This window comes from Cardiobacterium sp., assembly GCF_057314735.1.
The window spans coordinates 1-45,086 of record NZ_DBHKZK010000085.1 but is presented as its reverse complement, the minus strand read 5'-3'; the positions used below and the strand labels follow the sequence as shown (position 1 = coordinate 45,086).

Below are 45,086 nucleotides of genomic sequence, written 5' to 3'. Positions count from 1 at the left end.
TGGGCTGCATCATGGTTTGGTTACCGCTATGAGTGAATTGTAAACAGCCCCTAGTGGCACAGGGTATTACCCGCGCCCATGATGAGGTTTTGCGGGTGGTCGATGCCGCTTAGGGCGATGGTTTGCAGGCCGCCGTCGCGCAGGTCGTAGGCGGTAATCGCCGGGGTGTTGTCGCTCACGATCAGCGCGGTTTTGCTGTCGGCGGTGATAAAGAGCGCGCGGGTGGCGGCGGGCAGCGGCTGTTCGTCGTGTTCTTGTGCCTGCGCGGGCGCGTAGAGGTTCCAGCTTTTCAGGCTTTGCCCGACGGCGATGAGGCGGGTGTCAAGCCAGCCAGTGGCGTAGCGGTCGGTCGGGTTCGGTGCGTAGATGGTTTGTGCAGCGGCGGGGTCGTTGCGCGGAATGATGTGGCCGTTACCGTCGCGGCTGATGTAGAGGTAGAGCTGGCCGTTGTTGTCGATGTAGGGTTGTACCAGCGGCGCAGTCAGCGGGATTTGTTGGGCGATGGTCGCCGTTTCGGTGTTCCAGTTGATGCCGAGGTGCTGGTTGCTGGCGGTGGTCGCGCCAAAGAGCAGGTTTTGTTCGTCCGGGCTGATGGCGGCGGCGGTGAGGTCGTGCCAGTCGTCGGGCAGCGGGTAGCGCTGCTGGTTTTGTTCGTTCAGGCTGTAGCGGTAGAGCGCCGGGCTGTCGTCGAGTATCCACAGTTGGCGCGCCAGCGGGCTGTAGAGCCAGGCGCTGATGTGGTGGTAGCCGTCCAGGGTGCGCGTTTCGCCGCTTTCGCTGTTGAGCAGGGTGATGCGGTCGGCGCCACCGGCGATGAGCCAGGGGCTGTCGGCGTCGAACTGGAGGCGGGTGACGGGGTGGGGCAGTTGATGGTTTTTTTCGCTGTGGTCGCCGAGCTGGCGGATGGTGATGCGGTCGCCGCCGTCGTTGTAGGCGAGCAGGCCGAGGGTTTTGTGGATGGTGAGGTTGCGCGCGGGTTGGGCGAGTTCCAGCAGGCTGGTCTGGCGGTTGGTTTCGAGGTCAATCACCGCGAGTTTGGGGGCGTCGGTATCGCTGACGAAGGCGTAGCGCGCCGGGGCGTTCATGTCGAACAGTTGTTGCAGCACGGTTTCGGGGGTCAGCGTTTTGCTGTAGTGGTAGCCGAGGGCGAGCAGGGCGGCGCAGGCAAGGGTTATGGCGAGGAGCAGGGGTTTTTTCATGGTGGTGCGGGGTGGTTGGCGGGGCATTTTTTTGCCCCTTTCCCGTCAGGCAGGAAAGGGGCGTGTGAGCAGCTCAGGCGCGGTTAGCCTTTCGGTGCGTCTTTTGTCGGCTGGTGTTCATGGCCTTCTTTTTTCATGTCATGGCCGTGCGCACCCGCCTTGTCGCCTTCTACTTTGAAGTGTTCGATGGCTTCTTTGACGGTAATGGTTTTGGCGTCACATTTGAGGGTTTCGCCGTTGCTCAGTTTGAGTTCGAGCGGGTAGGTTTCGCCGACTTTCGGGAAGTTTTTGTCTTCGATGTCCATCAGCATGACGTGGTAGCCGCCTTTTTTGAAGTGATGCACGCTGCCAGGGGTGACGTTGTATTCCTGGATTTGGCTCATTTCCATTTTGCCGTCTTTGTGGATCATTTCGTGCAGCTCGACGTGGCTGGTGATTTTGTCGGCAGCCGCGCCGGTGAGTTTGACGTCTTCTTTGCCTTTGTTTTCGATGTCGAAGAAGGCGCCGGTCATTTGTTTGCCGGGGATGACTTCCTGGATGAGGCAGTTGCTGACGCTAACGTCTCCTGCTGCCATTGCTGCGCTGCTGATGAGTGCGCCGAGGATGAGGATTTTTTTCATGGGTTGCTCCTGGGTTTTGGAAAGGGGTGTCTGTGAACTATGAACGGTTTTTCACGGGTTTCCACAAGACGCGCGCAACTATATCACACGGGACGGCGGGGGCTGGTTTGATTGTGGTCAAGTGGCGCGGCAGGTGGGGGGATGGTCATGTTTCGTCGCGGAACAGCGCTTCTACCGCGCCGTTTGCGCGGAGGAAATAGAGGCGGCGCGGGTTGAGGTAGATGCGCTGGCCGGGTTGCAGCGGCTGACGCAGCCAGGTTTGTGCGGGCAGTGGCAGTTGCCAGCGGGCATCATCACCCCAGCCCTGGTTCTTGACGGTCAGGCGGTAGTTGGCGCCGAGCAGGGTGCTGTGTTCGATGACGACCGCCAGTTGTACGTGGCCGGGCGGGTGGTCGGTGAGTTCGAGGTCTTGGACGCGCAGGGCGAGTTCGCCGTCGCCGTCGGCGAGCTGGCGTTCGGCTTTTGCCCAGCCGCGTCCGCTGTGGAGGATGTGGTTTGCGATGTGTGCCGGGAAGCGGCGGGTGTCGCTCATGAAGTTGAAGACTTGCGCGTCGGCGGGGTCGGCGTAGAGCTGCTGCGGGTCGGCGTTTTGCGCAATCGCGCCGTGACGCATGACGACGATGCGGTCGGCAAGGTCGAGCGCTTCTTCGCGGTCGTGGGTGACGAAGACGCCGGTGAAGCGTAGTTCGCGTTGTAGTGCTTTCAGCCAGAGGCGCAGGTCGTGCCGCACTTGTACGTCGAGCGCGCCGAAGGGTTCGTCAAAGAGGATGACTTCCGGCTCGGTAGCCAGCGCCCGCGCCAGCGCGACGCGCTGTTGCTGCCCGCCGGAGAGTTGTGCCGGGTAACGGCCGCCCATGTCGGCAAGCTGCACCATGTCGAGCAGTTGCGCGACTTTTTCGCGGATGCGCGCTTTCGCCGGGCGCTGGTAGCGCGGCTGGATGGTGAGGCCGAAGGCGATGTTGTCGGCGACGGTGAGGTGTTTGAAGAGTGCGTAGTGCTGGAAGACGAAGCCGATGTGGCGCTCGCGCACCGGGACGTGGGTGACGTCGCGGCCATTGAGGCGGATTTGGCCGCCATCGGCGCTTTCCAGCCCGGCGATGAGGCGCAGCAGGGTGGTTTTGCCGCTGCCGGAGGGGCCAAGCAGTGCCGCCATTTCGCCGTTTTCGATGGTGAGGTCGGTGGGTTGCAGCGCGGGGTAGTCGCCGTAGGCTTTGTGCAACTTTCGGATTTGGATGCTCATGAGGGTTCCTTGTTGTCTGCCCCCCTCCCCTGCAGGACGCGCCAGCGTCCGCAGCGGGGGAGGGTTGGGGTGGGGGGTATGGTTTTCAGCGCGGAAGCTGGCAATGTTTCAGGATTTCTGTCATGACGCTTTCGGTTTGTTGCAACACGTCGTGATTCCAGAAGCGCAGGACGCGGTAGCCCTGGTGTTGCAGAAACAGGCTGCGTTGCTGGTCGTAGGCTTGTTGGTCGGCGTGTTGTCCGCCGTCCAGTTCGATTTCGATAATCAGCCTGATTTCAGGGGCGGCAAAATCGGTGACGTAACTGCCAATAACGTATTGGCGGCGGAATTTGATGCCGTGCAGTTGTCCACCGCGCAGGTGTCGCCATAAGCGGTGTTCGGCATCTGTCATGTCTTTGCGCAGTTCGCGGGCAAAGTGGTGCAGTTTGGGATTTCGCCGGGTTCTCATGGTTGGGTTGGTGTTTTCTGAAGTTACTGCGGTGGTTGCATGGATACCGCTACCCCCACCCCTGCCCTCCCCCGCTGCGGGCTTCGCCCTGCAGGGGAGGGAGCTGTTCTGTGGTGTTATTGGTGTTCCTTCCGCGCCACCCAGGTTTTCAGCGCGAGGGTGGCGAGGGCGATGAGGACGAGCAGTACCGCGCTGGCGAACGCGGCGGCGGCCTGGTAGTCCTGGTAGAGCAGTTCGACGTTGAGCGGCAGGGTGTTGGTTTCGCCCCGGATGTTGCCGGAGACGACCGAGACCGCGCCAAATTCGCCCACCGCGCGTGCGTTGGTCAGTGCCACGCCGTAAATCAGCGGCCAGAGGATGGTCGGCAGGGTGATGCGCCGCCACAGTTGCCAGCGGCTGGCGCCGAGGACGACCGCCGCTTCTTCTTCCGCCGCGCCGTGTTGTTGCATGAAGGGAATGAGTTCGCGCGCGACGAAGGGGCAGGTGACGAAGATGGTGACGAGGACGATGCCCGGCACGGCGAACATTAGTTGCAGGTTGTGCGCGGCGAACCAGGCGCCGAGCGGGCTGTTCGCGCCGTAGAGGAGGAGGTAGAGCAGCCCGGCGATGACTGGCGAGACGGCAAAGGGGATGTCGAGCAGGGTGATGAGCAGGGCGCGGCCACGGAAGCGGAAGCGGGTGACGAGCCAGGCGAAGGCGACGCCGAAGACGACGTTCACCGGCACGGTGATGGCGGTGACGAGCAGGGTCAGCCACAGGGCGTGGCGGGTGTCGGGTTCGGCGAGGGCGGCGGCGAAGGTCGTCCAGCCTTTGGCAAAGGCGCCGTGGAAGACGACGGCCAGCGGCAGGACGAGGAAGAGCAGCGCGAAGGCGAGCGCGAGGGCAATCAGGAGGCGTCTCATGCGTTTCTCCCGAAGCGGCGGAGGAAGTGGCCTTGCCAGAGGTTCACCAGCAGCAACAGCAGCAGCGAGGCGGCGAGCATCAGCGAGGCGATGGCGGCGGCGGCGGGCAGGTCGAATTCTTGCAGGCGCTCGAAGATGAGCAGCGACGCGACTTTGCTGATGTAGGGCTGGTTGCCGGCGATAAAGATGACCGCGCCGAATTCGCCGAGGCTGCGCGCAAAGGACAGCACCACGCCGGAGGCAAGCGCGGGCATGATCTGCGGCAGGATGACGCGGGTGAAGGTTTGCGCCGGGCGCGCGCCGAGGGTCGCCGCCGCTTCTTCGACGGCAGGCGGCAGTGCTTCCAGCACGGGTTGTACGGCGCGGACGACGAAGGGGATGCTGGTGAAGATCATGGCGACGACGATGCCCGCCGGTTGGTAGGCGATGGTGATGCCCAGCGTCGCCAGCGGTTGGCCGAGCCAGCCGTCTTTGGCAAAGAGGGTGGCAAGGGCAATGCCGGCGACGGCGGTTGGCAGGGCGAAGGGCAGATCGACCAGCGCGTCAATGAGGCCGCGGCCGGGGAAGCGGTAGCGGGTCAGCACCCAGGCGAGCAGCAGGCCAAAGAGGGCGTTGAACAGCGATGCCCACGCCGCCGCCCAGAAGGTGACGCGCAGCGCGGCAAGGGTTTGCCCGTCGCTGACGATGTTCCAGTAGTCGGCAAAGGTGAGTTGGGCGAGGTTGATGGCAAGGCCGGAGAGCGGCAACAGCAGGATGAGCGCGACAAAGAGCAGGCTCATGCCGAGCGAGAGGCCGAATCCGGGCAGGACTTGCAGGCGGCGGGGTCGGGGGTGGGTCATGGTTTGCCTTGGATGATGGGTGTTGGTTGTTATATGCGGAAGCCAATGCACGGAATACCGCCGTTACGCCCCCTCCCCCTGTGGGGGAGGGCTGGGGTGGGGTTAAATATTGTTGCCGTCAAATGTTGTTTTTGGACGGTGGGGCAAGCCCCACCCTACGTTTTACATACACCTGAGCGCTCAAGGTGTATGTAAACCCGCCTTACCGCTTCTGCAACTGATCCAATAATCCGCCGTTGTTAAAGTGCTCTTTCATCACTTTTTCCCACGAGCCGCCGATGTCTTCCACCGTTTTCAGTTGCACGTCGGGGAAGCGCTCCTTGTATTCGGCCTGCACTTTTTCGTCGCGCACGCGGTAGTAGTTTTCGGCGAGCAGGCGTTGCGCCGGTTCGCTGTAGAGGTATTGCAGGTAGGCTTTGGCGGCGTCGGTGGTGCCTTTGGCTTCGGTGTTTTTGTCCAGCCATGCCACCGGGAACTCGGAGAGGATGGAGACTTTCGGCACCACCACTTCGTAGTCGTCCGCGCCGTATTCCTGACGGATGCCGTTCACTTCGGATTCAAAGGTAATAAGTACGTCGCCGATTTTGCGCTCAACGAAGCTGGTGGTCGCGCCGCGGCCGCCGGTGTCAAAGACGGCGACGTGTGCCAGCAGCTCTTTGAGGAAGGCGTGCTGTTCGGCTTCGGTTTTGAAGGTGTCCTGCGCGTAGCCGAGCGCGCCGAGGTAGCTGTAGCGCCCGTTGCCGCTGGTTTTCGGGTTGGCGAAGACGACGCTGACCTCCGGCTTCACCAGATCGCCCCAGTTTTCGATGTGTTTCGGGTTGCCCTTGCGCACGAGGAAGGCGGTGGTGGAGTAGTAGGGCGAGCTGTTGTTGGGCAGGCGGGTGCGCCAGTCTTCCGGCAGCAGTTTGCCCTTGGCGGCGAGGATATCGACGTCTGTGACCTGGTTGAAGGTGACGACATCGGCCTTCAGCCCTTGCAGGATGGCGGTCGCCTGTTTGGAGGAACCGGCGTGGGATTGCTTGACCTTGGGCGCGTCGGGGTGTTCTTTTTCATAGAGGGCGTTGTAGCGGGCGAACAGCTCGCGCGCGATGTCGTAGGAGGCGTTGAGCAGCTCTTTTTCGGCGGCGACAACGGGCAGGGCAAGCGCCAACAGCGCGGTTAGCAGGATTTTTTTCATGATGATGCTCCAGATTGGGTGAAGGCGGCATGGTAGGGCATCGCGCCGCGCCTGCCCAATGGCAAGTTTGCATGGGGGTATAACCGGATGGCATACCCCGCTTGGTGTATCATTGCCCGCTTCTTACCACCCTTTCAGGAATCCTCATGCAACCGCAGTATCAACCACAAACTCTCGAAGCCGCCATCCAAAAAGCCTGGGAAGAAAACCAGACCTTCCGCGCGGTCACTGACCCCTCGCGCGAAAAATTCTACTGCCTGTCGATGTTCCCCTATCCGTCCGGCCGCCTGCACATGGGGCATGTGCGCAACTACACCATCGGTGATGTCATCGCCCGCTACCAGCGGATGCGCGGCAAGAACGTGCTGCAACCGATGGGCTGGGACGCCTTCGGCATGCCCGCCGAAAATGCGGCGATGAACCACCAGGTCGCGCCCGCCGCCTGGACTTACAGCAACATCGACTACATGAAAACCCAGCTGAAATCGCTCGGTTTCGCCATTGACTGGTCGCGCGAACTCGCCACCTGCAAACCCGACTATTACCGCTGGGAGCAGTGGCTGTTCACCCGTCTCTTTGAAAAAGGGCTGATATACCGCAAAAACGGCACGGTGAACTGGGACCCGGTGGATCAAACCGTGCTTGCCAACGAACAAGTCATCGACGGGCGCGGCTGGCGCAGCGGCGCGCTGGTCGAAAAACGCGAGATTCCGATGTACTACTTCCGCATCACCGACTACGCCGAAGAACTGCTGCGCGATTTGGACACCCTTGACGGCTGGCCGGAGCGCGTCAAAACCATGCAACGCAACTGGATTGGCAAATCGCGCGGCATGACCGTGCGCTTCGCCCTGCGCGACGACAGCCGCGACGGCCTCACCGCAGAACAACACGTTGTGCAAGTCTTCACCACCCGCCCCGATACCCTCTATGGCGCGACCTATTTGGCAGTTGCCGCCGAACACCCGCTGGCGACCGCCGCCGCTGCCGACAATCCCACCCTTGCCGCCTTCATCAATGAATGCAAGGCAGGCTCCGTCGCCGAAGCCGACGTGGCAACGATGGAAAAAAAAGGGATGCCGACCGGGCGCTACGTCACCAACCCCGTCAATGGCGAAGCGCTGGAAGTGTGGGTCGCCAACTACGTCCTCTGGGGCTACGGCGACGGCGCGGTGATGGCCGTACCCGCGCATGACGAACGCGACTTCGAATTCGCCCACAAATACCACCTGCCCATCCGCCAGGTCGTTGCCCGCGACGGCGAGACCTACGACAGCGCGCAATGGCACGAATGGTACGCCGCCAAAGAAAACACCCGCCTCATTCACAGCGGCGACTGCGACGGCCTTGACTACGCCGCCGCCTTCGACGCCATCGGCAAAAAACTGCAAGCCCTCGGTGCGGGCGAAGAAAAAACCCAATACCGCCTGCGCGACTGGGGCATCAGCCGCCAGCGCTACTGGGGTTGCCCCATCCCGGTCATCCACGACGCCGATGGTTGCGACCTGCCCGTCGCAGACCAAGACCTGCCCGTCGTCCTGCCGGAAAACATCATCCCCGATGGCAGCGGCTCACCGCTCGCCAAACTGCCCGAATACTACGAGACGACAGACGCGCAAGGCCGCCCCGCCCACCGCGAAACCGACACCATGGACACCTTCGTCGAATCGAGCTGGTACTTCTTCCGCTATATGTCGCCCGACTACACAGGCGGCATGGTCGCCCCGGAAGACGCCGCCTACTGGCAGGACGTGGACCAATACATCGGCGGCATTGAGCACGCCATCTTGCACCTGCTCTACGCCCGCTTCTTCACCAAACTGATGCGCGACGAAGGCCTCGTCAAAGTGAGCGAACCCTTCAAACGCCTGCTGACCCAAGGCATGGTGCTGGCCGCCACCTGGTACCGCGAAGACGCGAGCGGCAAAAAAAACTGGTACAACCCGGCAGAAGTCGAACCCGCGACCGATGACAAGGGCCGCGTTACCGGCGGCACACTCATTGCCGACGGCCAGCCGGTGCAATACGGCGGCATGGAAAAAATGTCCAAATCGAAAAACAACGGCGTGGACCCCGAAGCGCTGGTCAAAAAATACGGCGCCGACACCGCCCGCCTCTACACCATGTTCACCGCGCCGCCCGAATCCACCCTCGAATGGTCCGAAAGCGGCGTCGAAGGCGCGCACAAATACCTGAAACGCCTCTGGGCCTACGCCCACGACCACCGCGACCAGCTCGACCCCGCCCCGGTCGAACACAGTGCGCTCGACAGCAAACACAAAACCCTGCGCCACGCCATCCACGAACAACTGCGCTCGGCACAATTCGACTACGAGCGCAACCAGTACAACACCGTAGTCTCCTCGGCGATGAAAATCTTGAACACCCTCGGCGAAGTCGCGCCAGAAGAAAAACGCCTGCGCAGCGAAGGCCTGCGCATCCTGCTGCTCATCCTCGCGCCCATCACGCCGCACATCGCCGCCGCGCTTTGGCAAGAACTCGGCTACGCGGGCAACATCCTCGACACCGCCATCCCCGACCCCGACCCGCAGGCCTTGACGCGCGACACCATCACCCTTGTCGTGCAAATCAACGGCAAACGCCGCGCCGAAATCGAAATTGCCGCCGGCATGAGCGACGACGACATCATCGCCACCGCCCTTGCCCACCCCGACGTGCAACGCCACAGCGAAGGCAAAACGCCGAAAAAAAGCATCGTCGTCCGCGGCAAGCTGGTGAACCTGGTGGTGTAAAACGACCCATCCGGGGCGGTGAGGCGAAGTCCATAACCGCCCGACGATGCTGCGAGCGGTTATGACACAAGCGTCTAACCGCTCCTTTTTTATAGCCATCCACCGAAAGCCTCATACGGTGTTGCGCCGCCTGACCGGGCACCCTAAAAAATGGCGGAGCCATTTTTTAGGGAAACCCGCGCCGTACAACCACGTACTGCCTTCAGCGGCGCGCCTTGTCTGAAACTTTCGGTGGACGGCTATATATGGCGATACGCACAAAGTTCTGTACAAGGCACGCCGCCGTCGCCGCAAAATCGTCGCCATTATCCGGAGGGTGCGCCGAGGCGCACCCTATGGCGGATTCTATGCGGCGGATTCTATGCGTAGGGTGTGTGCCGCAGGCACGCACGCGTTCCCCGATGCCAACATTCCCGCGCGCGAGTCGGCTCCGCCGCCACACATCCAACGAATCCGTTTGCAGACACCCTGCACGCCAGGGCGTGCCCGCCATCCGTTTGCAATACGGTCGCATAGCGCGGACAGCAAACGCATCCCTATCGCCCCAGCTTGCTTTCCACCTGTGCGCCTTCGCTTTCCGTCGCGCTTTTCAGGCGGTTGAGCAGTTCGCCCCAATCGATTTTGCGGGTGTGGCCGATGATGTCCAGATGCGGCAGGCCGCTTCCTTTGACGAGGTAGTAGCCGTTTTGGCCGTCCGGCGCGGGGGCGATGCCGTCCAGCGTCAGCACGCCACTTTCGAGTTCGGCGCTAAAGCCGAGTTTGTCGTAGGGGAAGCGGTTCAGTACGCGGATGAACTGGTTGACCATGAGGTTGCTGCCGCCATCGCCGACGCGCGAGAGGTAGGCGACGGCTTCGTGGCTGATGCGCCGCCGTCCGGGGTTGTGCGCGGGCGTGTGCAGGCGGGCGCGGAAGTGTTGCGGCCGCCAGTTGGTGAGGATGACATCTTCGGCGCTGCCTTCGATGCGCCCTTCGATTTCGCCGATGCCGAAGGCGTGGGTCAGTTGTTGCAGGTCGAGGCGCGACAGGCGCAGGTTGAAGACGGCCAGCGGCGCGTCGCTGAAGAAGCGGCTGATGTGCAGTTGTTCGATTTGTACGTTGCCGTCAAAGACGGCGACGTTCACCGGCTGGCGCAGTTGCAGGCCGTCGCGCGAGAGGCGGATGTCGGGCAGGGTGCCGCTAATCAGGCCGCGAAAGCGCACGGTGTCGAACGCGTCGCCGAGGTGGGTGAGGCTGATGGGGTCGATGTGCGCGCTCAGTTTGTAGTGGTCGCCGTGCGGCTCAAGGCGGCTGATGGTGATGCCGCCGTCCAAGAGCGGGATGCGCAGCGGTTGTTGCAGGGTGATGCCGCGCGCGTCCCAGCGCAGCTCGGCCCGCACCGCGCCCACCGGCAGTTTGTGCCAGCGCGCGCTGGCGATGTGGATGCGCGACGGCGCGCCGTTGTTGCCCGCCTGGCCGTCGAGGTCGTGCAGTTCGTAGCGCCCCTGGCGGTCGCTGATGTGGATGTGGTTGAGGACCGCGGCGAGGTCGCCGATTTTGCCGTCACGGTAGTTGCCGCGCAGGTAGAGGCTGCCGCGCAGTTCGGCGTCGCCAAAGAGGCCGTCGCCGAGGAGCGGCTTGAGGTAGCGGCGGTAGAGGTGGTCGGCGTCGCTGCGCAGGTTGTGCAGTTCGAGCGCGATGAGGCGGTTTTGCGCGAGGTTCCAGTCAAGGGCGGCTTCGGCGTGGGTGGCGCCGTCGTCGAGGGTGAGGTCGTGCAGGGCGAGGCGGCCGGGTTGCCAGTCGAGGCGGGCGCTGAGGTCAAGCGGCGCGCCGTCGATTTTCAGGTAGTACGGGGTGATGAGGATTTCGCCGTGGGTGAGGTGGAGCGCGATGTCGCCTTGCCAACGGTTGCCGTGCTGGCGCAGGTCAAGGCGGGCGCTGCCGTGGAGGTGTTCTGCCGCCTGCATACTGTCGGCGCTGTTGTAGCAGAGGTCGTCAAGGGCGACGCTGCCGCTGAGGCGCAGGCCGTCCGCGTCGCGGCGTAGGGTGAGGTCGGGGCGTAGCGTGCCGCCTGCCTGGATGCCGCGCGTGTTCAGCAGGGTGGGCAGGAGGGCAAGCGGCAGTTCGGCGGCGATGTTGGCGCCGCCGGAGGCGGGGTTGAGGGTTGCTTGCAGCCGCTGTTTGTCCGCTTGCAGGCGCAGGGTCGCGCCGGGCGGCAGTTGTAGTTCGCCGCGCAGCAGGTGTTGCAGCAGGATGCGGTCGGCGGTCAGTTGCAGGGCGGTGTTGCCGCGCTGGCTGCGCAGGGCGAGGGTTTCGATGGCGAGGCTGTCGCCGTCGCGGCGCAGGCGGGCATCCAGGACGGTGTTTTTCAGCGGGGTATTGGCGAGGCGGGTCGCGGGCAGTTTGCCGCTGAGGTGCCAGTGTTGGTAGTCGCCGCTTTCGGCGCGCAGTTGCAGGTTATTGACGGGGACGCCCGCGATTTGGCCGTCCAGTTCGAGTTCGACGGTGAGGGCGTGGGCGGGGAGTGCGGCGAGGAAAAGCAGGACAAGGATGTGTTTTGTTATCCGCTGGCTCATCGAAGTGCGAGGTATGCGGGCTAACCCCACCCCAACCCTCCCCCACGGGGGGAGGGGGCATATTGGTCGCAGTCGTAACAGTAGTTGCTGAATCGTCCATTGTAATAAGCACTTTTCGCGGGCAATCGCGTGCAGAATCTGCCGTTTTTTCATTCCGCCGCCTTGATTTTTTTGCCGCCCGCCTTCATGTCGGAAAAACTGTTTTTTGTCATGCTAGAGAGGTTTTTATGATTGACGACGAGATGATACACGACGCGCCGGATGGCGGTGAGCCGCCTGCCGAACCGGCGGCGGATGTCCCTTTGATTGACACGCGCGAGGCGGAAATCGAGGCGTTGCAGGCGCAGGTCGCGGATTTGAAAAACGCGGTGTTGCGCGAACGCGCCGATCAGGAAAACCTGCGCAAGCGCTTCGAGCGCGAGAAGGAAAGCGCGCTGAAATTTGGCAGCGAGAAGCTGGTCAAGGATTTGTTGCCGGTGCTGGATTCGCTCACCCTCGGTCTGGATGCGGCAAAGGCGCACGAGGCGGAAGGCAAGCAGGCGCTGGAGCAGTTCATCGCGGGTTCGGCGATGACGCTGAAGCTCTTGCTGGAGATTCTGGAAAAGAACGGCATCACCGAAATCAATCCCGTCGGCGAGAAGCTCGACCCGGAGCGGCATCAGGCGCTGTCCGCCATTCCCAGCCCGGACGCCGAGGCGAACACCATCCTCCACGTCGCGCAGAAGGGTTATCTGCTGAACGGGCGGGTGATTCGCGCCGCGCAGGTCATCGTCGCCGACGGCGCGCAGAAAAATCCGCCGCAATCTTGAAAAGCTGGCGCGCCACCCCACTTAGGCAGTCAGCAACAGCATTTAACTAGTTTCTATCTAAATTTGGAGTTTAAACACTATGGCTAAAATTATTGGCATTGACCTTGGAACCACCAACTCATGCGTATCCATCATGGACGGCGACAAGCCGCGCGTCATCGAAAACGCCGAAGGCGCGCGCACCACGCCGTCCATCGTCGCCTTCACCGACGACGGTGAAGTGCTGGTCGGCCAACCGGCAAAACGCCAGGCGGTCACCAACCCGAAAAACACCCTCTACGCCATCAAGCGCCTGATTGGCCGCCGCTTCGACGAAAAAGAAGTGCAGAAAGACATCAACCTCGTCCCCTACAAAATCATCAAGGCCGACAACGGCGACGCCTGGGTCGAAGCGGTGGACAAAAAAATGGCACCGCCGGAAGTATCTGCGCGCGTGCTGATGAAAATGAAAAAAACCGTGGAAGACTTCCTCGGCGAAAAAATCAGCGAAGCCGTCATCACCGTGCCCGCCTACTTCAACGACAGCCAGCGTCAGGCGACCATCGCCGCCGGCCGCATCGCCGGGCTGGACGTCAAGCGCATCATCAACGAACCGACCGCCGCCGCCCTTGCCTACGGCATGGACCGTGGCGCGCGCGACGCGAAAATCGCCGTCTATGACCTGGGGGGCGGCACCTTCGACATCTCCATCATCGAAACCGTCAACCTCGATGGCGAACAACAATTTGAAGTACTCTCCACCAACGGCGACACCTTCCTCGGCGGGGAAGACTTCGACGCGCGCATCATTGACTACCTCGTCGCCGAATTCAAAAAAGACAGCGGCATCGACCTCTCCAAAGACTCGCTCGCGCTGCAACGCCTGAAAGAAGCGGCCGAAAAAGCCAAAATCGAACTGTCCTCCAGCGAACAGACCGAAATCAACCTGCCCTACATCACCGCCGACGCCTCCGGGCCGAAACACCTCAACATCAAAATGACCCGCGCCAAGCTGGAATCCCTCGTCGGCGATCTGATAGAGCGCACCCTCGAACCCTGCCGCCAGGCGCTGAAAGACGCCGGGCTGTCCGCCAAAGACATCCACGACGTCATCCTCGTCGGCGGGCAGACGCGGATGCCGAAAGTGCAGGAAGTCGTCAAAAACTTCTTCGGCAAAGAGCCGCGCAAAGACGTCAACCCGGACGAAGCCGTTGCCCTCGGCGCGGCCATCCAGGGCGGTGTTATCGGCGGCGACGTCAAAGACGTATTGCTGCTGGACGTCACCCCGCTCTCGCTCGGCATCGAAACCATGGGCGGCGTGATGACCAAACTCATCGAGAAGAACACCACCATCCCGACCCACGCCGAAAACGTCTTCTCCACCGCCGAAGACAACCAGTCCGCCGTCACCATCCACGTCCTGCAAGGCGAACGGCAACAGGCGAGCAGCAACAAATCGCTCGGCAGATTCGACCTCACCGGCATCGAACCGGCACCGCGCGGCATGCCGCAAATCGAAGTCAGCTTTGACATCGACGCCAACGGCGTACTCAACGTCTCCGCCAAAGACAAAAAAACCGGCAAAGAACAGGCGATTACCATCAAGGGCAGCTCCGGCCTCTCCGAAGAAGAAGTCCAACGCATGGTACGCGACGCCGAAGCGCACGCCGAAGAAGACAAAGCCTTCCAGGAAAAAGTCAGCGCGCGCAACAACGCCGAATCCATGCTGCACAGCGTCGAAAAAGCCGTCGCCGACCTCGGTGACGAAGTTACTGCCGACGAAAAAAGCGCCATTGACGAAGCCACCAAAGCGCTGAAAGAAGCGATGGACAAAGGCAGCGTCGAAGACATCAACGCCAAGAGCGAAGCACTTATGAACGCTGCCGGCCCGGTCATGCAAAAAGCCTACAGCAAAATGAGCGGCGAAGGCGCGGCAGCGGGCGCGAGCGCGGGCGGCAACAGCGACAGCGCGCCGAAAGACGACAACGTCGTCGATGCCGACTTCCAGGAAGTCAAAGACGACAAATAAACGCGATTCCCCCGCCGAACCGCTCCCTCCCCCGCAGGGCGAAGCCCGCAGCGGGGGAGGGCTGGGGTGGGGGTAAACCAAACCGTTTCCCCACTGTGGCGCGGCTCGCACCGCGATTCCCCCCTCCCCCTGTGGGGGAGGGGCGAGGGCACCCATGAAAGAGGCGAAGCCTCTTTCATGGGAACCGGGGGGTGGGGTTACTTGCGGCACGCACAAAATTCTTGCGGACTCACGTTTACATACACATCGAGCGCTCAAGTGTATGTAAAACACAGCCCCTACATCCCCCTACCAAACCCGTCCCCAGGACGGATTGCTGAAACCACCCCGCAGGCGGCATCAGCAACCCGCCCTTTTCCATACACCCCCACAAAAAATGGCAGAAAAAGACCTCTACAACATCCTCGGCGTTGCCAAAACCGCCAGCCAGGACGACATCAAAAAAGCGTTCCGCAAACTGGCGATGAAATACCACCCGGACCGCAACCCGGACAACCGCGAAGAAGCCGAAGCCAAATTCAAAGAAGCCAAAGCCGCCTACGACATCCTCTCTGACGAACAAAAACGCGCCCACTACGACCGCTACGGCTACGACGCCGTCAGCGGCAACAGCGCCGGAGGCGGATTCGGCGGATTCGGCGCGGGCGGCTTCAACGCCGACATCTTCGGCGACATCTTTGGCGACATCTTCGGCGGCGGCCGGGGCAACCGGGGCGGCGCGCGCCAACAGGCACGCGGCCACGACCTTGCCTACGAACTCGACCTCTCGCTCGAAGAAGCCGTGAACGGTGGCGAAAAACGCATCCGCATCCCGACCTACGTCCGCTGCAAAACCTGTAGCGGCTCGGGCGCCACCGAAAAATCCGTCAAACGCAACTGCCCCGGCTGTGGCGGCACCGGCCAAATCCGAATGCAACAAGGCTTCTTCTCCATCGCCCAGCCCTGCCCGCAATGCGGCGGGCGTGGCCAAATCATCGAAAACCCCTGCACCGACTGCCACGGTGACGGCCGCGTCAAACAACAAAAAACCCTGAACGTCAACATCCCGGCAGGCGTGGACAGCGGCGACCGCATCCGCCTCTCCGGCGAAGGCGAAGCGGGCGAACGCGGCGCGGCGGCGGGCGACCTCTACGTCGAAATCCATGTGCGCAAACACCCCATCTTCGCGCGCGAAGGCGACAACCTGCACTGCGCCATGCCCATCAGCTTCGTCACCGCCGCCCTCGGCGGCGACCTCGAAGTGCCGACCCTCGGCGGGCGCGTCATGCTCACCGTGCCGCCGGAAACCCAGACCGGCAAAACCTTCCGCCTCAAAGGCAAAGGCGTCAAATCCGTGCGCAGCCGCACCACCGGCGACCTCTACTGCACGGTGAACATCGAAACCCCGGTAAACCTCTCCAAAGCACAAAAAGACATCCTCGCCGACTTCGGCAAAACCCTGAACGAAGGCGGCAAAACCCACGCGCCGAAAGAAAAAGGCTTCCTCGACAGCGTCAAAAAATTCTTCGATAACCTGTAAGAGCTCCGCCCCTGCGGGGCGAAACCCGCAGCGGGGGGCTAAGGACGCGCCATGAACAAATACTGGAAAACCATCAAATGGCTATTGGGCACGCTGGCTATGTTTGGCGCATTGTTGTTCTGCAATGTGCTACGCGGCGACCCAATAACGCCACGCAGCTATGTTGTCGCCACCTGTATGACAGCCTTTTTAGCAATCAACGGATTGCCGCTAAAATGGACGATGAAACAACAATTTACCTTTAATTTTTTCTACACTTTCCTTTCCATGCCCGCCGTATTCTTCTATTTTGGCGACCCATTTACATGGATAGGCTACATTTTTACGCCATTGGTTCTTGCATTGATTATGGCGACTCTTTTTTTAATACAGAGACGAGGTCAGGCAAAGCCATAACCACCTGCAACCCCAATGATTACCCGCCCCTTCCCCACCCTGCAGGGCGAGGGGGATTCTCAAAAACCTCAAAACCAAGGACAAAACCATGGGCTTCCTCAGCGGCAAAAAAATCCTCATCACCGGCCTTGCCAGCAACCTCTCCATCGCCTACGGCATCGCCCAGGCCATGCACCGCGAAGGTGCCGAACTCGCCTTCACCTACCAAAACGACAAACTCAAACCGCGCGTCGAAAAAATGGGCGCCGAATTTGGCAGCAAAATCTTCCTGCCCTGCGACGTGGCAAGCGACGCCGAAATCGACGCCGTCTTCGCCAGCCTGCAAGAAGCCTGGGGCGGGCTGGACGGCCTCATCCACGCCATCGCCTTCGCGCCGCGCGAAGCCATCGAAGGGCGTTTCCTCGAAGGCTGCACCCGCGAAAACTTCGCCCTCGCGCACGACATCAGCGCCTACAGCTTCGCCGCCCTGATGCGTGGCGCAGCGCCATTGATGCAAGGCCGCAACGCCGCCGCCCTCGCGCTGACCTACCTCGGCGCGGTCAAAGCCATCCCCAACTACAACACCATGGGGCTGGCCAAAGCATCCCTTGAAGCAGCCATCCGCTACCTTGCCGCCGACTTGGGGCAAGACGGCATCCGCGTCAATGGCATCAGCGCCGGCCCGATTCGCACCCTTGCCGCCTCCGGCATCAAAGACTTCCGCAAAATGCTCAAAGGCTTCGAGAAGACCGCGCCGCTGAAACGCTGCGTCACCATCGAAGAAGTCGGCAACACCGCCGCCTTCCTCTGCTCCGACCTCGCCTCCGGCATCACCGGCGAAATCACCTACGTCGATGGCGGCTACAACATCTACTCCTCGGTACAAATGAGCGACGACGAATAACGCCGCACAAACAAAAAACCACCGCTTGCGGTGGTTTTTTGCATTGGCATCCCAAACGGGGACGGAAGATCTTTCCGCCTCCCGCTATAATTAAACCGTACCGCATATAGCGATACTCACAACGTTCTGTACACGACGCGACACCGTACAGGGCTTTGTGAGGGTTGCTATAAACCGTCATAAACCCGGACCTCAACCCCAAACAGGAGTCATAGATGAGTGATCTGCAAAGCCAGAAATACCGCATTAATCAAATGCGTCAGGAATTGAACCAGTTTTCCCGCGCTGCCAACGATGCCCTCAGTAGGCAATATCTGAATGCTGCTACCTTACAAAAGCTAGGGATAGTAGTCCCACCAAACAAATCTGTATTTTGGATTATCTTTATCCTGCTCGCTATTTTTCTTTCCGTGATCACACAAACCGTTATTCCCGGCATCATTGCCATCATTTATGCTATATTCAAATTTGTCGGGGAATTGTCAAAACAAGAAAAAGCTCTTGCCAATTATTTTTTTGGATTTCTCTTGATTCAGGGAGAAAGCAATGACAACAGATACCCCATAAAACTTATCTGCTCCTATAACTTGTATAAACGGGAAGGGTTGTATTTCGGTTCATACAATAGTGCCAATATTAACAACACCCAGTATGGCGACATCATCTTTGCCATCAATCAAAGCGTAAACGACGACAGTGACAAAATAGGGGATGAACTGTGCTATATCGTCATGCGCAAGGAAGGGCCAATGCCCATGATGGTGTGGGACGGTTCATCATATGTATATAAAGGCGAAATCGCTCCCGCCAATCGGCACATTAAAGAACTCGCGCTGCAATTTGCCCAAAAAATAGACCTCTGGCGTGAATGCTGTCGGGAAACGGAGGCCTATGACGAACGGTGACGTACCGAAGACGCCTTCAATATCCACCGCGACTTGCCGCAACCTTCGCCTGCTAGCGCACGGCAAGAAGCACAACGCGCCGCCGAACAGGAAGCTGCCCGGCTGGCACGCGAAGCCGAGGAAGAAGCGGCACGCCAAGCAAAAGAAGCTGAAATTGCCGCCCGCTGGGAAAAAGTCTATCTGCCGGAACACCTCAAACAAAACATCCGCCAACTGGGTAATGCCTTTGCCGCAGGTGAAAGCAGCGCGGCGCAGGGCATCCTCCTCTACGGTGCGCCGGGGACGGGCAAGTCGCTTATCGCCCGCACCCTCGCCGATACCCTCGATTGCGGCTTTATTGCTATTAACCTGCACGATTTGAAAGGGCGCTATATCGGCGAAAGCGGGCAGAAAGTCAAAGAAATGTGGGACAAAGCCAAAGGGTATCCGCGTTGCATCATGTTTATTGACGAATGCGAAAGTATTTTCGTCAAACGCGGCAGCATGAGCAGCGACAGTTTTACCGATGACATCGTGCAAGCATTCATTGCCGAATGGGATGGTTTCAACAAACAGCAAACCGTATTGGTACTCGGCGCGACCAACCGCCGCGATATTATGGATGAAGCGGTATTGTCGCGCTTCGCCGAACAAATCGAAATTCCCCTGCCCGATACCGCCATGCGGCAATCCATTTTTGCCGCCGAACTCGCTGCGCTCACATGGCAGGGCGAATTGCCGGAAAATAGCGGCGATTATCTGCAAGGCTTCTCCGGGCGGGAAATAGCCAATCTCGCCCGGCAAATGGTGCGCAATGGCGACGACATCAATGAAGCATCCCTTGCGGCGGCCACCCGCGACAAACGTACCGGCAACAACAGTGCTGTCGATAAAGATGCAACCTGGGACAAACTGGTGCTAAATGATGCCAACAAAAAAGTGCTGCATTCTGCCTGCGCCGTTTTTGCTAATGCCGATGCCCTGCGCGCCAAAGGCATCAGCATTCCGCGCGGCATACTCCTTTATGGTCCGCCCGGCACCGGCAAAACTAAAATTGCGCGCACGATGGCAAACGAAAGCGGCCTGTCATTCATCAGTGCCTCCACCGCTGACCTGAAAGCGGCTTATATCGGGCAAAGCGGGCAGTTGGTGAAAAACCTGTTTGAGCGGGCGCGCAGCCAGTCGCCGTGCATCCTTTTCATTGATGAAATGGACATCATCGCCCCGGCGCGCGGCGGCGCAGACGACACCTTCACCAAGGAAATCGTCGGCCAGTTGCTGCAAGAGCTGGACGGCATCAAGCGCCAAAGCGGCGATGTCTTCGTGCTGGCGGCGACCAACCGCGTGGACGACCTGGACAGTGCCGTCCTCTCCCGCTTTAACCGCCGCATCGAAATCGGCCTGCCGGACGAGGCGGCACGCGCCGCCATCCTGCGCGTGCTGCTCGCCTCCAAACCGCTCGCCTTTGATTTGGACGCGGGCTGCGCCAGCCTCGCCGCGCGCAGCGACGGACAAAGCGGCCGCGACCTGCGCAACTGGGTCGATCGCGCCGAGCAAGCCGCCATCGTCCGCCATTTTGAGACGGGCGACATTGACGGGCTGCAACTGGAGCTGGCGGATTTTGACTGAATGCGGCGCCGTCCTTGCCCCACCGTCATTTTTCTGTTACCTTCGCCGCTCCTTCATCCCACCGGAATAACCCCATGATTTTTGTCCTCTCTGCCCTGCATCATCACCACCCCGGCTGATTCTTTCGGGTGCTGGTGCTATTCGGAAGAAATGCAAGACTTCCGAAGGCGCGCAGGCAGCGATGTATTCCAAAACCTTTCGGAAGTCCGCTTCCGAAAGGTTTTTTTTCGTCTTCATTTCAAGGAAATTTTTATGTCTCTATCCTCAAAACGGCTGCGCATCGCCCTGCAGAAATCGGGGCGCCTCAGCGCGGAATCACATGATTTGCTCAGACAGTGCGGGGTGCGCCTCAATCTGCAGCCCGATCGTCTGCTCGCCTGCGCGGAGAATCTGCCGATTGATATTCTGCGCGTGCGTGATGACGACATCCCCGGCCTCGTCTTTGACGGCGTGGTGGACTGGGGCATCCTCGGCGAAAACGTGCTGGAGGAGGCGGCGTTGGCGCGGCGCGCGGAAGGCGAGGCGGCGGATTATGCGCTGCTGCGCCGTTTCGATTTTGGCGGTTGCCGTCTGTCGCTCGCCCTGCCGCGCGATGTGATGTACCGCGGCGTTGCCTCGTTGCGCGGGCGGCGTATTGCCACGTCGTACCCGCATTTGCTGCGCCGTTTTATGAATGAGCGCGGTGTGGATTACCGGAGCTGTCTGCTCAACGGCTCGGTGGAGGTGGCGCCGCGCGCCGGGCTGGCCGATGCGATTTGTGATTTGGTTTCGTCCGGGGCGACGCTGGAGGCGAACGGCCTACGCGAGGCGGAGGTGATTTACCGCTCGAAAGCGGTACTCATCCAGCGTGCCTCCCCGCTCGATGCGGCGCAGTCGGCGCTGGCGGAGCGGCTGCTGACCCGCATTCAGGGGGTGTCGCAGGCGCGCGAGTCCAAGTACATCATGCTGCACGCGCCGAAGGACAAGATTGAGGCCATCGTCGCGCTCTTGCCCGGCGTGGAGCACCCGACCATTCTGCCGCTCACCCACGATACCCGCCACGTCGCGCTGCACATGGTCAGCCAGGAAAACCTGTTCTGGGAGACGATGGAGCAGCTCAAGGCGGCGGGCGCCAGCGCCATTCTCGTCCTGCCGATTGAAAAGATGCTTGCCTAAGGAGAACCCCATGCAATCCTGTAACTGGAACACCCTCGACGCCGCCGAACGCCGCCGCGTCCTCACCCGCCCGGCACAACAGCAAAGCGCGGCCATCCACGATGCCGTCGCCGCCATCCGCGACGCGGTGATTGCCGACGGCGACGCCGCCCTGCGCCGCCTCACCGCGCAATTTGACGGCGTGAACCTGGACGCGCTCACCATCACCCCCGCCGCCCGCGATGCCGCCGCGGCGCGTGTCCCCACCGCCCTGCGGGAAGCGATGCTGCTTGCCAAAGACAACATCGAAACCTTCCACCGCGCGCAACAGCCGCCGCTCATCGACCTCGAAACCCGCCCCGGCGTGCGCTGCCAGGTCATCACCCGCCCGATTGAGCGCGTCGGCCTCTACATCCCCGGCGGCAGCGCGCCGCTGTTTTCCACCGTGCTGATGCTCGCCGTGCCCGCCCGCCTCGCCGGTTGCCGCCACATCGCGCTCTGTACCCCGCCGCCGGTCGCCGATGAAATCCTCTGCGCCGCCGCCCTCTGCGGCATTGACACCATCCACCCGGTGGGCGGTGCGCAGGCCGTCATTGCCCTCGCCCACGGCACGGAAAGCATCGCCGCCGTCGATAAAATCTTCGGCCCCGGCAACACCTACGTCACCGAAGCCAAGCGGCAGGTGCAGCAGCACGGCACCGCCATCGATATGCCCGCCGGGCCGTCCGAAGTGCTGGTGATTGCTGATGAGACCGCCAACCCCGCCTGGGTCGCCGCCGACCTCCTCTCGCAGGCCGAACACGGCGCCGATTCCCAGGTCATCCTCGTCAGCGACAGCGCCGCGCTCATCGCCGCAGCGGAAAACGAACTGGCGCGACAACTGGCCGCCCTGCCGCGCGCCGCCACCGCCGCCCAGGCACTCGCGCACAGCCGCAGCATCCACGCCGCCGACCTCGACCAAGCGGTTGCCATCAGCAACGCCTACGCGCCGGAACACCTCATCATCCACACCGCCGCGCCGCGCGCGCTGTTGCCGCAGATTGCCCACGCCGGCTCCATTTTCCTCGGCGCATACTCGCCGGAAAGCGTCGGCGACTACGCCAGCGGCACCAACCACGTCCTGCCCACCTACGGCTACGCGCGCGCCACCTCCAGCCTCGGTCTCGCCGACTACCAAAAACGCATGACCGTGCAGGAGCTGAGCCCGGCGGGCTTTGCCGCCCTCGCCCCCGCCGTCGCCGCCCTCGCCGCCGCCGAACAACTCGACGCGCACAAAAACGCCATCACCATCCGCCTCGGAGAACAACCATGAGCCTGCCCGAAGACCTGCTGCGCGCCAACCTGCGCGGCCTCACCCCCTACCAGTCCGCCCGCCGCATTGGCGGACACGGCCACATCTGGCTCAACGCCAACGAACACCACAGCGCCCCCGCCATCACCAACTCCCCCGGCAACAGCCCGCTCAACCGCTACCCCGAACCGCAGCCCGCTGCCGTCCTCGACGCCTACGCGCGCTACCTCGGCGTCGCCCCGGAAAACCTGCTCATCACCCGCGGCGGCGACGAAGGCATCGAACTGCTCATCCGTACCTTCAGCGAGCCCGGCACGGGCAGCATCCTCTACAACCCGCCCACCTACGGCATGTACGCCATCAGCGCCGCCACCCACGGCGTGAACGCCATCGCCGTACCACAAACCGCCGGCTTCCAGCTCGACCTGGAAGGCATCCGTCGCGCGCTGGACACCCACCCGCGCATCAGCCTCATCTACATCTGCAACCCCAACAACCCCACCGGTACCCGCCTCAAGCGCAACGACCTGCACACGCTGCTCGGCATCACCCGCGACCGTGCCATCACCGTCATCGACGAAGCCTACAGCGAATACAGCCCCGCCGACAGCCTCGTCCCCGAACTGGCGCGCTACCCGAACCTTGCCATCATCCGCACCCTCTCCAAGGCGCACGCGCTGGCGGGCATCCGCTGCGGCTTCGTCGTCGCCAACCCCGACCTCATCGCCTGCCTGCACAAAACCATCGCCCCCTACCCCATCCCGACCCCGGTCGCCGACATCGCCGTGCAGGCGCTCAGCCCGGCGGGCATCGCCCAAATGCAGGCGCGCGTCGCCGAAACCCTCGCCGCCCGCGACGCCCTCGCCGCCGCCCTTGCCTGCCAGCCGCAAGTGCGCCGCGTGTACGACAGCGCCGCCAACTACCTGCTCGTCGCCTTCCACGACGGCGAAGCCGTCTTCCGCCATCTCGCCGACGCGGGCATCATCCTGCGCGACCAGCACCACGTGCCGGGACTGGCCAACCACATCCGCATCACCATCGGCAGCGCCGACGAAAACGCGGCAGTCCTGCAAGCGCTGGATAACTGCCCCCAGTAGGGTGGGACTTGCCCCACCGCCCCGTACCCCCCCCAACCGGAGAACCCCATGCAACCGACCCTCTACATTGACCGCGACGGCACCCTCATCGACGAACCGCAAACCGACTACCAAATCGACAGCCTCGACAAACTCGCCTACGAACCCGGCGTCATCCCGGCGCTGCTGCACCTGCAACAGCGCTACCGCCTCGTCATCATCAGCAACCAGGACGGCCTCGGCACCCCCGCCTTCCCGCAAGCCGCCTTCGCCGTGCCGCACGAAAAAATGCTGCAAACCTTCGCCTCGCAGGGCATCCACATCGACGCCGTCCACATCTGCCCGCACCGCGCCGAAGACCACTGCCCCTGCCGCAAACCCAAAACCGGCCTGCTCGCCGCCGACATCGCCAGCCAGGCCTACGACCCGGCGCACAGCTACGTCATCGGCGACCGCGACAGCGACCTCGAACTGGCGCACAACCTCGGCATCACCGGCATCCCCTACCACCGCGACCGCCTCGGCTGGGCGGCGATTGCCGAAAAACTGCTGCCGCCCGCGCTGCCCAAAGACCGCACGCCGCGCCACGCCGCCGTCAGCCGCGACACCAAAGAAACCCGCATCCGCGCCGAAGTCTGGCTGGACGAACCCGGTCTGAACCACATTGCGACCGGCATCGGCTACTACGACCATATGCTTGACCAAATCGCCACCCACGGCGGCTTCCGTCTCGACCTGCACTGCGACGGCGACCTGCACATCGACGACCACCACACCATCGAAGACAGCGCCCTCGCCCTCGGCATGGCGCTGAAACAGGCGCTGGGCGACAAACGCGGCATCGCCCGCTTCGGCTTTGTCCTGCCAATGGACGAATGCCGCGCCAAATGCACCCTCGACCTCTCCGGCCGCCCCTGGTGCAAAATCCGGGCGAAATTCCGCCGCGAAAAAATCGGCGACTACAGCACCGAAATGACCGCGCACTTCTTCCACAGCCTCAGCTACAGCCTGCAAGCAACACTGCACCTGTCGGTCAAGGGCGACAACGACCACCACAAAACCGAAAGCCTGTACAAGGCCTTTGGCCGCACCCTGCGCCAGGCCATCCGCGTAGAAGACGACCGGCTGCCGAGCAGCAAGGGCGTGCTGTGAAGCCCGCCCCGCCGCAAAACATCCGCCCCCCGGCAAAACCCCACACGGAGACCCCATGCCCGACCTCATCATCATCGACACCGGCTGCGCCAACCTCGCCTCGGTGCAATACGCCCTCGAACGCCTCGGCTACCGCCCGCGGGTGAGCGCCGACCCCGCCGCCATCCGCGCCGCCGGCAAACTCGTCCTGCCCGGCGTGGGCAGTGCCGCCGCCGCCATGCACAACCTCGCCGCGCGCGGCCTGATTGAACCCGTGCGCGAGGCGCACCAACCGCTGCTCGGCATCTGCCTCGGTATGCAACTGCTCACCAGGCACTCCGCCGAAGGCGACACCGCCACCCTCGGCCTCATCCCCGGCGACACCGCAGCCCTGCCCGGTTGCGGCCTGCCGCTGCCGCATACCGGCTGGAACACCGTCCATCACCAGCCACAGCACCCGCTGTTTGACGGCATCGCCCAGGACAGCCATTACTACTACGTCCACGGCTATGCCGTGCCGCCCGGCGCGCACACCATCGCCACCAGCGACTACGGCGTGCCGTTTTCCGCCGCCATCGCCCGTGACAACTACTACGGCGTGCAATTCCACCCCGAACGCTCCGGCAAGACCGGCGCGCGCCTGCTACAAAACTTCATGGAGAACCTCTGATGATCACCCCCGTCATCCCCGCGCTTGACCTCATCGGCGGCGCTGTCGTCCGCCTGCACCAGGGCGACTACCACCAGACCACCCGCTACGACCGCGACCCCGCCGCCCTCATCGCCGCATACCGCGAACAGGGCGCGCAGCAAATCCACCTCGTTGACCTCGACGGCGCCAAAGACCCGGCACAACGGCAAACCGCACTCATCGCCCGCCTGGCCGCCAGCGCCCGTTGCCCCATCCAGGTTGGCGGCGGCATCCGCAGCGCCGACGACATCGCCGCGCTGCTGGCTGCGGGCGCCAACCGCGTCGTCATCGGCTCGCTCGCGGTAGAGCAGCCCGACACCGTCAAGGCGTGGCTCGCCCGTTTCGGCGGCGAACGCATCGTCCTCGCGCTCGACGTCCGTCCGCATGACGGCGCGCATTACCTCGCCGTGCGCGGCTGGCAGGACACCAGCACGCACACCCTCGAAACCCTGCTGGAGCACTACCGCGACAGCGGCCTGCGCCACATCCTCTGCACCGACATCCGCCAGGACGGCACCCTGCAAGGTGCAAACACCGCGCTCTACCGCGCGCTGCACCGCGCCTGGCCGCAGCTTGCCATCCAGGCCTCCGGCGGCATCGGCAGCCTTGACGACATCCGCGCCCTGAAAGACAGCGGCGTCGCCGGCATCATCACCGGTCGCGCCCTGCTGGAAGGCAAATTCACCCTGACGGAGGCGCTGCAATGCTGGCAAAACGCATAATCCCCTGCCTTGACGTGCGCGACGGCCAGGTCGTCAAGGGCGTCCAGTTCCGCGGCCACCAGACCATCGGCGCAATTGAGCCGCTGGCGGCGCGCTATGCCGAAGAAGGCGCGGACGAACTCGTTTTCTACGACATCACCGCCTCCAGCGATGGCCGCACCGTGGACAAAAGCTGGGTGGACAAAATCGCGCGCCTGCTCGACATCCCCTTCTGCGTCGCCGGCGGCATCAAAACCGTCGCCGACGCCGAACAGCGTTTCGCCAGCGGTGCCGACAAAATCTCCATCAACAGCCCGGCGCTGGCCGACCCCGGCCTCATCACCCGCCTCGCCGAACGCTTCGGCCAGCAGGCCGTCGTCGTCGGCATTGACAGCTGGTACGATGCCGAAAGCCGCGACTGGCGCGTCAAACAATACACCGGCGACGCCGCCCGCACCCGCGACAGCGGCAGATTGACCCTCGACTGGGTCAAAGAAGCGCAAGACCGCGGCGCGGGTGAAATCGTGCTGAATACCATGAACCAGGACGGTATGCGCCAGGGCTACGACCTCGAACAACTGCAGGCGGTGCGCGCCGTCTGCCGCGTGCCGCTCATCGCCTCCGGCGGCGCGGGCGAAATGGCGCACTTTCGCGACGCCTTCCACATCGCCGGTTGCGACGGCGCACTCGCCGCCAGCGTCTTCCACCGCCAGCACATCAATATCGGCGCACTCAAGCACTACCTCGCGGCGGCAGGCATCGCGGTGCGGCAATAAAAATCCCCCAAACCCCAAGGAAAACCCATGCACATCCCCGACAACCTCGACTGGCACAAAAGCGGCGGCCTGCTGCCCGCCATCATCCAGCACGCCGACAGCGGCGAAGTGCTGATGCTCGGCTACATGAACGCGGACGCCCTCGCCGCCACCTGCGCACAAGGCCGCGTCACCTTCTACTCGCGCAGCAAACAGCGCCTGTGGACGAAAGGCGAAAGCAGCGGCCACTACCTCGATGCCATCGCCATCAGCCCCGACTGCGACCGCGACGCGCTGCTCATCCTCGCCCGCCCGCACGGGCCGACCTGCCACACCGGCGCGGCGAGCTGCTTCCACGCCTTTGACGGCGAAAGCGCGAGCGGCTGGCGCTTCCTCGCCCAACTGGAAACCCTGATAAAAAGTCGCAAGGGCGCCGACCCGGCGAGCTCCTACACTGCCAGCCTCTACGCCGCCGGTACCAAACGCATCGCGCAAAAAGTCGGCGAAGAAGGCGTGGAAACCGCGCTGGCGGCGACCGTCGGCGACCGCGACGAAACCATCAACGAAGCCGCCGATCTCACCTATCACCTCACCGTGCTGCTGCAAGACGCCGGCCTCTCCTGGGCGGATGTTATCGCCAAACTGCGGGAGCGACACAACCCGCGCGATTGAGCGCCGCCCGCCCGCGCACAAAAAAAGCCGGATGATTCCGGCTTTTTCTTTGCGCTGCGGCAGCGGCTCAAATATCAATATTGGCGCTGTTGGCGTTGTCTTCGATGAAGGCGCGGCGCGGTTCGACTTCTTCGCCCATCAGCGTGGTGAAGATTTCATCGGCCAGGCGCGCGTCTTTGAGCTGCACTTGCAGCATCCGCCGCACTGCCGGGTCAAGCGTGGTTTCCCACAGTTGGTCGGGGTTCATTTCGCCGAGGCCTTTGTAGCGCTGGATTTCGTAGGCTTTTTTGCCTTCGGCGAGCAGCGCGTTGATGACCTGGTGGAAGTGTTCGACTTCGAGGCGCTCTTTGCTGTTTTCAAAGTAGGCACCATCGCCGAGGAGGCCGCGCACTTTTTGCCCGAAGTGGTTGATGTGGCGGTATTCGTTGCTGTCGGCGAAGTTGGCATCAAAGGTGTTTTGCGCGAGGTTGGCGTGTTGTTCGATGCGGACGTTGATGCGCGGCACGTCGCCGGGCAGGGTTTCGGCGCGCAGGGTGATGCCTGCGGCGGCGAAGCGGTCAAGCTGGCGCTGGTAGGCGGCAATCCAGTCTTGCAGCGCGGCGGGGTCGCTGAAGGTGTCGCGCGTCAGTTCGGGGGCTTCGATGAGCGCGTGCAGGACGCGGCTGTCGTAGCGGTGCAGGCGCTTGATGAGGTTTTCGATTTGGCCGTGTTCGCGCGCGAGTGCCTCGAAGGCTTCTTTGGTGATGGCGGGGCTGTCGGCGGAGAGGTGCAGGTTGGCGTCGTCCAGCGCCTGGGTCAGCAGCAGTTCGTTCAGTTCGTGGTCGTCTTTCAGGTATTGTTTGTTGCGCCCTTTGCTGACTTTGTACAGCGGCGGCTGGGCGATGTAGATGTGGCCGCGTTCGACCAGTTCGGGCATTTGCCGGTAGAAGAAGGTGAGCAACAGGGTGCGGATGTGCGCGCCGTCCACGTCGGCATCGGTCATGATGATGATGCGGTGGTAGCGCAATTTTCCGGCGTCAAAGTCGTCTTTGCCGATGCCGGTGCCGAGCGCGGTGATGAGGGTGCCGATTTCGGCAGAGCCCAGCATTTTGTCGAAGCGCGCTTTTTCGACGTTCAAAATTTTGCCTTTGAGCGGCAGGATGGCCTGGAATTTGCGGTTGCGCCCCTGTTTGGCGGAGCCGCCCGCCGAGTCGCCTTCCACGATGAAGATTTCGGAGTGCGCCGGGTCTTTTTCCTGGCAGTCAGCGAGTTTGCCGGGCAGGCCTGCGATGTCGAGCGCGTCTTTACGCCGCGTCATTTCGCGCGCCTTGCGCGCGGCTTCCCTGGCGCGGGCGGCATCGACGATTTTGCCGGCGATGGTTTTGGCTTCTACGGGGTGTTCGAGCAGGTATTCGCGCAGTTTGTCGGCAAGGACGCTTTCGACGGCGTTTTTGACTTCGCTGGAGACGAGCTTTTCTTTGGTCTGCGAGCTGAATTTGGGGTCGTGTACTTTGACGGAGACGATGGCGGTCAGGCCTTCGCGCGCGTCGTCGCCGCTGGTGGCGATTTTGGCTTTTTTCAGCAGGCCTTCTTCGTCCATGTAGGCGTTCAGGGTGCGGGTCATCGCCGCGCGGAAGCCGGCGAGGTGGGTGCCGCCGTCGCGTTGCGGGATGTTGTTGGTGAAGCAGTAAACGTTTTCGGCGTAGCTGTCGTTCCATTGCAGCGCGATTTCAACGGCGACGCCGTCCTTGTCGGCGGCGCAGTAAAAGATGCTGGGGTGCAGCGGGGTTTTGTTGCGGTTCAGGTATTCGACGAAGGCTTTGACGCCGCCTTCGTACTGGAAGGTTTGTTGTTTGCCGTCGCGTTCGTCGTGCAGTTCGATGCGCACGCCGGCGTTGAGAAAGGAGAGTTCGCGCAGGCGCTGGGCGAGGGTTTCGTAGTCGTATTTGACTTCGCCGAAGGTGTCTTGGCTGGCGAGAAAGTTGATTTCGGTACCGGTGCTGTCGCTGTCGCCAGTGATAGCGAGCGGTGCCAGCGGTTCGCCGTGGCGGTAGGTTTGCTGGTGGACATGGCCGTCGCGACGGATGGTCATGGTCAGGCGTTCGGAGAGGGCATTGACCACGGAGACGCCGACGCCGTGCAGGCCGCCGGAGACTTTGTAGGCGTTGTCGTCGAATTTTCCGCCCGCGTGCAGCACGGTCATGATGACTTCGGCGGCACTACGGCCTTCTTCGGGGTGGATATCGACCGGGATGCCGCGCCCGTTGTCGCGTACGGTGATGGATTCGTTTTGGTGGATGATGACCTGGATGTCGGTGCAGTAGCCAGCGAGGGCTTCGTCAATGGCGTTATCGACGACTTCAAAGACCATGTGATGCAGGCCGCTGCCGTCGTCGGTGTTGCCAATGTACATTCCGGGGCGTTTGCGCACGGCTTCCAGTCCTTTGAGTACTTGGATGCGGGAGGCGTTGTAGGCGTTATTTTGCTCGCTCATGGGTCTTGCTTGTCCTGGTGTGTGAAGGGCACGAATTATAGCACAAGCAGCGGTTTTAACGCGGTTTTTCCGCCGCAGGTGGTGCTTTCCGGGCGTAAAAAAAAGAGGGCAGTTTGCCCTCTTTTTTCTCTGCCACAGTAGCGGTTACATCGCGGTCTGGGTGATGGGGATGATGATGGCCTTGGCAATGGCAAGACCAACCAGACAGGCGACGCCAACGCCAATAAGGCCAGGCACCATGAAGCTGTGGTTGAAGTAGTACTTGCCGATTTTGGTGGTGCCGGTGACGTCGAAGTTCACCGTAGCGATGTCCGACGGGTAGTTGGGGATGAAGAAGTAGGCATAGGTGGCGGGCATCAAGCCGATGAGTACCGGCGCCGGAATGCCCAGGCTGATGCCAACCGGCAGCAGCATTTTCGCGGTTGCCGCCTGGCTGTTAATCAGCACGGAAACGCCAAAGAGGGCAAAGGCGAACGTCCACGGCGCGTTTTGCACCATTTCCTGAATGCTGCCCTTGACGTGCGGCATGGCGTAGGAGAAGTAAGTGTCGCTCATCCAGGCAATCCCGAAAATGGCGATGGCGGCGACCATGCCGGATTTGAAGACAACGCCGTTCGGCACGGTTTGCACATTGGTGCGGGTGGCAAGGAGGATGATGCCGCCAAAACCGAGCATGAACATCTGGATGATGACGCTCATGTCAATCGCTTTTTCCATGCCGGGAATGGTACGGATGGAAGGCACCATTGCCACGATGACGATGCACACCAGCGCGAGGATAAAGAGCAAGACGGAATTGCGTGCGGCGGGTGGCAGTTGCTCGTTCAGCGTGGTGCTGGTGGTGCTCAAAATGCGTTCACGCCAGACCGGGTCTTGCATCCGGCGCTGGTATTCCGGGTCGTCCTCCAGCTCCTTGCCCCGGCGCAGGCTGTACAGCGACAGCGCAATGGTACCGGCGAAGGTGGCAGGGATGGTGACGGCGACGATTTGCAGCAGGGAAACGTTGGCAAAGGCTTCAATATGGGCGATGTCTTTCAGATACAGCGCGACCACCGCCGAAATCGGGCTGCCGGTAATGGCGAGCTGCGAAGCGACGGACGCGGCGGCCATCGGCCGCTCCGGGCGGATTTTGTTCTTCAGCGCGATGTCGCCGATGATGGGCATGATGGAATAAACGGCGTGGCCGGTGCCGAGCATGATGGTCATGGTGTAGGTGACAATCGGGCCGAGGATGGTGACGCGCTTCGGATTCTTGCGCAGAATCTTCTCGGCGATTTGCAGCATATATTTCAGGCCGCCCGCCGCTTCCAGCACGGAGGCGCAGGTGACGACGGCGAGGATGACGAGCATGACGTCAATTGGTGCCTTGCCCGGCGGCATGCGCAAGACCAGCACCTCAAACATCAAACCGATACCGGAGACAACCCCCAAACCGATGCCGCCAAAACGGCTGCCGGCATAGAGGAAAAACAGGAGGAGGAGGAACTCGGCGATGAGCGTGAGTTCTAGCGATAATGACATGGTTGCCTCTTGTAAATGTTGTGGAAAGGAGTGCTTATGATACGCCTGCTACGAGGATTTTTGAGGATTTTTACGGCTTGCGCACGATACGGATGAGGCGACGCGCCGGGCGCTGCGGCTGATTGTGCGCCTGTTGCGGGTCGTCAATCACCTCGATGCTGCCATTGATGCGCACCCGGCGCACCACGAATTGCACATGACCGCCGCGCGCCTGCATTTGCTGCATATGCGCATACGCCATCTTCGCGCCGAGATGCAGGCTAACCACCACCGGCTTTTCATTGACCGCGTCGGAATAGACTGCCAGCACCGCATAAGCGATGTTCTCGCGACCGAATATCAGATCTTCAGACAGCATGACAGCATTTATTACAGAAAAATTGCAGGATGGTTAGAATAGCACAGCTTCCCTTACAATAGCGCCCATTCCAATAACATCAAGGACAAACAACCATGCGCCTGCGCGACGAACTCCGCCCCACGCTCCGCCTCGCCATCCCCCTCATTCTGATGCAGCTTTTGAGCTTCGCCCTGCCCGTCATCGACACCATCATGGCAGGCCGCCACGGCGACCTCACCCTTGCCTCGGTGGCGCTCGCCGCGCAAATCTTCAGCTTCATCTATCTGTTCATGGCGGGCTGCGCCCTTGCCATCACCGCCGCCATTTCGCAGGCCAATGGCCGCGATGACCGCGCGCAAATCCGCCGCAATTTCCAGCAGGGCATCTGGATGCTCGCCTTTCTCGGCGCCGCTGCCACCGGGCTGACCGTCATCGGCGCGCGCGTCCCCGCCTGGCTCGGCAGCGCGCCGGACATCGCCCGCGAAGCCAGCCGCTACCTGCTTACCCTCGCCCCCGGCGCGGGCATCTGCATCGTCGGCCTCGCCGGACGCTGCTTCCTTGAAGGCATGGCCTTTCCGCGCACCACCGTGCTGGTGCAGGCCTTGCTCGTCCCGACCAATATCGTCGGCAACTATATTTTTCTCTACGGCGCGGGGCCCATTCCGGCGATGGGCGCGCCCGGCATGGCGCTCTCCACCGCGCTCTGCTACTGCATCTTCGCCACCTTTGTCTTCACCGCCATTGCCCGCAACCCGCGCTGGCGGCCATACCGCCCCTACCAGCGCTTTTCGCGCCCCGATTTTGCCGCCATCCGCCGCTATTTCAGCGTCGGCCTGCCGATTGCGCTGGCGCTGGTCATGGAAACCGGCCTTTTTACCGCCGTTGGCCTCATCGTCAGCCGCACCAATGCGGTCAACGCCGCCGCCAACCAGATTGCCCTCAACTACGCCGGCATTTCCTTCATGATTCCGCTGGGGCTTGCCAACGCGCTCACCATCCGCTGCGGCAACGCCTACGGCAAAGGCGACTACGCCGCGCTGCGCCAGCGCGCACTCGGCGGCATGATTGTCGTCGCCATCATCATGCTGGTAATGGCGGCCATCCCGCTGCTGCTGCGCCACGAAATCGCCACGCTCTACAGCACCAACGCCGACATCATCGCCATCGCCAGCGTCATTCTCATCCTCGTCGGCATCTTCCAGATTGGCGACGGGATGCAGGTCTGCACCGCAGGCATCCTGCGCGGCATCCACGACACACGGATGCCGATGATTTACGCCTTCATCGGCTACTGGCTGATTGGCTTCCCCGCCGCGCTGCTCGGCTACCGCTTCCTTGGCATCGGCGTTGCCGGGCTGTGGCTCGGCATGGTCATCGGCCTTTCCATTACCGCCATCCTCGGCGTGCGCCGCGTCCTCTGGCAAATCCGCCCGCGTCCCGCCCAAAATCCGGCCTGAGCGGCGAAAAATACGGCGATACTCACTCGGCTTGCGGACGCGTAGCGGGTGGTAATTCCAACATCGGCACGGCGCTGTTGGGCAGCATGGTTTGCGGCAGGATGCCGTTCCAGCGTTCAATCTGCATCAAGCGAATGATTTCCGGGTTTTGCCGCAATGCCTCGCCCTTGGTGTTGATGGATGCGGCTTCTGCCTTGGAGCGCAGTTCGATCGCTTTTGCCTCGGCTTCCGCCGCCTTGATTTGTGCGTCCGCCTGTCCCTGGGCGCGGGTGGCGGCGATTTGCGCTTCGATGCGTTCACGTTCGAGGTTTTGTTTGTAGCGCTCAACTTCGACTTCAGCTTTCATGCGGTCTTCGATGGTCTGCTCGTAGGCGTCGGAGAAATCCACGTTTTCAATTTGTACGCTTTCGATGCGCAGGTAGGGGTATTTGGCCAGTGCGCCGACGATGGCGTCGCGCGTTTTGTTGTTCAGCTCTTCGCGGTGCTGTACGGAGCGGATGGCGGTGAACTGGCCGAAGACGGTTTTGATTTCTTGTTTGACGATGGGGACGATGGCGAGTTCGTAGAGGTTGTCGATTTTGCCGAACTGGGTGTAGAGCGCTTCCACGCCGTCGTCGGCGACGGCAAAGGTGACGGAAAGCGCGATTTGCGCGGGCTGCTGGTCGCTGGAGTAGGCGAAGATGTCCTTCATCGTGCCGGTGGTGGTACGGGTCGGGATGCGCACCACGCGGTCAATGTACGGCCATTTGAAGTGCAGGCCGGGGTCGGCCACCTTGCTCACTTCGCCGTAATGGAGGACGACACCGCGCTCGCCCTGATCCACGGTGTACATACTGCCGCCGGTGGTCAGCAGCAGGATGAGGACAGCGACGGCGCTGATGATGAGGGTGATGAGGGGGGCTTTACTTTTTTGGCTCATGGGTTATCTCGGGTAGTGGGCTAAAAAAAGCGCCCCCGGTTGGGAGCGCTTTCTGGCGGCCGGTTAGTGCGTATTCTTGCCGTAGAGTTTGATTTCGACGCGGCGATTCGGCTGGTTGCATTCGTTGCGTGCGGCGCTGTTGCGCGGGTTGCGGTTGCGGCAGCCGGTGACGACCGGATCGTTTTCGCCGTGGCCGCGTGCTTTGAGGATGGAAGCGGGAAAGCCGTTTTCGACCATGACCCGTTTGACGGTCTGGGTGCGGCGTTGTGAGAGACGCTGGTTGTAGCCCGGTTTGCCTTCGGGGTCGGCGTAGCCGTCAATGTAGATGACGCTGGTAGCGTCGCGGTATTGTGAGGCGGCAGCGGCGATTTCTTTCAGTTGGCGTTTGCCGTCGGGCAGGATGCTGGCGTAGTCGGAGCGGTTGAATTTGAACAGCGCGGAGACGTCCACGTTGTATTGCTGCACCAGTTCGGGCGAGCAGTTGCGGTTTTGTTCGAGGCGCGGCAGGGTGTGGGTTTGTTCGCGCAGCTGGCCGAGTTCGCGGCTTGCGGTCGCGCGGTCCACCGCTTGCAGGGTCGGGTTGCCACCGCCATCGACGACGCGGAAGAAGCTGACGCGGCCTTGTGGCAGGTCGTAGAAGTCGCCCGCGTTCGCCTTGATGTTGTAGGCGCGGTCGCGGCCGCTGTAGGCGGTGGCAAGGCGCTGGTTGTAGGGGCAGAGTTCGGCGTAGCGGTAGCCGCCGGGCAGGAGCGAGGCGAGGTATTCGCCGTTGACGTACACGTTGGCAGCGCCGCCGCCACCACCGGTGCGGTAAAACATGACGCCTGCCCAGCCGGGATTGACGGCTTCGTTGGCAGGCGCAGGCGCACCGAAGGTTTGCCAGCGTTCGGCCAGTCCTTGTTGTGCCGTGGCGGCGGTGCTGGCGGCGAGTACGCCCGCGAGCAGGATGGTTTTCAGGGTTTGTTGCATTTCCTTTTCCTCTTGATTTTTGTCCGGGGTCGCCCGCGGGATGCAGGCGGGTTTGCGCGGCGCGGTTGGTAATGTTTTGTTCATTACGGCGCGGTATTCGCAACTATAAACACGTCATTCTCTTTTGTCAAAATTGTGTTTTGTGGCAAGTGCATGGGCGTTTTTTCGGGGTTTTGGCGCGGGGTTTTGGTACGGTAATGTTGTTCATCTTTGCCGGTGAATTTCGTGGATGTAGCGGGCGACGGGCAAATATTCTTCGCACCCGGACAGTGCCAGTTCGCGCGCGACGATGGTTTCGTCGCGGTGGCGGGCGCGGTCGTGCGGCTTCATGTAGTCGTAGAAGCAGCGGATGGCGGAGCGGCGTTCGCGTTGTAATCCCAATCCGTCCAGCCAGGCGGCGACGGTTTCCGCCTCGCGCGGGTATTCGGGGGTGAGTTTCGCCGTTTTGCGGTAGGGGCGCAGGCCGCGGTCGAGGTAGTCGAAGTTGCCGAAGACGTGCTGCGCGAAGACGAGCGCGCGGCGGTTGTAGTACATCAGCGAGAGGTGTCCGCCCGCGCGCACCCGCGCCGCGCACGCCGCGAGCAGCGCTGCGCCATCCTCGATCCATTCCAGTACCGCATGGCAGCAGGCGAGGTCAAAGGTCGCGTCATTCAGGGCATCTGCCAGCTGAAAGGCGTCGGCATGGACGAAATCCACCGCCAGACCCAGCGTCTGCGCCGCCGCGCGACCTTCATCGAGCAGCACTTGCGAGCGGTCGGCAACCACCACTTCATGCCCAAGGCTCGCATACCACAGCGCCATCTGTCCGGCACCGCCGCCGACGTCCAGAATGCGCAACGGCGCGCCCGCGAGCAACGGTGCCAGGTCGCGTTGCAACACGGCGAGGCGGATGCGGCCTTTCGTCGTCGCGTAAATATTTTTCAGGAAAACCGCGCCGATGCGGTCAAAATCAGACATCGAGGCGCGTCGGCAAAAACATCGCGTCGCCATAGCTGAAAAAGCGGTAGCGTGCGGCGATGGCGTGCTGATAGGCGGCGCGGATGTTGGCGTAACCGGCAAAGGCGCTGACCAGCATCAGCAGCGTCGATTCCGGCAGATGGAAATTGGTGAGCAGCGCATCGACGACGCGGAAACGGTAACCGGGCGTGATAAACAGATTGGTGTCGCCGCTAAACGGCGCCAGTTCGCCACCTGCCGCCGCCGACTCCAGCGCACGCAGACTGGTGGTACCGATGGCGACCACCCGCCCGCCGCGCGCACGGCAGGCCGCGACCGCATCAACCACGTCTTGCCCCACCTGCAACCATTCCTCGTGCATGACGTGCTCGGCGAGATTTTCGTGCCGCACCGGCTGGAACGTCCCTGCGCCGACGTGCAGCGTGACCTCCGCCGTCGCCACACCGCGCGCGCGGATGGCGGCGAGCAGCGCCTCATCAAAATGCAGCCCGGCGGTGGGGGCGGCGACCGCGCCGCTGTGTTTGGCAAACACCGTCTGATAGCGCTGCTTGTCGCTCTCCAGCGCGGCGCGCTCCAAATACGGCGGAATCGGCATCTCGCCCTGCGCCGCCAGCAACTCCGCCCACGGCGTTTCACTATAAAGGGCAAACAGCGCCTCGTGCCGCCCCGTTACCTGCACTTCCGCGTCGCCAAGGCGGATGACGCCGCCGACCTTCGGCGATTTCGAGGCGCGCACATACGCATTTGCCTCATGCGCGCTTTTCAGGCGCTCAATCAAAATCTCGACGCGGCCGCCGCTCGCCTTCTGCCCAAACAGCCGCGCGGGCAGCACGCGTGTGTTGTTAAACACCAGCAAATCTTCCGGCGCAAGCAGCTCCGGCAAATCGCGCACCATGCGGTCGGCAAGCTCAACCGCATCCACGGATACCGCCCGCGCGACCAAGAGCCGCGCCGCACTGCGCTCTGCCAGCGGAAAACGCGCAATCAACTCATCCGGCAATTCATACATAAAATCCGATTTACGCCACATCATGCCGCGCCCTCCAGCCAAAACCGCAAAAACCCCTCCAGCCATGCGCCGATTTCCTCGCAATGCCGCTCCTGATAAAGCCATTGCGAGGTGACCGTCTGCGCGCCGGGGCTTGCCAGCTCCTCGCTGTCGCGCGTGTGCCAATAACGAATCTGCTCAATCGTCGCCTCCGGGTGAAACTGAAAACCGAACGCCCGCCCGCCCAGGGAAAACGCCTGATTGGGAAAAGCATCGCTCGCCGCCAGTTTCACCGCGCCATCCGGCAGGGTAAAACCCTCGTTATGCCACTGAAAAAAGCGCTCCGGCATCTCGGCAAAAATCGAATTAAAGCCGTCCACCGTCGGATAGAGCGGATAAAAGCCAATCTCGACAATATGCTCGGCGTGGCGGGTAATCTTGCCGCCATAAGCCATCGCGAGCAGCTGCGCGCCCAGACAAATCCCCAGAAACGGCTTGCCTGCGTCCACAATGCCGCGAATCCATAGCAGCTCCGAGAGCAACGGCGGCAACGCCGGACAATCATTGGCGCTCATCTTGCCGCCGAAAACAATCGCGGCGTCGAACGCATCCGCCGCTGGCAGCGCGTCGCCCGCGAGCGGACACAACACGCGAAAATCCACATCCTTGTGTGTGGAAAGAAATTTCCCGATGAGACCGGTCGAACCGGCGGGATTATGCAGAACCGCCACAATACGCAGCATGAAAGAAAGCCCCTGATGATGAATGAATTAGAAGAAAAACGCGCGCTAATGTAGCGCAAAACGCGGGCGGGTCAAGCGGCGGCGCGGCGGGCGTTTACATACACCTTCCCCGCTATCCTGTATGTAAAACCGCTGTGCAGGGAGGGGCTTGCCCACCATGACGGAACACGCGGCTTTAACGGTAGGGCAAGCCCCACCCTACAACCGCCGGATGCCTCGCCCGAAAAATACCTGAATGCCTGAAGCCGTTCGCTGTTTACATACACCTTCCCCGCTATCCTGTATGTAAACGCGCCCCGACAGGCAAAAGCCGACTGGTTGCCGCCCCCGCCTGTCACCATTTGTGCTATGTTTTCAGTCCTGTTCTGCCGCCATCCTGAAGGAACGCCCCATGCCGTTTGCCGAGACCACCCGCCTGCCGCCACACGCCCCTTCCCTCTTTCAGCGCCTGCCGGAGCAGATATTTTCCCCGCTGGCGTCCGCCAACCGTCGGCAATACTGGCATCTGCTCTGCGCCCTCTACGACAAACGCTTCGGCCCGGATGCGCCGTTACCGCCAGGCAACGGCTTCTTGCTGCGCGAGATTACCAATGACATCGCCGCAGAAATTCAGCATCAGCAATGGGTGCTGGAGGAGGTCGAAGCGACGCCGCAAACGCCACTTGTCAACCGCGCCTACATGGTATTCAGCCGTCTGCGCGACAGCGGCTGGCTGCAGGTGGAGCGTGTCGGCGTGCGCGAGATGGTGACGATGCCGCCAGAAGTCGCCCATTTCATGAACCGCCTTGTCGAATTTGCCCACACCGGGCCGGAGTTTGTCTCCGGCAAAATCCGCAGCATCGAGGCGAATCTGCGGCTGCTGCTGGACGGGGATGCCGACGGTGCCTCCCTGCAGGAAGCGGCGCGGCAATCGCGCGCGCTGCTGGAGCATATCCGCATCGCCAGCACCCATGTGCGCGACTTGATGCGGGAAATCGGTGATATTACGGTCACGGGCGAATTTGTCCGCCGCTTTTTCGATGACTACGTCGAGCGCATTTTTATCGCCGATTACAAGGAGCTGCGCACGCGCGAACACCCGCTGGCACGGCGGCAAGAAATCCTGCGCCTGCTCGGCCACATCCGCCAGGGCGAACTGTGCGGACGCCTGCTGCACTGGTACCGGGAAAAACAGGCAGCGGGCGATGCGGCGCGGGCCGAAGCGCTGTTTGCGCGCGATATACAGAAAATCGAAGAATTGCAGCGCATTGACGAATACCTCAACCGCCTCGACGATGAAATCCGCCGCGCCAACCGGCAAGCACTCGCCTATCTGGATTACCGCCTGCGCGCCACCCTGCCGCTGGGGCAATTGATTGGTGCGGCAGTGGCGGCGGTCAAGACACACGGCGAAAAGGCCACCCGCCGCGCACCGTTTGCCTGCGGCGCGGCCATCAGTGGCGAGCGCCTGGCCCGCCCGCGTCAGCCAACCCGGCACACACCGCCGGATGCACTGCGCACGCGGACGATTTCACCGGAGCGGGCGGCCTATGCCCGCTTGGTATTACAGGCACGCGACCGCCGCGCCATGTCCTGGCCGAAACTCACCGCCTTTCTCCGCGCGCAGCTTGCCGGGCGCGAAAGCATCACTAGCGCCGACCTGCCCACCGACAGCATCGAAGCGGTACGCGCCCTGCAAATGCTCTGCACCGCCGCCACCGCGCATGCGGGCGCACCCTGCCCGCTACCCGGCGGATTCATCCTCCGCCGCGATGGCGACGCGGAAATGCCCTCGCCTGCCCTCTCGCACATCCCCTTCACCCTGACTAACCGGCACCACAGCACGGAGGAGCACACATGAGTTTCTGGGCAGACGCCGTCGCGGCAGCCGACGGAAAGACAGAAGCGGATTTCGAGCAGGCCGCAGACCGCCTCATCGGCGAACAAGTGCTGTACGCGGCAGACCTGCGCAGCAAAGCCGCTTACGCGCTCATCCGCGATTATGAGCACAAATTCCGCCAGGCGCTGGCGCCGTTCGGCTACCAACTGCAACTCAACCGCCAACTGCGTTACGCCTGCGCCATCCCGTGCCACCGCCACGACCACCCGGCAACCGTGGCACAAACCCTGCTCGCGCTGGTATTGCGGCACATCTTCGACGAAGAAACCCGCAGTGGCCACCACGACGAACACGGCGAAGTCGCCTGCGACCTGGTGACGCTCACCGTCAAATACCAGCAAATCACCGGGCGCGAACTCGAAAGCGGCGGCAAACTGCAAGAATTGTTGCGCTGGATGCAGCGCTGGGGACTGGCGCGCCTGGTGGACGATGGCGGCGACTATGCCGGAGCGGAGCTGCATCAGCCCTATGCCGTCATCATCCGCCCCGGCATTGCCGAAGTGCTGGGCGAGACCGCGCTGCTACAACTCGCCCGCTTTGCCGAGGCGGGCGCGGTTGCCGATGAAACAGCGGACGATAACAATGACGACGACCCGACAGCAGGAGAAGACGCATGAAAAAACTGAGCAAAATCCGCTTGGTACAATACTTCCTCTACGACACCCTCGACATCGACATCGGCATGAGCTGCGGCATCTTCGGCGCGAACGGCAGCGGCAAATCCTCGCTGCTGGACGCGGTGCAAACCGTCATGCTCGGCGGCAACGAAGGCAGCGGCGACGCCGGCGTCGCCTTCAACGCGCAGGCCGACGAAAGCAACCACAATAGCCGTAGCATCCGCGCCTATTGCCTCGGCCAATACGGCCACGCCGCCGAAGCGCGCCTACGCGACAGCGCCGACACCTACATCACCCTGATTTGGGAAGACAGCCAGACACAAGAGCGCCTCTCCACCGGCATCCACATCCACGCCGAAGCCGCGCAGGCGCGCGCCGTGGTGCAGGGGCGCTACATCTTCCCCGGCGAACTCACCCTGGCCGACCACCTTGACCACAGCGGCGACAAACCCCGCCCCAAAGCGTGGCACGCCTTCCGGCAGATGCTGGCGCAGCGCGCCCCCGGCGTGGAGTCCGCGGAGCTCGTGCACGAAAACGCCAAACGCTTCGTCGAAGCGTTGCTGTTCCAGCTACGCGGCAGCGGCGGCGTACCGAACGCCACCGCCTGGCGCCAGGCCTTCCGCTTCGGCCTGCGCATGAAATTCGACAAAAGCGTGGATGACATCGTGCGGCGGCAGGTGCTGGAAGCGCGACCAACCAATATCCACAAATTCCGCGAATTACTCAACACCTTTCAAGAAATGGCAGCGCTGGTACGCGAAGTGCAGACCAAACTGGCGGCAGCGCGCGACATTGAAGGCGATTTCGCCCGCGCACGGCGCTACCAGCAACAGGCCGTCACGCTGCACGCGCTGGCCGAAGACGCCGCCCGCCAACAGGCGGAGGCGGCACACCGCGCCGCCGTTGCCGCTGCTGAGGACGCTGCCGCCGCCTACCACGCCGCGGAAACACACCGCAACACTATCATCGCCGAACGGCAAACCGCCGAAGACGCCGCCAACCGCAGCGCGGCGGCACGCGACAACCACGCCTCGCATGGCGACCGCGCCCTGCTGCAAAACACCCTCGCCGCCACCCGCGCCCGCCTGCAACAAGACAGCACCCGCCTCGCGCGCGACCTCGGTGCCATCGCCAAAGCCCTCGACATCCGCGCCCCGGGCAGCCTGCTTGCCAGCGACGCCAGTACCGTGGCACAACAGACGCTGCGCACCCTCATCAACGACAAACAATGGGAAGCCGAAAACGTCACCGCCGCCGTACAACAAGCACTAAGTGCCGCCCTGTGCCAGTACAACGAACTCCTCAACGCCATGAATCAAGCAGGCAATGCCCTGACTGCCGCCCAAAAGACACTTGACGCCGCCAAAGACGCCGAGGCGCGCGCCGCCCTCGGCAAGGCGCCGCTCACCGACAACGTCCTCAACCTGCAACGCGAACTGGCGGACGACGGCATTGACGCGCTCCCCGTCTGCGACCTGGTGCGCATTGACAATACGGACTGGCAACCCGTCATCGAAGCCTACCTCGGCGCGGCCAACATCCAGGCGCTGCTGGTTGGTGCGGCCGACGAACGCCGCGCCTTCCAGATAGCCCGCAAAAGCCGTGCCTACAACAGCAAAATCGTCCGTGCCAGCAAATACACCAGCCAGCGCGACAGCCCGCCACCGGGCAGCGTTGCCGAACTCATCCGTGGCGACAACGCCGCTGCCGTACACTACCTGCGCGCCAAACTGGGCGACTACCGCCGCGCCGCCAGCGAGGACGAATGCTTTGCCCACCGCTACGCCATGACCACCGACGGGATGCTGCTGGCCGACGGCGAAATCGTGCGCAAAAAAACCGTCCACCCCGCCGACTACAAAATCGGCCCGGTCACCGCCGACACCCGCGCTGCCGCCACCGCGCAAGTGCGCGCACAAACGCAAGCCGTTGCCACCTGCCAGCACCACTACGACCAGCTCAAAGCCCTGCACAACCAACTCGCGCCATTCGCAGGCGACAGCGCGGACAAAATCGCCGACATCCACGACCGTTGCGCCCAAATCGCCGCCGACAGAGAGGACGAAACCCGCCAAAGCGCACGCCTGCAAGCGCTCGACACCGCCGAATACCGACAACTGACTGCCGCGGCAGAAGCCGCCGCCGCACGACTCAAAACCCTGTACGAACAACAAGCCACAGCAGCACAAGCCGTTGGCGCCGCCGAAACCATCTGGCAACAAAAACGCACGGAAACAGAACAAGCGGCAGAAGCCGCCGCAGCACAACGAGAAAAAGCCGCTGCCGCGCGCGCCCACAGCGACTACGACGCCGATACCGCTGCGGCAGAAGAACAGCGCCGCCCGCACATCCCCTTGCCCGAACGCCACGACGACTACGCCCGCCGTAGCCGGAGCGCCCGCGACAACAGCCAGCAAAAAGCCACGCGCGCCCTGGAAAAACTGGCGACATTCAGCCTCCACTACCGCGAAACCCCGCCAGCAGACGGGCGCGACGACTGGCACATCACGCACGCCTGGCTACAGAGCCGCATCCGCGACCTCGAAGACACCCAACTGCACCAATACCAAGAACAAATGACGCGCGCGCTCAACGCCGCGAAAACCACCTTCCGCAACGACGTCGCCGTCGCCCTGCACGAAAAAATCGAATGGATGCGCCACACCTTGAACCGCCTGAACGAAGCGCTGCGCCTCGCCCCGCTGTTTACCAATAACGAACGCTACCAGTTCCGCGCACAAGAACGGCCGGAAACCGCGGCACTGCTGAAATTCATCAAGGACATCGCCCGCTACGGCCCCGACGAAGACCTCTTTGGCGATGCGGGTGCCACCCCGCCCGTCTTTGACGAACTGATGAACGAAAAAACCGCCACCGGCATGGGTGCCGCACAAAACGCCCTCGACGACTACCGCGAGTTCTACCACTACGACATCGAAATCCTGCGCGAAGACCGCGCGAGCGGCGAAACCCGGCGCGTCGAATGGCTGAGCAAACGCATCGACGCCGGCTCTGGCGGCGAACGCCGCTCGCCGCTCTACGTCATCGCCGGCGCAGCATTGGCATCGGCCTGCCGCCTGACGCGCGGCGACAACAGCGGCCAGCGCCTGCTCGTCATCGACGAAGCCTTCATCAAAATGGATCCGGGCAACATCGTTGCCACCATGCGCTACTTTGAAGAACTTGGCCTGCAAATCCTGATGGCCAGCACCGGCGACGCGCTCGGCATCCTCACCGCCTTCCTTGACCGCTACTACGACATCCTGCGCGACGCCGAAACCAACGGCATCGTCCTCGACGGCCACGACGTCAGCGCTGCCACCCGCGCCCAATTCCGCGCCGACCTGCCCGAATTTCACCCGGAACTGCTCGCCGCCGAAATCAACCGCCAGGCAGACAGCAGCGCATAGGGACGGTTAGCGATTGAAAAATCCCCCTCCCCTGCAGGGCGAAGCCCGCAGCGGGCGGGTTCCCACGCAAAATGCGGGCGCATTTTGCGTGGGGCCCGGGGGAGGGCCGGGGAGGGGGTGAGCGATATTTATGGATGTGCTGAAATTCCGGTTTTTAACATTTGCTGCCTTCCTCCGGACCTTCTCCCATAGGGACTGGAACCGCCCGTGAACCACAACCATCAGGACAACACACCATGACCCCAAACACCGCCGCAGAACTGGCAAACCGGGCGCTAGCCAAACTGCTGCGCGCCGCCGACAAATACACGGCTGGCATCACGACGCGCCGCCCTGCCCTCTCCACCCAGGCGCTGGCAAACTACCGCCAGCTACCGCGGCTACAAGACAAAGAAACCTACGACGCCATCATGACAGAAGCGCAGACAGCCGGCGCGATTACCCTGACACGCCCGCGCCACGAACCACAAGGCTTCATCCAGCGCATCGAACTCGCCGACGCAGCCAAACTGGCGGCCATCCTCGGCCAAGAAACCCGCGCCGCACAAATCCGGCACGCAACAGAGACCCTTGCCGCCTGCCTCGCCGACTACCCGGTCCTGCACGACGTCCTCGCTGCCTGGGCAAAACTGAAAAACGTGCGCCAAACCACGCCGGAACACACCGCCCGCTGGCAACAAGCCTGCCAAATCGTGAGCTGGTGCCGCGCACAAGAACGGCGCGGCATCACCGAAATAGCGCTGCGCGACGCCAGCGCGCAACTGTTCCAGGACAGCAAACGCATCGAAAAACTGCTGCCCTGCCTGGACGTACTGCTCACCGGCAACCTCACCGGCGAAGCCCGCGCCGACACCGAAATCCTGCAAGAACTCGGCCTCTACCGCGAACCGCAACCCGTACGCCTCGCGGGCAACGTGCTGCTACGGCGTGAACGCGGCAACTTCCCGCCAGACGCGCCCTACAGCGCCTTGCCGCCGTCGGCCATCTGTGGCCTCGCGGCACAGCCCGCGCAAATCCTCACCATTGAAAACCTCACCACCTTCCACGGCTGGGCGCGACAACACAGCGACAGCAACACTCTCTGCCTCTACAGCGCCGGAATGCCCTCCCCCGCCTGGCGCGCCCTGTATAGCCGCCTGCTCGCCGAATTGCCGCCGGGCGTCCCGGTGTACCATTGGGGCGACATCGACGAAGGCGGCTTCCGCATCGCCGCGCTGCTCAGCCGTTGTGCCGCCGCGTGCGGCCACACCCTGCGCCCCTGGAAAATGCGCCCGGCAGAAATTCCTGCCACGCAGCACCGCCCCGCCGCCGCACACACCCTCGCACAAATGGCCAAATACGCCCGTGATGCGGGCTGGGACGAGCTCGCCCGCGAAGTGGAAACCGCGGGCATCGTCGCCGAGCAGGAAGGGTAAACTTGCTGCTACCAGAAGCTGTTTATAGCCATCTACCGAAAGCCTCATACGGTGTTGCGTCGCCTCGCCGTACAAAAGCGTACTGTCTT

Annotated in this window: 37 protein-coding genes and 1 other annotated feature; of the genes, 21 read left to right on the top strand and 16 right to left on the bottom strand. The window is 62.4% G+C overall.

All coding sequences use genetic code 11. The features are described 5' to 3' along the window. Positions 1 to 50: 50 nt before the first annotated feature. The 7 genes from ACO54Z_RS12820 to cysP form a co-directional block, all read right to left on the bottom strand. Complete coding sequence (locus tag ACO54Z_RS12820; protein WP_485997364.1) at positions 51 to 1,199, bottom strand: WD40 repeat domain-containing protein; 1,149 nt, start codon at positions 1,197 to 1,199, stop codon at positions 51 to 53. A gap of 83 nt (positions 1,200 to 1,282) precedes the next feature. After that, positions 1,283 to 1,819, bottom strand: a complete 537-nt coding sequence (locus ACO54Z_RS12815) for a copper chaperone PCu(A)C (protein ID WP_485997363.1) — start codon at positions 1,817 to 1,819, stop codon at positions 1,283 to 1,285. Between the two features lie 145 nt (positions 1,820 to 1,964). Further along, the gene (locus ACO54Z_RS12810) at positions 1,965 to 3,059 is read right to left on the bottom strand and encodes a sulfate/molybdate ABC transporter ATP-binding protein (protein ID WP_485997362.1); all 1,095 of its coding nucleotides are present in this window, start codon (positions 3,057 to 3,059) and stop codon (positions 1,965 to 1,967) included. A gap of 85 nt (positions 3,060 to 3,144) precedes the next feature. Next, positions 3,145 to 3,507: an endonuclease domain-containing protein gene (locus ACO54Z_RS12805; protein WP_485997361.1), complete on the bottom strand. Its 363-nt coding sequence runs from the start codon at positions 3,505 to 3,507 to the stop codon at positions 3,145 to 3,147. A gap of 116 nt (positions 3,508 to 3,623) precedes the next feature. Beyond that, entirely contained in the window at positions 3,624 to 4,409 is a 786-nt protein-coding gene (gene cysW / locus ACO54Z_RS12800; protein ID WP_485997360.1) for a sulfate ABC transporter permease subunit CysW, read from the bottom strand. Further along, a complete protein-coding gene (cysT, locus tag ACO54Z_RS12795) occupies positions 4,406 to 5,248 on the bottom strand; it encodes a sulfate ABC transporter permease subunit CysT (RefSeq protein WP_485997359.1) in 843 nt (280 codons plus the stop codon). Before cysT ends, cysW begins: the two co-directional genes overlap by 4 nt. A 202-nt stretch (positions 5,249 to 5,450) precedes the next feature. Then, positions 5,451 to 6,425 carry a thiosulfate ABC transporter substrate-binding protein CysP gene (cysP, locus tag ACO54Z_RS12790; protein ID WP_485997358.1) on the bottom strand — a complete coding sequence of 325 codons (975 nt, stop codon included), beginning with the start codon at positions 6,423 to 6,425 and terminating at the stop codon, positions 5,451 to 5,453. A 146-nt stretch (positions 6,426 to 6,571) separates the two neighbouring features. On the opposite strand from cysP, the gene leuS reads away from it, so the two are divergent. Beyond that, positions 6,572 to 9,178, top strand: a complete 2,607-nt coding sequence (gene leuS, locus ACO54Z_RS12785) for a leucine--tRNA ligase (RefSeq protein WP_485997357.1) — start codon at positions 6,572 to 6,574, stop codon at positions 9,176 to 9,178. A gap of 536 nt (positions 9,179 to 9,714) precedes the next feature. Here the strand turns inward: leuS and ACO54Z_RS12780 are convergent. Beyond that, the gene (locus ACO54Z_RS12780) at positions 9,715 to 11,730 is read right to left on the bottom strand and encodes a translocation/assembly module TamB domain-containing protein (protein ID WP_485997356.1); all 2,016 of its coding nucleotides are present in this window, start codon (positions 11,728 to 11,730) and stop codon (positions 9,715 to 9,717) included. 227 nt (positions 11,731 to 11,957) lie between these two features. Here ACO54Z_RS12780 and ACO54Z_RS12775 point away from each other — a divergent pair, with 227 nt between their 5' ends. From ACO54Z_RS12775 to hisIE, 15 genes are all read left to right on the top strand, one after another. Further along, positions 11,958 to 12,539, top strand: a complete 582-nt coding sequence (locus ACO54Z_RS12775) for a nucleotide exchange factor GrpE (protein ID WP_485997355.1) — start codon at positions 11,958 to 11,960, stop codon at positions 12,537 to 12,539. A gap of 79 nt (positions 12,540 to 12,618) precedes the next feature. Beyond that, on the top strand, positions 12,619 to 14,547 hold the full coding sequence (gene dnaK / locus ACO54Z_RS12770) for a molecular chaperone DnaK (RefSeq protein WP_485997354.1): 1,929 nt from the start codon (positions 12,619 to 12,621) through the stop codon (positions 14,545 to 14,547). 376 nt (positions 14,548 to 14,923) lie between these two features. Then, positions 14,924 to 16,066: a molecular chaperone DnaJ gene (gene dnaJ, locus ACO54Z_RS12765; protein WP_485997353.1), complete on the top strand. Its 1,143-nt coding sequence runs from the start codon at positions 14,924 to 14,926 to the stop codon at positions 16,064 to 16,066. 51 nt (positions 16,067 to 16,117) lie between these two features. After that, positions 16,118 to 16,462 (top strand): hypothetical protein, encoded by a 345-nt coding sequence (locus ACO54Z_RS12760; RefSeq protein WP_485997352.1) that lies wholly within the window; start codon positions 16,118 to 16,120, stop codon positions 16,460 to 16,462. A gap of 88 nt (positions 16,463 to 16,550) precedes the next feature. Next, positions 16,551 to 17,345, top strand: a complete 795-nt coding sequence (locus ACO54Z_RS12755; protein WP_485997351.1) for an enoyl-ACP reductase FabI — start codon at positions 16,551 to 16,553, stop codon at positions 17,343 to 17,345. A 215-nt stretch (positions 17,346 to 17,560) separates the two neighbouring features. Further along, positions 17,561 to 18,250, top strand: coding sequence for a hypothetical protein (locus tag ACO54Z_RS12750; RefSeq protein WP_485997350.1), 690 nt, complete (start codon positions 17,561 to 17,563; stop codon positions 18,248 to 18,250). Between the two features lie 33 nt (positions 18,251 to 18,283). Continuing rightward, complete coding sequence (locus tag ACO54Z_RS12745; protein WP_485997349.1) at positions 18,284 to 19,858, top strand: AAA family ATPase; 1,575 nt, start codon at positions 18,284 to 18,286, stop codon at positions 19,856 to 19,858. Between the two features lie 94 nt (positions 19,859 to 19,952). Next, positions 19,953 to 20,086 (top strand) — a sequence feature (His leader region). Positions 20,087 to 20,110: 24 nt separating this feature from the next. Continuing rightward, positions 20,111 to 21,013 (top strand): ATP phosphoribosyltransferase, encoded by a 903-nt coding sequence (gene hisG, locus ACO54Z_RS12740; protein ID WP_485997348.1) that lies wholly within the window; start codon positions 20,111 to 20,113, stop codon positions 21,011 to 21,013. Positions 21,014 to 21,023: 10 nt separating this feature from the next. After that, positions 21,024 to 22,304 carry a histidinol dehydrogenase gene (gene hisD, locus ACO54Z_RS12735; protein WP_485997347.1) on the top strand — a complete coding sequence of 427 codons (1,281 nt, stop codon included), beginning with the start codon at positions 21,024 to 21,026 and terminating at the stop codon, positions 22,302 to 22,304. Then, a complete protein-coding gene (gene hisC / locus ACO54Z_RS12730; protein WP_485997346.1) occupies positions 22,301 to 23,380 on the top strand; it encodes a histidinol-phosphate transaminase in 1,080 nt (359 codons plus the stop codon). Before hisD ends, hisC begins: the two co-directional genes overlap by 4 nt. A 48-nt stretch (positions 23,381 to 23,428) precedes the next feature. Beyond that, positions 23,429 to 24,511, top strand: coding sequence for a bifunctional histidinol-phosphatase/imidazoleglycerol-phosphate dehydratase HisB (gene hisB, locus ACO54Z_RS12725; RefSeq protein WP_485997345.1), 1,083 nt, complete (start codon positions 23,429 to 23,431; stop codon positions 24,509 to 24,511). Positions 24,512 to 24,566: 55 nt separating this feature from the next. Continuing rightward, positions 24,567 to 25,160 (top strand): imidazole glycerol phosphate synthase subunit HisH, encoded by a 594-nt coding sequence (gene hisH / locus ACO54Z_RS12720; protein ID WP_485997344.1) that lies wholly within the window; start codon positions 24,567 to 24,569, stop codon positions 25,158 to 25,160. Next, entirely contained in the window at positions 25,160 to 25,903 is a 744-nt protein-coding gene (gene hisA / locus ACO54Z_RS12715) for a 1-(5-phosphoribosyl)-5-[(5-phosphoribosylamino)methylideneamino]imidazole-4-carboxamide isomerase (RefSeq protein ID WP_485997343.1), read from the top strand. The genes hisH and hisA overlap by 1 nt, the downstream gene beginning before the upstream one ends. After that, positions 25,885 to 26,658, top strand: coding sequence for an imidazole glycerol phosphate synthase subunit HisF (hisF, locus tag ACO54Z_RS12710; RefSeq protein ID WP_485997342.1), 774 nt, complete (start codon positions 25,885 to 25,887; stop codon positions 26,656 to 26,658). Before hisA ends, hisF begins: the two co-directional genes overlap by 19 nt. A gap of 27 nt (positions 26,659 to 26,685) precedes the next feature. Continuing rightward, a complete protein-coding gene (gene hisIE, locus ACO54Z_RS12705) occupies positions 26,686 to 27,309 on the top strand; it encodes a bifunctional phosphoribosyl-AMP cyclohydrolase/phosphoribosyl-ATP diphosphatase HisIE (RefSeq protein ID WP_298078924.1) in 624 nt (207 codons plus the stop codon). Positions 27,310 to 27,376: 67 nt separating this feature from the next. Here hisIE and gyrB read toward each other — a convergent pair whose 3' ends face one another. The 3 genes from gyrB to ACO54Z_RS12690 all read right to left on the bottom strand — a co-directional run bounded on the left by gyrB (position 27,377) and on the right by ACO54Z_RS12690 (position 31,661). Next, complete coding sequence (gyrB, locus tag ACO54Z_RS12700) at positions 27,377 to 29,782, bottom strand: DNA topoisomerase (ATP-hydrolyzing) subunit B (protein ID WP_485997341.1); 2,406 nt, start codon at positions 29,780 to 29,782, stop codon at positions 27,377 to 27,379. A 144-nt stretch (positions 29,783 to 29,926) separates the two neighbouring features. Continuing rightward, positions 29,927 to 31,303 (bottom strand): anaerobic C4-dicarboxylate transporter, encoded by a 1,377-nt coding sequence (locus ACO54Z_RS12695; RefSeq protein ID WP_485997340.1) that lies wholly within the window; start codon positions 31,301 to 31,303, stop codon positions 29,927 to 29,929. Between the two features lie 70 nt (positions 31,304 to 31,373). Continuing rightward, positions 31,374 to 31,661, bottom strand: coding sequence for a hypothetical protein (locus ACO54Z_RS12690; protein WP_485997339.1), 288 nt, complete (start codon positions 31,659 to 31,661; stop codon positions 31,374 to 31,376). 95 nt (positions 31,662 to 31,756) lie between these two features. Here ACO54Z_RS12690 and ACO54Z_RS12685 point away from each other — a divergent pair, with 95 nt between their 5' ends. Continuing rightward, a complete protein-coding gene (locus ACO54Z_RS12685) occupies positions 31,757 to 33,100 on the top strand; it encodes an MATE family efflux transporter (RefSeq protein ID WP_485997338.1) in 1,344 nt (447 codons plus the stop codon). Between the two features lie 22 nt (positions 33,101 to 33,122). Here the strand turns inward: ACO54Z_RS12685 and ACO54Z_RS12680 are convergent, their stop codons facing one another. The 5 genes from ACO54Z_RS12680 to ACO54Z_RS12660 form a co-directional block, all read right to left on the bottom strand. Next, a complete protein-coding gene (locus ACO54Z_RS12680; protein WP_485997337.1) occupies positions 33,123 to 34,019 on the bottom strand; it encodes a prohibitin family protein in 897 nt (298 codons plus the stop codon). A 63-nt stretch (positions 34,020 to 34,082) separates the two neighbouring features. Further along, on the bottom strand, positions 34,083 to 34,988 hold the full coding sequence (locus ACO54Z_RS12675) for an OmpA family protein (protein ID WP_485997336.1): 906 nt from the start codon (positions 34,986 to 34,988) through the stop codon (positions 34,083 to 34,085). Between the two features lie 204 nt (positions 34,989 to 35,192). Next, on the bottom strand, positions 35,193 to 35,945 hold the full coding sequence (locus ACO54Z_RS12670; RefSeq protein ID WP_485997335.1) for a methyltransferase domain-containing protein: 753 nt from the start codon (positions 35,943 to 35,945) through the stop codon (positions 35,193 to 35,195). Continuing rightward, positions 35,938 to 36,975: a tRNA preQ1(34) S-adenosylmethionine ribosyltransferase-isomerase QueA gene (gene queA, locus ACO54Z_RS12665; RefSeq protein WP_485997365.1), complete on the bottom strand. Its 1,038-nt coding sequence runs from the start codon at positions 36,973 to 36,975 to the stop codon at positions 35,938 to 35,940. Before queA ends, ACO54Z_RS12670 begins: the two co-directional genes overlap by 8 nt. Beyond that, entirely contained in the window at positions 36,975 to 37,676 is a 702-nt protein-coding gene (locus tag ACO54Z_RS12660; RefSeq protein WP_485997334.1) for a glutamine amidotransferase-related protein, read from the bottom strand. Before ACO54Z_RS12660 ends, queA begins: the two co-directional genes overlap by 1 nt. A gap of 391 nt (positions 37,677 to 38,067) precedes the next feature. Between ACO54Z_RS12660 and ACO54Z_RS12655 the strand changes: the two genes are divergently transcribed. From ACO54Z_RS12655 to ACO54Z_RS12640, 4 genes are all read left to right on the top strand, one after another. Next, positions 38,068 to 39,516 carry a Wadjet anti-phage system protein JetA family protein gene (locus tag ACO54Z_RS12655; RefSeq protein WP_298079574.1) on the top strand — a complete coding sequence of 483 codons (1,449 nt, stop codon included), beginning with the start codon at positions 38,068 to 38,070 and terminating at the stop codon, positions 39,514 to 39,516. Further along, positions 39,513 to 40,172, top strand: coding sequence for a DUF4194 domain-containing protein (locus tag ACO54Z_RS12650; RefSeq protein WP_485997333.1), 660 nt, complete (start codon positions 39,513 to 39,515; stop codon positions 40,170 to 40,172). Before ACO54Z_RS12655 ends, ACO54Z_RS12650 begins: the two co-directional genes overlap by 4 nt. Further along, complete coding sequence (locus ACO54Z_RS12645; RefSeq protein WP_485997332.1) at positions 40,169 to 43,582, top strand: SbcC/MukB-like Walker B domain-containing protein; 3,414 nt, start codon at positions 40,169 to 40,171, stop codon at positions 43,580 to 43,582. Before ACO54Z_RS12650 ends, ACO54Z_RS12645 begins: the two co-directional genes overlap by 4 nt. Positions 43,583 to 43,818: 236 nt before the next feature. After that, positions 43,819 to 44,997, top strand: coding sequence for a Wadjet anti-phage system protein JetD domain-containing protein (locus tag ACO54Z_RS12640; protein ID WP_485997331.1), 1,179 nt, complete (start codon positions 43,819 to 43,821; stop codon positions 44,995 to 44,997). Positions 44,998 to 45,086 lie beyond the last annotated feature (89 nt).

Excerpts from the sequence above, each read along its gene's own strand:
- ACO54Z_RS12680 (WP_485997337.1), bottom strand. The coding sequence starts at position 34,019 with ATGAGCCAAAAAAGTAAAGCCCCCCTCATCACCCTCATCATCAGCGCC.
- ACO54Z_RS12695 (WP_485997340.1), bottom strand. The coding sequence starts at position 31,303 with ATGTCATTATCGCTAGAACTCACGCTCATCGCCGAGTTCCTCCTCCTC.
- cysW (WP_485997360.1), bottom strand. The coding sequence starts at position 4,409 with ATGAGACGCCTCCTGATTGCCCTCGCGCTCGCCTTCGCGCTGCTCTTC.
- hisIE (WP_298078924.1), top strand. The coding sequence starts at position 26,686 with ATGCACATCCCCGACAACCTCGACTGGCACAAAAGCGGCGGCCTGCTG.
- hisC (WP_485997346.1), top strand. The coding sequence starts at position 22,301 with ATGAGCCTGCCCGAAGACCTGCTGCGCGCCAACCTGCGCGGCCTCACC.
- ACO54Z_RS12815 (WP_485997363.1), bottom strand. The coding sequence starts at position 1,819 with ATGAAAAAAATCCTCATCCTCGGCGCACTCATCAGCAGCGCAGCAATG.
- ACO54Z_RS12650 (WP_485997333.1), top strand. The coding sequence starts at position 39,513 with ATGAGTTTCTGGGCAGACGCCGTCGCGGCAGCCGACGGAAAGACAGAA.
- ACO54Z_RS12750 (WP_485997350.1), top strand. The coding sequence starts at position 17,561 with ATGAGTGATCTGCAAAGCCAGAAATACCGCATTAATCAAATGCGTCAG.
- dnaJ (WP_485997353.1), top strand. The coding sequence starts at position 14,924 with ATGGCAGAAAAAGACCTCTACAACATCCTCGGCGTTGCCAAAACCGCC.
- ACO54Z_RS12640 (WP_485997331.1), top strand. The coding sequence starts at position 43,819 with ATGACCCCAAACACCGCCGCAGAACTGGCAAACCGGGCGCTAGCCAAA.
- cysT (WP_485997359.1), bottom strand. The coding sequence starts at position 5,248 with ATGACCCACCCCCGACCCCGCCGCCTGCAAGTCCTGCCCGGATTCGGC.
- ACO54Z_RS12820 (WP_485997364.1), bottom strand. The coding sequence starts at position 1,199 with ATGAAAAAACCCCTGCTCCTCGCCATAACCCTTGCCTGCGCCGCCCTG.
- dnaK (WP_485997354.1), top strand. The coding sequence starts at position 12,619 with ATGGCTAAAATTATTGGCATTGACCTTGGAACCACCAACTCATGCGTA.
- ACO54Z_RS12675 (WP_485997336.1), bottom strand. The coding sequence starts at position 34,988 with ATGCAACAAACCCTGAAAACCATCCTGCTCGCGGGCGTACTCGCCGCC.
- hisH (WP_485997344.1), top strand. The coding sequence starts at position 24,567 with ATGCCCGACCTCATCATCATCGACACCGGCTGCGCCAACCTCGCCTCG.
- cysP (WP_485997358.1), bottom strand. The coding sequence starts at position 6,425 with ATGAAAAAAATCCTGCTAACCGCGCTGTTGGCGCTTGCCCTGCCCGTT.
- queA (WP_485997365.1), bottom strand. The coding sequence starts at position 36,975 with ATGTGGCGTAAATCGGATTTTATGTATGAATTGCCGGATGAGTTGATT.
- leuS (WP_485997357.1), top strand. The coding sequence starts at position 6,572 with ATGCAACCGCAGTATCAACCACAAACTCTCGAAGCCGCCATCCAAAAA.
- ACO54Z_RS12780 (WP_485997356.1), bottom strand. The coding sequence starts at position 11,730 with ATGAGCCAGCGGATAACAAAACACATCCTTGTCCTGCTTTTCCTCGCC.
- ACO54Z_RS12760 (WP_485997352.1), top strand. The coding sequence starts at position 16,118 with ATGAACAAATACTGGAAAACCATCAAATGGCTATTGGGCACGCTGGCT.
- ACO54Z_RS12655 (WP_298079574.1), top strand. The coding sequence starts at position 38,068 with ATGCCGTTTGCCGAGACCACCCGCCTGCCGCCACACGCCCCTTCCCTC.
- ACO54Z_RS12670 (WP_485997335.1), bottom strand. The coding sequence starts at position 35,945 with ATGTCTGATTTTGACCGCATCGGCGCGGTTTTCCTGAAAAATATTTAC.
- ACO54Z_RS12645 (WP_485997332.1), top strand. The coding sequence starts at position 40,169 with ATGAAAAAACTGAGCAAAATCCGCTTGGTACAATACTTCCTCTACGAC.
- gyrB (WP_485997341.1), bottom strand. The coding sequence starts at position 29,782 with ATGAGCGAGCAAAATAACGCCTACAACGCCTCCCGCATCCAAGTACTC.
- ACO54Z_RS12810 (WP_485997362.1), bottom strand. The coding sequence starts at position 3,059 with ATGAGCATCCAAATCCGAAAGTTGCACAAAGCCTACGGCGACTACCCC.
- hisD (WP_485997347.1), top strand. The coding sequence starts at position 21,024 with ATGCAATCCTGTAACTGGAACACCCTCGACGCCGCCGAACGCCGCCGC.
- ACO54Z_RS12685 (WP_485997338.1), top strand. The coding sequence starts at position 31,757 with ATGCGCCTGCGCGACGAACTCCGCCCCACGCTCCGCCTCGCCATCCCC.
- hisG (WP_485997348.1), top strand. The coding sequence starts at position 20,111 with ATGTCTCTATCCTCAAAACGGCTGCGCATCGCCCTGCAGAAATCGGGG.
- ACO54Z_RS12660 (WP_485997334.1), bottom strand. The coding sequence starts at position 37,676 with ATGCTGCGTATTGTGGCGGTTCTGCATAATCCCGCCGGTTCGACCGGT.
- hisA (WP_485997343.1), top strand. The coding sequence starts at position 25,160 with ATGATCACCCCCGTCATCCCCGCGCTTGACCTCATCGGCGGCGCTGTC.
- ACO54Z_RS12690 (WP_485997339.1), bottom strand. The coding sequence starts at position 31,661 with ATGCTGTCTGAAGATCTGATATTCGGTCGCGAGAACATCGCTTATGCG.
- hisF (WP_485997342.1), top strand. The coding sequence starts at position 25,885 with ATGCTGGCAAAACGCATAATCCCCTGCCTTGACGTGCGCGACGGCCAG.
- ACO54Z_RS12775 (WP_485997355.1), top strand. The coding sequence starts at position 11,958 with ATGATTGACGACGAGATGATACACGACGCGCCGGATGGCGGTGAGCCG.
- ACO54Z_RS12805 (WP_485997361.1), bottom strand. The coding sequence starts at position 3,507 with ATGAGAACCCGGCGAAATCCCAAACTGCACCACTTTGCCCGCGAACTG.
- ACO54Z_RS12755 (WP_485997351.1), top strand. The coding sequence starts at position 16,551 with ATGGGCTTCCTCAGCGGCAAAAAAATCCTCATCACCGGCCTTGCCAGC.
- hisB (WP_485997345.1), top strand. The coding sequence starts at position 23,429 with ATGCAACCGACCCTCTACATTGACCGCGACGGCACCCTCATCGACGAA.